The 44,939-nt window shown below is 41.9% G+C and carries 34 protein-coding genes and 1 pseudogene; 12 read left to right on the top strand and 23 right to left on the bottom strand.

Annotated features, from left to right (window positions below; translation table 11 throughout):
* Positions 1 to 182: pseudogene (locus G586_RS26785) on the top strand (hypothetical protein); the annotation flags it as partial.
* A gap of 331 nt (positions 183 to 513) precedes the next feature.
* Positions 514 to 990 (top strand): hypothetical protein, encoded by a 477-nt coding sequence (locus tag G586_RS22525; protein ID WP_051204706.1) that lies wholly within the window; start codon positions 514 to 516, stop codon positions 988 to 990.
* A 62-nt stretch (positions 991 to 1,052) separates the two neighbouring features.
* Here the strand turns inward: G586_RS22525 and G586_RS0110160 are convergent, their stop codons facing one another.
* The 3 genes from G586_RS0110160 to G586_RS0110150 form a co-directional block, all read right to left on the bottom strand.
* Positions 1,053 to 2,321 (bottom strand): hypothetical protein, encoded by a 1,269-nt coding sequence (locus G586_RS0110160; RefSeq protein WP_026527682.1) that lies wholly within the window; start codon positions 2,319 to 2,321, stop codon positions 1,053 to 1,055.
* Between the two features lie 164 nt (positions 2,322 to 2,485).
* Positions 2,486 to 5,302 carry a leucine-rich repeat protein gene (locus tag G586_RS26960; protein WP_051204705.1) on the bottom strand — a complete coding sequence of 939 codons (2,817 nt, stop codon included), beginning with the start codon at positions 5,300 to 5,302 and terminating at the stop codon, positions 2,486 to 2,488.
* A gap of 225 nt (positions 5,303 to 5,527) precedes the next feature.
* Positions 5,528 to 6,160, bottom strand: a complete 633-nt coding sequence (locus G586_RS0110150; RefSeq protein WP_026527681.1) for a YigZ family protein — start codon at positions 6,158 to 6,160, stop codon at positions 5,528 to 5,530.
* Positions 6,161 to 6,313: 153 nt separating this feature from the next.
* On the opposite strand from G586_RS0110150, the gene G586_RS22515 reads away from it, so the two are divergent.
* The 4 genes from G586_RS22515 to G586_RS0110130 all read left to right on the top strand — a co-directional run bounded on the left by G586_RS22515 (position 6,314) and on the right by G586_RS0110130 (position 15,204).
* Positions 6,314 to 9,184 (top strand): transglycosylase domain-containing protein, encoded by a 2,871-nt coding sequence (locus G586_RS22515; RefSeq protein WP_081674312.1) that lies wholly within the window; start codon positions 6,314 to 6,316, stop codon positions 9,182 to 9,184.
* A gap of 15 nt (positions 9,185 to 9,199) precedes the next feature.
* Positions 9,200 to 11,920, top strand: coding sequence for a YfhO family protein (locus G586_RS0110140; protein ID WP_026527680.1), 2,721 nt, complete (start codon positions 9,200 to 9,202; stop codon positions 11,918 to 11,920).
* A gap of 30 nt (positions 11,921 to 11,950) precedes the next feature.
* Entirely contained in the window at positions 11,951 to 13,951 is a 2,001-nt protein-coding gene (locus tag G586_RS22510; RefSeq protein WP_051204704.1) for a TaqI-like C-terminal specificity domain-containing protein, read from the top strand.
* Positions 13,952 to 14,019: 68 nt separating this feature from the next.
* The gene (locus tag G586_RS0110130; RefSeq protein ID WP_026527679.1) at positions 14,020 to 15,204 is read left to right on the top strand and encodes a PAS domain-containing sensor histidine kinase; all 1,185 of its coding nucleotides are present in this window, start codon (positions 14,020 to 14,022) and stop codon (positions 15,202 to 15,204) included.
* A gap of 84 nt (positions 15,205 to 15,288) precedes the next feature.
* Here G586_RS0110130 and G586_RS0110125 read toward each other — a convergent pair whose 3' ends face one another.
* The 7 genes from G586_RS0110125 to G586_RS22505 all read right to left on the bottom strand — a co-directional run bounded on the left by G586_RS0110125 (position 15,289) and on the right by G586_RS22505 (position 22,256).
* Positions 15,289 to 16,041 carry an amino acid ABC transporter ATP-binding protein gene (locus G586_RS0110125; RefSeq protein ID WP_026527678.1) on the bottom strand — a complete coding sequence of 251 codons (753 nt, stop codon included), beginning with the start codon at positions 16,039 to 16,041 and terminating at the stop codon, positions 15,289 to 15,291.
* Between the two features lie 29 nt (positions 16,042 to 16,070).
* A complete protein-coding gene (locus tag G586_RS0110120; protein ID WP_026527677.1) occupies positions 16,071 to 16,727 on the bottom strand; it encodes an amino acid ABC transporter permease in 657 nt (218 codons plus the stop codon).
* A gap of 75 nt (positions 16,728 to 16,802) precedes the next feature.
* Positions 16,803 to 17,654 carry a transporter substrate-binding domain-containing protein gene (locus tag G586_RS0110115; RefSeq protein WP_026527676.1) on the bottom strand — a complete coding sequence of 284 codons (852 nt, stop codon included), beginning with the start codon at positions 17,652 to 17,654 and terminating at the stop codon, positions 16,803 to 16,805.
* Positions 17,655 to 17,936: 282 nt separating this feature from the next.
* On the bottom strand, positions 17,937 to 18,932 hold the full coding sequence (locus G586_RS0110110) for a MetQ/NlpA family ABC transporter substrate-binding protein (RefSeq protein ID WP_026527675.1): 996 nt from the start codon (positions 18,930 to 18,932) through the stop codon (positions 17,937 to 17,939).
* A 152-nt stretch (positions 18,933 to 19,084) separates the two neighbouring features.
* Positions 19,085 to 20,842, bottom strand: a complete 1,758-nt coding sequence (locus tag G586_RS0110105; RefSeq protein ID WP_026527674.1) for an MATE family efflux transporter — start codon at positions 20,840 to 20,842, stop codon at positions 19,085 to 19,087.
* 47 nt (positions 20,843 to 20,889) lie between these two features.
* Positions 20,890 to 21,663, bottom strand: coding sequence for a YgjV family protein (locus G586_RS0110100; RefSeq protein ID WP_255346251.1), 774 nt, complete (start codon positions 21,661 to 21,663; stop codon positions 20,890 to 20,892).
* A 92-nt stretch (positions 21,664 to 21,755) separates the two neighbouring features.
* On the bottom strand, positions 21,756 to 22,256 hold the full coding sequence (locus G586_RS22505) for a CinA family protein (protein WP_035772969.1): 501 nt from the start codon (positions 22,254 to 22,256) through the stop codon (positions 21,756 to 21,758).
* A gap of 943 nt (positions 22,257 to 23,199) precedes the next feature.
* On the opposite strand from G586_RS22505, the gene G586_RS0110090 reads away from it, so the two are divergent.
* Both G586_RS0110090 and G586_RS0110085 read left to right on the top strand, forming a co-directional pair.
* Positions 23,200 to 24,171, top strand: coding sequence for a methionine ABC transporter ATP-binding protein (locus G586_RS0110090; protein ID WP_026527672.1), 972 nt, complete (start codon positions 23,200 to 23,202; stop codon positions 24,169 to 24,171).
* Positions 24,171 to 24,833: a methionine ABC transporter permease gene (locus G586_RS0110085; protein WP_330363263.1), complete on the top strand. Its 663-nt coding sequence runs from the start codon at positions 24,171 to 24,173 to the stop codon at positions 24,831 to 24,833. The genes G586_RS0110090 and G586_RS0110085 overlap by 1 nt, the downstream gene beginning before the upstream one ends.
* A 321-nt stretch (positions 24,834 to 25,154) precedes the next feature.
* On the opposite strand, the gene G586_RS0110080 is transcribed toward G586_RS0110085, so the two are convergent.
* Positions 25,155 to 27,431: a glycoside hydrolase family 3 protein gene (locus G586_RS0110080; protein WP_035772968.1), complete on the bottom strand. Its 2,277-nt coding sequence runs from the start codon at positions 27,429 to 27,431 to the stop codon at positions 25,155 to 25,157.
* A gap of 319 nt (positions 27,432 to 27,750) precedes the next feature.
* Here G586_RS0110080 and G586_RS0110075 point away from each other — a divergent pair, with 319 nt between their 5' ends.
* The 4 genes from G586_RS0110075 to G586_RS22495 all read left to right on the top strand — a co-directional run bounded on the left by G586_RS0110075 (position 27,751) and on the right by G586_RS22495 (position 32,427).
* On the top strand, positions 27,751 to 28,740 hold the full coding sequence (locus G586_RS0110075; protein WP_026527669.1) for a hypothetical protein: 990 nt from the start codon (positions 27,751 to 27,753) through the stop codon (positions 28,738 to 28,740).
* Between the two features lie 316 nt (positions 28,741 to 29,056).
* Complete coding sequence (locus G586_RS22500; protein WP_196811579.1) at positions 29,057 to 29,767, top strand: polyphosphate polymerase domain-containing protein; 711 nt, start codon at positions 29,057 to 29,059, stop codon at positions 29,765 to 29,767.
* Between the two features lie 29 nt (positions 29,768 to 29,796).
* Positions 29,797 to 30,468 carry a DUF4956 domain-containing protein gene (locus G586_RS0110065; RefSeq protein WP_026527668.1) on the top strand — a complete coding sequence of 224 codons (672 nt, stop codon included), beginning with the start codon at positions 29,797 to 29,799 and terminating at the stop codon, positions 30,466 to 30,468.
* Positions 30,469 to 30,567: 99 nt separating this feature from the next.
* Entirely contained in the window at positions 30,568 to 32,427 is a 1,860-nt protein-coding gene (locus G586_RS22495) for a CotH kinase family protein (RefSeq protein ID WP_051204703.1), read from the top strand.
* Between the two features lie 244 nt (positions 32,428 to 32,671).
* Here G586_RS22495 and G586_RS0110055 read toward each other — a convergent pair whose 3' ends face one another.
* From G586_RS0110055 to G586_RS0110000, 12 genes are all read right to left on the bottom strand, one after another.
* Positions 32,672 to 33,820, bottom strand: a complete 1,149-nt coding sequence (locus G586_RS0110055) for a hypothetical protein (RefSeq protein WP_026527667.1) — start codon at positions 33,818 to 33,820, stop codon at positions 32,672 to 32,674.
* 150 nt (positions 33,821 to 33,970) lie between these two features.
* Positions 33,971 to 34,855, bottom strand: coding sequence for a hypothetical protein (locus G586_RS0110050; RefSeq protein WP_026527666.1), 885 nt, complete (start codon positions 34,853 to 34,855; stop codon positions 33,971 to 33,973).
* Between the two features lie 157 nt (positions 34,856 to 35,012).
* On the bottom strand, positions 35,013 to 37,385 hold the full coding sequence (locus G586_RS24900; RefSeq protein WP_196811578.1) for an RNA polymerase sigma factor: 2,373 nt from the start codon (positions 37,383 to 37,385) through the stop codon (positions 35,013 to 35,015).
* 348 nt (positions 37,386 to 37,733) lie between these two features.
* Positions 37,734 to 37,919 (bottom strand): hypothetical protein, encoded by a 186-nt coding sequence (locus G586_RS24895; RefSeq protein ID WP_051204702.1) that lies wholly within the window; start codon positions 37,917 to 37,919, stop codon positions 37,734 to 37,736.
* 740 nt (positions 37,920 to 38,659) lie between these two features.
* The gene (locus G586_RS0110035) at positions 38,660 to 39,247 is read right to left on the bottom strand and encodes a GNAT family N-acetyltransferase (RefSeq protein ID WP_026527663.1); all 588 of its coding nucleotides are present in this window, start codon (positions 39,245 to 39,247) and stop codon (positions 38,660 to 38,662) included.
* 47 nt (positions 39,248 to 39,294) lie between these two features.
* Entirely contained in the window at positions 39,295 to 39,717 is a 423-nt protein-coding gene (locus G586_RS22480; protein WP_196811577.1) for a hypothetical protein, read from the bottom strand.
* A complete protein-coding gene (locus G586_RS0110025) occupies positions 39,692 to 40,087 on the bottom strand; it encodes a hypothetical protein (protein WP_026527662.1) in 396 nt (131 codons plus the stop codon). The genes G586_RS22480 and G586_RS0110025 overlap by 26 nt, the downstream gene beginning before the upstream one ends.
* 257 nt (positions 40,088 to 40,344) lie before the next feature.
* Positions 40,345 to 41,334: a serine hydrolase domain-containing protein gene (locus G586_RS0110020; protein ID WP_026527661.1), complete on the bottom strand. Its 990-nt coding sequence runs from the start codon at positions 41,332 to 41,334 to the stop codon at positions 40,345 to 40,347.
* A gap of 110 nt (positions 41,335 to 41,444) precedes the next feature.
* Positions 41,445 to 42,284, bottom strand: coding sequence for a damage-control phosphatase ARMT1 family protein (locus tag G586_RS0110015; protein WP_026527660.1), 840 nt, complete (start codon positions 42,282 to 42,284; stop codon positions 41,445 to 41,447).
* A 105-nt stretch (positions 42,285 to 42,389) separates the two neighbouring features.
* A complete protein-coding gene (locus G586_RS0110010; RefSeq protein WP_026527659.1) occupies positions 42,390 to 42,818 on the bottom strand; it encodes a hypothetical protein in 429 nt (142 codons plus the stop codon).
* On the bottom strand, positions 42,815 to 43,261 hold the full coding sequence (locus tag G586_RS0110005) for a LytTR family DNA-binding domain-containing protein (RefSeq protein ID WP_026527658.1): 447 nt from the start codon (positions 43,259 to 43,261) through the stop codon (positions 42,815 to 42,817). The genes G586_RS0110010 and G586_RS0110005 overlap by 4 nt, the downstream gene beginning before the upstream one ends.
* Before the next feature lie 2 nt (positions 43,262 to 43,263).
* Entirely contained in the window at positions 43,264 to 44,646 is a 1,383-nt protein-coding gene (locus tag G586_RS0110000; RefSeq protein WP_026527657.1) for an alpha/beta hydrolase family protein, read from the bottom strand.
* Between the last annotated feature and the right edge of the window lie 293 nt (positions 44,647 to 44,939).

Here is a 44,939-nt window from a genome sequence, read left to right as displayed (position 1 = left end):
GAACTTCTGTTGAACGCTCAAACAAGCGTGAGAAAATAGACTTCAAGCTAGAAAGCGGCAGGCACCGCTCAACAAAGATGTGGTACTGCCGCCTCTATCACATCCTCATGTTACAACATTTGGATGCATGGGATCTGCCTTACGAATCCGCCCTGAGAAAGTTGGTTTGTAATGTAGCATGATCTCGTAAATATCATACAGCATTCTCAGGCATAGCAACAGTGTTATGTCTATTATTCATGCCCTGTTTTGCATCTTTTTTTCATCTTGGGTAATATTCACTTGTCAAAGTTCAATTGCCAGAATTTAGCTGGCATGATCACTCAAGATTCCGAGAGATCATTGATTGAATAACAATTTATTACATTAATATAAGAAAATACGTTTATTTATTTTCAAAACTCAGATAGTATATCACTCACTATAGCATGATGCAATGAGCAAAATGATTAAAATACTATAAACATCTCATTCTCGCTTTTATTTTGCGGTTTATCGTTTTAAAATAATTATATGGATAGTTATGACAAGAACAGAGAGCGCTTCGAGCGCGCCCAGGGTGATAAAATAGATCCCCACGGAATTAAATCATCTGGCCCCAGAGTTTGTGTCAACTGTGGCAGAAAGCTTCTCTACAACATTAAAGGCAATAAATGTCCAAAATGTGCAGAACAGGAGCTTTTTTGTGATGTCCGCGATTATATAAGGGCAAATGATGTTAAGGACTATCAGGTAGCAGAACATTTCGGGATTCCTCTTGGCAAGGTCAAGGAGTGGATCAAGCAGGGACGTATCCAGTATAAAGATGACCCCACAATGAAGCAGGTCATTATGGGAAATTATTGCCAGGTCTGCGGAACTCCCACGAACTTTGGAACCATTTGTCCAAAGTGTATGAGGGCTCAGAAAAAAGCCAAGCAAGTCGGTGTTGCCATCGCTCAGCCCAAGGCTGAAGGAAGCAACAAGATGCGTTTCATGGAAGAGGATTGATTTAATACATTATCATACATTGAAAAAGGGCTGTCGCATCTGACAGCCCTTTTTAGTTTCATTCACTTTATCTCTGGAAAATACGCTATATCATTTTCCATTGTAGCCACTTCAGTGTAAGGAATATTGTTTGCCTCAAGTTCTGCCAAAAATGCCTTGTAATATGTATCCTCTACAAAATTCTGTTGCATCGACAAAAAGATATTTCCATTAACAGCAGCCACTTCAATAAGAAAACCATTTGCATCCGGAACGTGAGTCCAGAACTCTTTTATGTGAGCTCCTATCTCCTTTTGTTTCCACTGACCAACATAACTGACCATATAAGAAAAGTACTTTTTCCCACCCTCCATCATTTGTGCGTATGCAGCCTTCTTAGCTTCCAGTGTTGGCGACTTTGCAACCATCTTGCATCTGGAGGAGCTAAAGGTCAGGAGCCTTTGAACGCTTTCCTCATCACTCTGTAAAAAAGTCCTGCCCCTGTAAGCAGTGCACTGTTTATCCAATGGCATATTTTTAAGCTTGTCTGTGTACTCCATCGAAGTGGTTGTCACGCAGTTGTGATGTGAAAGTGGCGCATGAAGCATTGGCCTTCCGTTTATGATGTATGCCCCCATAAGTGGCTTTTCGCGTACCGGATTTATTTTGTCGATGGCCCTGGCTGTGATGACGGTAATAAAAGTCCCGGGGCTGGCATCGTTAGCGGATGTAAACTTAAGCAGCTCTTTTTCCGGAATCATCACATCTCTGACGATGGCCGCACTACTCGGAGTCATTCCGGCGTCATCCAGCAGCGAAAATGAAGGTTTTCTCTGACTAATGCCCTGAGGCAGTGTTGAAAGATCTATCTCAGGAAGTAGGTCCATTGGATCCAAAAACTCTTTTTCATCTATTGGATCATCAAGGGTTCTGATGCCTTCCGAGCTGATAGGACCGTATTTCTCAGATTCATAATAATATAAGAGCGTTGCAAGAACGAAGTATATTCCGGTTCCGTCGCAGATTCCATGATAGAAATCGAGGTAGATGAAGTCGTCTTTGTAGCAGACTGCCCACACATGGTAGTTGGTCTCAGCGGAATTCAGGGTTATTCTCTCATCTGTATTAAAAAGACAGACCGGCTCGTTGTTCTCATCGAAGAAGTACTCCTCATTTTCCGCCTTGAGCGCCACACAAAGATATGGATAGCGCTTGCTTGTTTTTTTCAAAGCGCGGGCAAGTATATCCGCATCAATGAGCTCGTCCATCCTGATGCAAAGTCTCACGCTATAAGCAATTCTGCCAAGGCTGCCATATACATGTAACACGTCACCTGCTGTTATTTTCCTCATCCTGTGAACCTCCTTATAATTTCATTCGCAAAACTACTTACAATTATATAAAAAAGCCTTTTGACGTGCATAACTTAACGGAAATTTTATAATTCCAAAATCCACTTCCAGGGGCTGTCGCAAAAAAGGAGCATATCACACTAAGTGTGATATGCCCCTGTAGTTTATCCTTTTTTATGCTTAAATGTGCAGTTCTTAGCTCCTGCTTTCTTAAGCATCTTTACGACCTTGTCGAAGGTCTTCTGATCTTTAGCTGTGATGGTGAATTTAGCTCCTTTGGCTATTCCCTTGAATGCACCCTTACCAACGGATTTTAAGGTATTTCCGTCTAGTTTGATGTTCTTAAGCTTTGCGCATCCGTTAAATGCATTGCTGCCAATCTTGGTAACTGTTGAAGGGATTTTAACATTAGTAAGTTTCTTGCATTTCTTGGCTGATCCCTTTCCTATCTCTGTAACTTTGTATTCAACGCCGTTCTTATCCTTGATAGTTCCGGGGATGGAAAGCTTCTTCAGCTTCTTATTACTAATAGCCTTAAATCTTACTGCAGCGCTACCATCGGCAGATGACACAACCTCAAGAGCTCCATTTGCTCCTGATTCCTCTGCTGAAATAGCTGTTCCGGCAGGTGCGGGCTGCGAAGCCGTGCTGTCTGCTGCCGGCTGATTTCCGGCTGAAGGGTTGTTACCACCGCTGGGAGTATTTCCACCACTAGGTGTATTGCCTCCACTGGGTGTATCTCCACCACTAGGTGTATTGCCTCCACTGGGTGTATCTCCACCACTTGGAGTAGTTCCGCCTCCGGGGTTATCTCCACCTCCGGGAGTAGTTCCGCCTCCGGGATTATCTCCACCTCCGGGGTTATCTCCGCCACCGGGATTGTCTCCGCCTCCGGGATTGTCTCCGCCTCCGGGGTTGTCTCCACCTCCGGGGTTATCTCCGCCTCCGGGATTGTCTCCGCCTCCGGGATTGTCTCCGCCTCCGGGATTGTCTCCGCCTCCGGGATTGTCTCCACCTCCGGGATTGTCTCCGCCTCCGGGATTATCTCCGCCGCCGGGATTGTCTCCGCCACCGCCTGGATTATCCGGATTTGTAGGATCTGATGGATCAAGGAATTGTAATTCGATAAAGCCCTTGGAAAGTATCACCATTTTTCCATCAACGGTCACCTGAAAATATAAATAAATTGATTCCTCAGGAATATCTTTACCATTATACTTAAGAGTTACAGTAGCCTTATCTGCATTTTCAAGAGTGATTAACTCAGAAGATAGAGGATAACCTCCGCTAAAGTTCCAATTATACTCAACAACTTTCCCATCAGTATTTGAAATATTAGCAGTAAGCTGTACATCCTTAGGAGTTCCTTTAGTGAATTTAACCTCATCAGTGCTAAAGGAAACATCATACATACCGTCCGGATAGTATTCAAAACAAAATGGGTCGAGATTACATTCATATTCTCCATCTTTGTACAGCCAATCACCGGTTGCTACGTAATAGCTATCTCCAGTTTCATAGTGCTCGACCAAATAGCCTTTATATTTTCCTTTAAAAAGTTCATCCGCTTCACTTTTAAGCTTGATAACAATCTTTGTTCCGGTTATATCAATATCAAATATATCAGGTGCTATTTCCTTATATTTATCATCATAACGATATACTATCTTTCCTTTTGCATTTCCAAGTCCCGAAACCCCAATTGTATATGTTCTGTTAGATTCATTAAACCTATATGTACTAAAGTAGGGATCAAGCCTTGGCTCAGCCACTACCAATCTGAAGTTGCGAGACATATCATCTTCTCGCCCATCAATATTAACGTTAACTCTAATAGAGGCTAAGATATCAAGGTTCGCGCCCATATTATCGATGGCATCATCCCTAATTCCGACCTTGACTTTCTTTTTATCGGTATCACCTATAAATTCAAAGTATTTTCCAGCATCTTCCTCCAGTTCCCATTTATAGGTAATATTTGCTTTGGGCACAAGATTCTCATAATTGAATACAGCCTCTAATTCTCTAGGCTCATCGCCCGGTTCAAACTCCGAACTATCCCAATCATCTTTTCCATCACTAAGAATCGTAGAGAGACGAAGAGAATCCATAATAGTATCCGGACAATAATATATCTCTACTATTTTTGTAACAGTTCCTGCCAAACCGCCTGTAGTACTTATATAAAACGGAAACTCAGCATTAAAACTTTCAATGTCATCCAACGAATGTTTACTCTTAAAAGCATCCCATTTTTCCTTTGCATCATCTTTTAGTGAGATAGTCACACTTTTTTTGTCAGAATCATCAACAGTAAAATAATCATCAATTTTAAAGTCATCACCATAATCTTCACTTAATCCGGATACTTCCACAAGAGCCCCCGTATTGAACTCAAGGTACCCCTCGTCGTAATCCTCAAGATTGGTAAGTTTAAAGGTCATACTCTTATTATCCTCACCATAATCATATGATGCGGGTAAAACTGCTATGTTATCCAAAGAAAAATATTCGCTAGTGTTAAGCTTTAGACTCTCAGTGGTATCAAATGCAAGTCTACCATCAACTTCGACTTTAAGATAGATTTTCGCATCATAATAAAGCAAACCATTAAGTGCTTCCTCTGCATTTTCAGTAAGCGTTACCGTAACTTCCTTTTCATTAGCCGCCCCATCTATCGCAAAGGCACTCTTAGTATCATCCAGAATCTCCCATTTATATGTGACAAGGGATTCGTCAGGGCCAGCACCATTCGTGTCAGTGACTTCGGCGGTAAACACATTGCTGATCTCGTCATCATTAAGAGTAAAAGTATTCCTATCATAAAATATATTTGCGTAATATTGATCACCGGGATCCTCTTCACCCTCATCGGCCCTTACAGTAAAACTATTTAGCGGACTCACAGCCGCAGACATGGAAAAAAGCACTGCCAGAAAGGCAGCATAAAAAACAGAAAACCAATGCTTTCTTTTCTTCATGGAATTTCCCCCTTTTTATATTGCGCTTCACAATCAGACTGTGAAGCAAGAAAACAACAGTAAAGCGCTCATACCAAAAGCGCACTAATATTATAAATTAAAAACGCAGGGCATGAACACCCTGCATTATAGCTAATTATTCGCCCCTCGGATTATGCAAAATAACACTCCTACAGGCATTTCATATTATATCGCTATCAAAAAACACGTAGCCTGTCATGGCTGTCAAAAAGCAAAATACCCCTCTTCTATCTCTTCTATAGAAAGACGCCCTTCTGTTTTCTGAGTCAGGCCATCCGTAACTTTCTCACAATCCTCCATTCTAACCGTTATGTCATACTCAACCTTATCCGTATAGGTCTCATTTTCAAGAGGTATCTCCTCCTGCCTTAAGTAGTACTGAATATTATTGACAAGAGTGTAATCAGCGGTGAGGTGAAACCTTTTTCCATAGACCATCTCTCCTATCTCGGATGCCGCAAGTCCCGCCTGGGCAGCCTGAGTGTAGGCTCTCACAAGTCCTCCCGTTCCAAGGAGCACGCCCCCGAAATATCTTGTTACTATTATAAGTACGTTTGTAACTCCGGATCCCTTTATGACTTCAAGAATCGGTTTTCCTGCAGTGCCCGAAGGCTCACCGTTGTCGCTGCATCTGGTGGTTCCAAAATCGGAGCCGATCACAAAGGCGTAGCAGTTATGTCTTGCATCCCAGAACTTTTTCTGAAAAGCGGCTATCTGTTCCTCGGCTTCCTGCACACTTGCTACAGGCAATACATTTGCAATAAATCTTGATTTCTTTTCAACTATTTCATCGCATCCTGCTTTCAGGATTACTTTGTAATTATCAGTTTTTCCCATGACCCCTGTTCCACACAGCCTATCTTAGGCTATTCTTTACTTTCCAAGTTTGATATAATGTAATGATGTAGAATTGCAATCATTTTGCGAAGCGCTACTACATGTTCATCATATCATAAAAACGGACATAACATATTTACATCGGAGGAATTTATGAATTTTGGAAGAAAAGGTATCAGGGATCAGCAGCATGCTATCATCTCCGGTACCACTAAATGGGGAAAAAAGATTTCCCTTATATCTTTAGAACTGATAATCATTGCTCTCGTTGGAATCGCGGTCTGCGGCGTATGCGCAGGCATCGGCGTTTTCAGAGGAATAATTGATACAGCACCTGAGATCGGCAATATCAACGTTACTCCCACGGGCTATTCGACCTTTGTTTATGACACCGAGGGCAACCAGACAGCGAAGCTGGTTTCCACAGATTCCAACCGAATCCCTGTCACCATGGACATGATTCCCGAGAATCTCTGCCACGCCTTCGTTGCCATCGAGGATATGCGTTTTTATCAGCACAACGGTATCGATATACAGGGTATCATCAGAGCTGCATATGTCGGAATCACAAGTCATGACCTTACACAGGGCGCCAGTACAATAACCCAGCAGCTTTTGAAGAACAACGTCTTTACCGGCTGGACCAGTGAGAACTCTGATATTGCCAAGATCAAACGTAAGATCCAGGAGCAGTATCTGGCTATCCAGCTTGAAAAAACCATGAGCAAGGAGGACATCCTGCTCAATTACATGAACACCATCAATTTAGGAAGCAATACTCTTGGTGTTCAGGCCGCATCACTTCGCTATTTTAATAAGTCAGTTACCAATCTGACATTGTCCGAATGTGCGGTTATTGCCGGCATCACACAGAATCCCAGCCGTTTTAACCCCATCACACACCCGGAGAATAATGCGAAGCGTCGTGAGAAGGTCCTTGGTGACATGCTCGATCAGGGCTACATCACACAGCTCGAATACACTGAGGCCATGAACGATGATGTTTATGCCAGAATCCAGGTCGCTGATCAGGAGACCTCGGACAACATGCCCAACTCCTACTTTGTTGATGCTCTTACAAATCAGCTGATCGATGACCTTATCGATGCCGGTTACAACGAGACTCAGGCTTATACACTTCTCTACAGTGGCGGTCTTAAGATTTATTCAACTCAGGATCCGCACATACAGTCAATCTGCGACACTATTTATCAGGATGAGAGCAACTATCCTGAGGGCACCAAGTATCTTCTTGACTACGCCCTTACAACTACAGATGCAGAAGGCAACAAGACCAACTACAGCACAGAGAAAATGAAGAGCTATTTCCAGGAGCATGAATCCAAGAGCTTCAACATGCTCTTCTCTTCTAAGGAAGCAGCTCAGGAAAAGATAGACGAATACAAAGCAGTAGTTACCGCAAACGGCGATACCGTTGAAGGCGAGTCCATTTCTCTCACACCTCAGCCTCAGGTATCACTTACTATAGAAGACCACACCACAGGCTATATAGTTGCCATGATCGGTGGCCGCGGAAGCAAGACAGCATCCAGAACACTTAACCGTGCAACAGACGCTGTGCGTCAGCCCGGTTCTACATTTAAGGTGCTCTCAACCTACGCACCGGCTCTTGACAGCGCAGGTCTTACACTTGCAACAGTTCTTAACGACGCACCCTTCAACTATCCTGACGGACGTCCAGTTAACAACTGGTACGGAGAGTCCTACAGAGGTCTTACAACAATGAGAACAGCCATAAAGGATTCAATGAACATCATCGCTGTTAAGACCATGACACTGATCACACCTCAGCTTGCTTTTGATTATCTTAAGAATTTCGGCTTCACAACTCTTGCTGAAAACGAAGAGATCAAGGGTAAGATTTTCACTGATGTTCAGCTTCCTACCGCACTCGGTGGTCTGACACACGGTGTTACCAACATGGAGCTCAACGCCGCATATGCCGCAATCGCTAACGGCGGAGTTTACATTAAGCCCAAGCTCTACACCAAGGTTGTGGACCATGAGGGCAACACAATTCTTGATAACACTACTACGGATTCCACAAGAATCCTCAAGGAGTCTACTGCATACCTTCTTACAAGCGCTATGCAGGACGTTGTTACAAGCGGTACAGGTACAGCCGTTAACTTCGGCACAACAGCCATCGCAGGTAAGACAGGTACCACATCAGATGAGAACGACGTATGGTTCGCAGGTTACACAACCTACTACACTGCAACCACATGGGCCGGCTACGACAACAACGTAGACCTTACAACCAGCGCAGAACAGCATCTCGCCAAGACCATGTGGCGCGCTGTTATGTCCAAGATACATGAGGATCTGCCGTCCACCAATTTTGAGAAGCCGGCTTCGGTCGTTTCCGCAACTGTATGTTCAAGATCAGGAAAACTGCCTGTTGGCGGTCTTTGCGACGGAACACACCTCACTGAGTACTTTGAGGAAGGTACTGTTCCCACTGATAACTGTGATGTTCACTATTCCGGAATCCTTTGCCAGAGCGATCAGCACCCTGCAACAGAGCAGTGCCCGTTCAAAATTTCAGGCGTATTTGAGCTTATACCGTCTGAGCCCGCTGCACTTTTGGCACAATCACCCGGTTCAGCCGCTTCAAACTTCACCACAAGTGTTGATGAAGCAGGTAACACTGTCGTAACGCCTCAGGTAACCTGTCACCACACACCTGCATTTATGGCTCAGCCAAATATTCAGGAAATTCTGGCTCAGGAAGCAAGCCTCATTCAGCAGGGTATTATTTACACAGGTCCCGCTGTCGGTGATCCGTCTTCAACGCCCGCTGCTCCCGGTTCCGTTCCTGCTGTCGAGCAGAATGCTGCTCCCGCAGAGGCACCTGCTGAGACACCTGCAGAAGCACCTGCAGAAGCGCCGGCACAGGCACCGGCAGAGGCTCCGGCACAAAATGTAGAGCAGACTCCCGCTCCGGTTGAACAACCGGCGGAAGCAACGCCGGCTCCGGTTGAAGAAGAGGACAACGAATAAGGGGACTCCCGTGTAATGGATATAGTTAAACACAATAATGATACTAACGATTCTAAAAAATCCGGATTGAATACTCTGTTATTCTATCTGATCTATACAGCCATATTTGCTGCCATGTCAGTTCTTGTCTACGGTTATTTCTATCGCAATGGCAAGAGTCTCATCTGCGAGGGTGATACCTGGCGGCAGCATCTTAAGGCTGCGGCATATTATTCAAAATGGCTAAGGGGTGTTCTTTATCATGTTTTTAAAGAGCACTCTCTTAATCTACAAACCTTCGCCTTCGGCATAGGATACGGAAGTGACCTGTATACGACACTTCAGTATTATGCGCTTGGCGATCTTCTTAATATTTTTTCCGCTTTTGTTAAAACCGAATACATCCATATCTACTTCCAGGTAGTTATGTTAATGCGTGCATACCTTGCAGGAATCACCTTCAGCCTGTACGCAAAATACTCAAGAAAAAACATGTCGGCGGGAGCACTCCTCACAGGAATGTTCACCTATAGCTTCGGTTCTTATTTCATGTACCTGGGACTGTGGCATCCTTTCTTTGCAAACCCTCTTATCTATCTTCCCCTAGTACTCCTTGGAGCCGAGAAGATACTTAAAGAGAACAAGCCAAGGTTCTTTGCAGTCGCTGTTTTTCTCGCAGGTACCAACAACTTTTATTTCTTCTACATAATAGTGCTTCTTACAATCATCTATGTGTTAGCAAGGCTTCTGTTCATATATTTCGGAAAACATCAGGCAGGTACAGCTTTTAAAACCATAGGCACATTCTTTGCTTACGGAATCATCGGTTCACTGATGAGCATGTTTATTCTTCTGCCTATTCTTATTGCTTTTCCGAATAACCCCAGGGCTAATTCAGGAATCGCTATTCCCCTGTTCTATGGGGAAGATTACTACAAAGAGCTCCTTAAAAATGTCTACAGCTTCGTTTATCACGGAGCAAACGACACCCAGCTCGGTTTTACCCCGGTATTTGTTGCCGCAGCTATCTGCGTAATCGTACGCAGTATATGTTATGCTTTTTCTCTTATTAAATTTAAAAATGATGTTCGCAGTCTGAAAGAGGAAGCGGAAGAAACCAAAGACCCTAGAAGTGTATATCAGGAACTTACTTTTCTTATCCTGCTCACTTTATTCCTCTGCCTGCCCTTTGCAGGTTATGTATTCGGAGGCTTTAACTACGCGGTAAACAGATGGGCATTTTCATGTGCACTTTTCGCAGGCTTTGTAACAGCTGAATTCGCCGATATTATTGCAGGCTATGCCGCAAAGATAGTCACTAAAAAGGGCCAGGGCAATCAGGCCTTCATCGCCTCTATTTTGAGCATAGTCGTTCTTACTACAACACTTTTATTCATTGCTAAAAACGGACGCCTCGCCTACTCCCCTGAGGAGGGCAACATGGTGAAGGATTACATGGATATCTGTTCACCCGAGGAGATGTACGCTCAGCTTCAGAGCACCGAGGTACAGGTAGTTGAGGAAAATGCCGCAGCAGACGGCCTTGATCCGGCAAACAGCTTCTACCGCTATTCAGGCAGAGACCTTGTCTGGAACGCAGCCATGCTAGATGGAATTTCATCGACGCAGTTTTTCTGGAGCCTTGCAGACAAAAGTGTCTCCGAGTACTTTAAACTCATGGCTATAAATGATCAGCAGAACTTCGCTTACCTTGCACTTGATGACCGCGCCGTTCTTAACTCCATCGCAGGCGTTAAGTACTATTCACTCAGGTACAACACGCCTGACCAGCAGGCCTTTGTACCCTGCGGTTATGTTCCTTCCTATGAGAAATTCAACTTTGGAATCTATGAAAACCCGGATGCAATGCCTCTTGGTTTTACATATAACGCAGCTATTTCAGAGTCCGCTTTTAATGAACTTTCACCTATAGAGCGCGAGGAAGCGCTTCTCTACGGAGCCGTTGTAAGAGACGATGTGGCAGGAAAATATCCTGAAGCGGAGCCTGTTTTCACATCAGAAAGCATTCCCTATGAGATTACTCTTGAGGGCGAAATAAAAGAGGCAAAGGGCGGCTATAAGGCCAAGGCAGGTTCTTCCATTCTTCTTACCTTTAACGGGAATCCCGGCTGTGAGACACTGCTCTATTTGAAGAACCTTAAGGTCAAGTCAAATACTGACGTTCCATCAATCACTGTTTCTACAGAGCTCGCTGACGGAACAGGTATTATGAAGCGCATCGACTATAAATGCGAGAGCTCCTGGTACTATTCAGGCTGGCACAACTTCATAGTCAACCTTGGCAATGCCAACGAGGCCAAGACCTACATAAGACTTACCTTTAATGACAAGGGCACTTATAAGTTCGACGAGATGAGCGTTTTCTGCAGGTCACTTACCACGATGCATGCTCAGCTCTCAGCACTTAAGGCACATACCATGCAGGATGTGGATCTTCACAAGAATCCCATATCCTTTGCGACAAATATGATAACCGGCAGCATAGACACCGAAGACTCTGAGCTTCTGTTTTTATCCGTTCCCTATGTAAAGGGATGGACTGCATATGTTGACGGCAAAAAGACCGAGCTCCTTGCGGCTGACACCATGTTCAGCGCTATCGAGATGAGCGCAGGTCACCATGACATTAAGCTGGTTTACCACACACCGGGATTATTTGCAGGAATAATTCTCAGCTTACTTGGTCTTATACTACTTTTAGGAAGCTCAAAGCTCAGCAGACTCCTGAACAGATAACTTCAGGGCTGCGTGTTGAAAGGAGTGCTAATGCTTACATTAACTGACCTTTGTGCAGAACTTTCTATCACTCCCGCGACGGGAAGAAACTGGGTAAAGCTTGGTAAGATAAAACCTGAAAGCAAAAAAGGGAGATCTTACTTCTTTTCAGAGGAGTATGTCCGCTCCCTTAAAGCTGATCTTGAAAACGGCAAGATCAAATCCTTGAAGAGCCGCAGGAACAAGACCTATGTCTCAGGTAAGCTCCTGTATGGCTCCTATATTCCTGCGTCTTCACCGAACCTTCCACTGGTAAACAAACTTATATCGGGCATTGCTGCCTATGAGGAAAACTTCGAGATAACAGAACCGATTCTCAGAATGATTCTTGCTGAGTGCGCAGATAAACTGATTTCCAAGAGAGTTTCTCCTGAAGAAGCTGATGCATACAGGCCTTTTCTTGATGATCTTCGCGGAGTAATATCCCCCGAGGACAGTCTTATTGATACCAGAATTTTCACAGAAGAATTTGAATATGTTCCCGGAGAAGACACTCTGGGTCTCATTTATATATCCTTAAAGCACCTTAGAGCAAGGAAAAGCGAGGGTACCTATTACACGCCGGGGACCATCGTTCAAAGGCTTCTTGGTCACCTTTTCGAGGCCTCTTTTCTTACTGCAGGCCAGGATAAAAAGATTCTAGACCCCGGCTGCGGAACAGGAAATTTCCTTTTATGCCTGCCTCCCGGAGTACCACCGGAGAATCTCTATGGCTACGATCTTGATGAGACAAGCATTCATATAGCAAGGATAAATCTCGCATTAAAATACCGTCTGCCCGACACAGAGTTTTGGGCAGAGCACCTTGTGATTCAGGATTTCCTTAGAGTTAATAGGGATGGCCTAAGCTTTGATGTGATCATGGGTAATCCGCCCTGGGGTTCACCCTTTACTTCCGATGAGAAAAAATACCTCAAGGACGAATTTGCATGCGGCAAGGCAAAGTCTCCTGATTCCTTTGACCTCTTCACGGAACAGGGCCTAAGGCTACTTAGCGACGGCGGATCTCTTTCATATGTTTTGCCGGAATCCATTCTTCTTGTTAAGACTCACAAGATAATCCGCGACACACTTTTGAAGGAAACCGCACTCTCCCATCTTGAATATCTGGGTGATGTTTTTGATCATGTGCAGTGTCCCTCTGTAATTTTGCATGTGGAAAAATCGGATGAAGATTTCCTTTCAAAGAAGCCCGTTATATATGAGAAGGACAAATCCTTCAGGATCTCGTCTGAAAGAAAGCTCTCGGGAGATGTCTTTGATTTCCTGATGCCGGATGAAGAGTATGAACTTCTTAATTCTCTTGAATCACTTCCCGGTGTTAAAAAGCTCGATGGCAACGCAGAGTTTGCACTTGGAATTGTAACAGGTGCTAACAAGGAGATGCTGCAATCCCGCAAGAGTTCCAACAACGAAGTGATCCTTAAGGGCATCGATATCTTCAAGTATCGCTTCCGCATTCCAAAATGCTACATACATTTTGAGCCAGAAAAATGCCAACAGGTTGCGCCTCTTTCCATGTACCGCGCACCGGAAAAACTACTCTACCGCTTCATCGGAGGACACCTTGTTTTTGCTTATGATGACAATCAGACTCTGTCACTCAACAGCTGCAATATCGTAATTCCGAACATCGAAGGTTTGAAAATTAAATATATTCTGGCAATTTTAAACAGCAGCGTAGCGGAATATTATTTTACAAAAAAATTCCGCTCCGTAAAAATTCTCAGATCTCACATTGAACAGATACCGATACCTTATGCAGATGAGGATGAACAAAATAAAATTTGTGCCTTGATAGACAGTATTTTAGCGCTTTCCGAGGAATCAGGAAGTTTACTTCAATCCTCTGATAGTGAAGCACATTCAAAAATAGAGAAGTTATATTTTGAGCTTGATGATATGTGTTTTAAACTGTTCCATTTATCGGACAGTGAAATTCAACTTATAAAAGATTTCTTAAATCACGAAAACTTATTCCTCCCGGTATAGCATTTACGTAATTTCGTGATATAATTGATTTACATTTACACCCATTTTTTGTGTTTCTTGAGGTTCTTATGAGTGAAAATATTGAAAAGCTAAAAACTATATCTCTTAACGAACACGCTGATCAGCTGTTTGATAAAATCATAAACACAACACAGGATTGTATTTTCTGGAAGGATACACAGCGCAGATTTGTAGGCGTTAATCAGGCTTTTCTGGATTTCTATGGATTTGAATCAGCAGATTGTGTAATAGGAAAAACCGATGAAGATATGGGATGGCATCCCGACCCGAAGCCCTTCATGGAGGATGAACTCAGAGTCCTTCAGGGCGAGAGCACACACAACGTACATGGTCAGTGCGTAATAAAGGGTGAAGTCAGGGAGATCATTGCCACCAAAACTCCCATCTACGATGACGATGTTATTATTGGATTTGTAGGTTCTTTTATTGATGTCACAGACGAGCAGGAACGCATCAGAAAAATCGAACAGCTAAACAAGCTTAACGACAAGCTTCTTGAAAATGAGAAGCGCGCCAACAGACGCATGTCGGAGTTCTTATCACGAATGAGTAACGAGATCAAGAACCCCATGAATGCCATCTCTGCTCTCTCATACCTGGGCATGAACCAGACTGATATCGATGTTCTTAGAAATGATATGAGGAAGATCTACACCTCAAGTCATTATCTCTCAAGACTCATGAGCGACATTCTCGATATAGACAAAATCGATGGCGGCAACCTTAGCCTTGATCCCAAACGTTCATCACTTGATGATATCGTGGATGGTGTCGAGAATATTACAAGAGCTTTCGCCAGAGAAAAAGATGTACATATTATTGTACACAGAAATTACAGAGCTAATCCTCAGGTCATCTGCGATCTTGGACGTACTCAGCAGATGGTCATCAATCTCACCTCCAACGCTGTTAAGTTCAGCGAGCGCGGTGACACCGTAGATATTACTGTTACCTCAAAGAGACATGGTGATTTTTACAGAATAACATTTGAAGTTAAGGATGAAGGCTGTGGCATAGGCGCTTCATTCATGCCAAGTCTTTTCAGAACCTTCGCTCAGGAGAAGCGCAATCCCAGTAAGTACGGAACAGGAACAGGTCTTGGTCTCTCAGTTGCTAAGCGCCTTGCATGTCTCATGAAGGGAGACATTGTTGCAGAGAGTGAGGAGGGACTTGGAAGTACCTTTACCGCTACAATAGAACTGGATGCGGTGCCTCCGGAGAATCTGGAGTAAACTACTAATAATAAATCCGCGGCATACGTTTTGCCGCGGATTTTTTATACTCTGAATCTTATTAGTTTTTTCTGAAAGCTCTTATTACTTGTTAAGACTTGAAAGGAACTGCCTGGTGCGTTCCTTGGTAGGATTATTGATAACTTCCTTAGCGGGTCCTTTTTCCAAAATCACACCATCGTCCATGAAAATAACTTCGTCAGCAACATCCCTTGCAAAAGCCATCTCATGAGTAACGATTATCATCGTGGTCTTCTTATCGGCAAGTTCTCTTATAACTCTAAGAACCTCACCTGTAAGCTCAGGATCCAGTGCAGATGTGGGCTCGTCAAAGCACAGTATATCGGGCTTTAACGCAAGCGCACGGGCAATAGCAACTCTCTGCTGCTGTCCGCCGGAAAGCTGATGAGGATAGTTGCTCATCCTGTCTGAAAGGCCCATCTGATCAAGGAGCTCTTTTCCTGTCTTAATGATCTCTGTGTTGTCCTTGCCATCACTTAAAAGGCTTGGCGCCAGAGTTACATTCTCAAGGGCAGTATACTGAGGAAAAAGATTGAACTGCTGAAAAACCATTCCAAAATGAAGCCTTTTTTCCCTTAAAACATCAGGCTTATCAATAGGCGCTGATGCATCAAAAAGCCTCTCACCTCTGACGGTTATTATTCCTTCATCGGGTCTCTCGAGAAAGTTTAAACACCTTAAAAGTGTGGTCTTACCGCTTCCCGATGAACCTATGATGGAGATAGCCTGTCCCTCTTCCATGCTAAAAGAAATACCCTTGATTATCTCGTTGTTATCAAATTTCTTTTTTATATTACTAACTTCAAGTATTGGCATTTTTATTACCCTTTAATCCCGGTTCGTTTTTATCTAAAATAGCTCAGCTTCTTTTCAATGTATCTAAAGAGCAGTGTCAGAAGTCCGCTAAACAGCAGATAGAATGCGCCTGTATAGAACAGAGGCCAGATAATTCCGCTGCTTTTAATAAAGGACTGTCCGTTCCAGATTATCTCATAGACAGCTATAACTCTTGCAAGAGATGTATCCTTTACAAGAGTTATTACCTCGTTTGAAATCGGAGGCACGATGCGCTTGATGAGCTGCAGCAATATTACGTTTTTAAAGGTCTGCCATCTGGTCATGCCAAGAACCTGAGCCGCTTCGTACTGGCCCATGGGAATAGACAGAACGCCGCCTCTGTATATCTCTGAGAAATAGCAGGCATAGTTTATTACAAATGAAATCAGCGCTGCCATAAAGCGTCCGTTTCCGGAAGAGCCCCATACATTAAGCCCCAGAAAAATCCCGGGGCCGTAATATATGACCAAAAGCTGAAGCATAAGCGGTGTGCCTCGCACAACCCATATTAAAAATCTTATCGGTATTCTCACTATGTGTGCCTTACTCGCGGACCCAAAGCATATGATAAGTCCCAGTGGCAATGAAAAAAGCAGTGTAAGTGAAAATAATTTAATTGTTGCCAGGAACCCCTCCAAAAGGGATAAGGTAACTGTCATAAACATAAATGTTGATTCCTTTTTTATCAAGTAATTTTATAGTGGTTTTCGCTTACGAAAACGCAGCACATTGGCTATTTCTTACTGAGCAATAAGAGCTTCCTGTACGCCGTACTTCTTAGCAATCTCTTCCATGCTGCCGTTGTCGTACATGTCCTTAAGCTGACCATTGATATAAGCTGCAAGATCAGAACCCTTGCGGCATCCGATACCATACTCCTCAGTTGAAAGCTCAGCTGTGTGTGCAAGATCAGGATAGCTTGTGCCCTCTCCGATCATGGCACCTGCCATCAGAAGGTCGATGATGCATGCACCTGAAGTACCTGCCTGAACCTCCATTACAGCGTCAGCCTGAGATGTTACGGAAATAAAATCAAATCCGTTCTCCTGTGCTACTGCCTCACCTGATGAACCGGCCTCAACAGCAAAGCTTAAGGATTTTGCATCGTCTGCAGTTTTTATCTCACCTGACATCTCTGAAGGAACCACAACAACCTGCGCATTATTCAGATAAGGATTGGTGCATTCCATTGAATTCTTAACTTCATTTGTAAGAGTCATTCCGTTCCATACAACGTCGATAGACTTGTTATCAAGCTCAAGAATCTTGTTGTCCCAGTCGATCTCAACGAACTCAGCCTCAACTCCTAATGATGCGGCAACCTCCTTAGCAAGATCTGCATCAAAGCCGATCCAATCACCGCTGTCATCCTTGTAATCCATGGGAGCAAAATCGGTGATACCTACGATGAGCTTACCCTTGCCCTTGATGTAATCCACATCAGAATCAGCATCTGCTGCAGCTGTATCGTCTGCTGCCTCTGTAGTCTCAGCAGCTGTATCTGAAGCGCTGTCTGCCTTAGCACCTCCACAGGCAGTCATTGAAAAAACCATAGTTGATATTAATAAACCGGCAATTAATTTCCTTTTCATAATCAGAATCCTCCTCGTCATTTTTCGTTCTTTACCACTTTATCACACTAAATTGCTCAGCGCAAGAACAAAGAAACAATTGACCTAAATTAATCTAAAAAAACAATTCAGATGATTGTTTCTTTGGGCTTAAATGCTAAATTTGATCAAGTATCATTTTTATTGTTGCCAAAGAAAAAGAGTCGTCTTGGCTGACGACTCTTTTCCTTGTTGCTTTATAAGGTAGGATTTATGATTTATACGTTATTAAAATGGCTTTTAAAGGTAATTAAAAAATGGTTATTACTGAGCATCTGTGAAAGAAGCGATAACTGCACCCTTGTAGGTCTCGTCGATGTAAGCCTTAACTTCGTCTGACTGAAGAGCCTTGATAAGTGCCTGGATTTTTTCAGAACTCTCATTGCCCTGTTTTACAACAAGGAAGTTAGTTCTCTTGATTGTTGTCTCATCGTCGAACTCCTCAATATCAAGTGCGGGATGTGCCTCCGGAAGACCTGCCTCAAGTGCATAGTTTCCGTTGATTGCTGCCGCATCAAGATCAGGAAGTGAAAGAGGAAGTGAAGCTGCCTCAAGAGGTGTGATCACATAACCGTGAGGGTTAGCATCAGCATCCTTTGAAAGAGTATCCTCTGTGTAGTTGTCATCTGAACCGAAGCCACCCTTTGAATTAAGAAGTCCCTTCTGTACAAGAAGATCAATAGCACGCTCACCGTTGTCAGGGTCGTTCGGGATACCGATTGAACCGCCATCCGGAATCTCTGAAAGTGATGCATACTTTTCAGAATAGATACCCATTGGCTCAATGTGAACACCTGCAACTGCTGTAAGATGAAGACCTGCATCCTCGTTCTGCTGGTTCATGTAACCGAGAGTCTGGAAGTAGTTGGCATCAAGCTCGCCCTCTTCAAGTGAAGTGTTGGGAAGAACGTAATCATTGAAAACTACTGTCTCAAGTTCCCAGCCGTCCTTTGCAAGAACTTCCTTAACGATGTTATCAAGGATCTCTGCGTGAGGAACCGGTGTAGCACCAACTGTGATCTTCTTGTCTCCGTCAGCTGTATCTGCAGCTGCCTCTGTTGTCTCCTCTGTGCTCTCAGCCTCTGCTGTCTCTGCTGTAGCTTCTGTTGACTCTGCTGTAGCTTCTGTTGACTCTGCTGTAGCTTCTGTTGACTCTGCTGTGTCAGCGGCTGTCTCGGCAGATGAGCTTCCGCAGCCTGTAAGTGCACCGAATGAAAGTGCTGCTGAAAGAATAATACTTGTTAAAAATCTCTTTTTCATAACTTTTTGTCCTCCTCTTTGCGTCTGTTTTTAAACGCATTTACATATCAGATATGATTTATAACTTTAATCCTTTGGAGTAATAAAATCAATACTTAAGGGCTTAACTAAAAATTATAGCCTGCGAAATGTCAGCCGATTCATAGGGAGTTTCATAATTTCATGATCAAAGTATTGATCCCTGCATTGTTATAGTAATTGATGCTTTCTACCAGCTTTGCTACCATACGAAGTCCGATATGCTTCTCAGGAGAATCTACATTGAACATATTTAGATAATTTCTCGGATCAAATCTTATGCAATCGTCCTGTATCCTTATTGTAAGCTCTCCATCCGTTTTATTTACAACACGTATTGCTATGCTGTTTTGACCCCTCACAAATAGACCGTGATCTATGATGTTGATAGAAATCTCTTCAACACATAAACCGACCCAAAGTGCCTTTTTCCTGTCAATAGCCCTTGAATGGCAGAAATCAATCACTTTCTGCGAGATATTAGCCACTTCTTCCTTCGTTTCGACAGAGTATTCCTCAAATTCTTCATTGGAAGCACCAAAGTCCGGGGGAAGCTTTAACAATGACGGGATGCTTATGTCAACTCTGCCTGCATTTACAAATACCGAAATGATCACAATAACAATAGCAAGAATATCACTCCACATATTGGCAAGCCATGCTCCGTTGCTTCCCATAAAAGGGACAGTAAAAAGCGTTAAAATACCTATCATGGCCACCTCGGTAAAGGATATGATATTTACAAGCTTCATTCTTCCCTGAACTTTATATGCATTTATAAGGAGATTCAGGAATACATTAAACGGAAAGAACCAGAATCCTATGATAAACATGGTCCTTCCCATTTTAAATATCTCAGTACCCGGAGTGAAGAAGATAACTGCTAACTTAGAGGAAAAGACCGCCATAAGTATCCCCGGAAGCGTAACAGCTATCACCCCGGCCAATAATGCAGTCTTAAACACATCAATAACCCCTTCACGATCTTCTTCGCCATAGTAAAGGCTTGTAAGCGCCGAATGCGCACTGGAGCAACCGATTGAGATTGCCCCTACCAAACCGCATATGGAGACCAAAACATTCGCAACAGCTATGCTGTCCTCACCCACATATGTAAGCAATGAATAGTTAATGAGGCTGTTTTTGATAAAGATTCCGCTATTGAACAAAAGAGTTGGAACCCCTCGTCTTACAGCTTCTGCCAATAGTTTTCTATCAAATGCTGTTTTTGCAAAGTGAATCGTCTTTTCCTTATTTGTATAGGCAGGTAATAGTACAAGAAAAGAAACAAGGCTGCTTATGGTAGACGCAAGGCCTATGCCGAATATTCCAAGGAAATTAGCAAAAAGGATATCAAAAACAAAATTTCCGATGAACATCGAAGCTGTAGCCATATAAGACTTTTTGATCGCATTATTAAAAGAAGTTACGGAAATAAGCAGAGAACTGAGCGAAGAAAACAAGACATTAAATGCATAGCCGGCTATATACTGTTCAAGAAGTGCTGCTGACTCTCCTTGAGCGCCCAGCATCGTGGCAATAGGCGCTCTTGCAATTATAAGCGTGATAGAAATAGCAGTCCAGATTACGGCAACTGCTATGAAAGAGCTTGTAAAAAGAGAATTTACCTCATCTTGCTTACCTGATCCAATAAGTGTACCTATCAGTATTTCAGCTCCCGAGATAATTACAAATGCAAGTCCCGTAATTACCAGCACCGGCGAGAAAAGACCTACCGCTGCAAGAGCATGCTCGCCAAGAAATCTGCTGATCACAACATTATCGATAAAGCTACAGATATTCAAAGCTACAAAAGCTACCATATTAACCATAGCAAGCCTTATATATGATTTCCATATAATGGCATGCTTTGTTGTATTGTAAGTTTCCATATCCTGTCACCCTTTCTTTTTCACCCTGTGTAGAAAGGTTCAGAGAGTTAAAGTGTGCGCTCGTAGTACTCACCCTTATCTACAAAGCCTGTTCTTGCAAGGTACTGCTTGTGGTGCTGATCAGAGCCCTTGTAGACAAGCTTATCAATTCCTTCACTGACAAGATTACTCATGAGAAACTCACCGATTGAAAAATCACGGTACTCAGGAGTTGAATAATCAAGCTTGATATCAAGAGTTCTATCCTTCAATTTTCCGAGAAGAATACCTGCGGGCGTTCCCTTATGACAAACAACAAATCCGCAGTTTACACCTGCAAAATCCATTGATATTCCCGGGAAGCATTTCGCAATATCTTCCTTATATAAATCTATTGTGTAGTTAACAAGTGAATCTTTTTCAGAAACTCTTACAAGATCATAGTTCTTTGTCGAACTCCTCATCTTGTAAAGGTTGTAGATATTTATACAAACAAGAGCCACATTCATAACTACGGTAGGATAAGCATGAATCAGTACGCCATAGATAACGCACACAATACTTCCTATCATATTAATAACTCTCAGTTTATATACCGACACCATCATGAAAGAAAGAAGGACCAGTGCAGATCCCACATAACCGATGATTTCAAATATAGTTGACATATTCATAAAAAGACTATCTCCTTTCAAATATAGAGTCAGATGTATATACTCTATTATTTTGCCGTAATATGCCTCATGCGCTAATGCACGTTTTACTTTTGCCCTAATGCATATTAGGCCTGTGCCCTCATAATGTAAAGGAAAAAATAATTCCCCTTTTACTGATGATAACACAAATCAACGTTTTAATGTATATTGGTTAACCGGCGGCACTATAATACTTGTTTTTTGTGTCATTTGCTTTCACGTCAAGTGATTTTATACTTTTACACTTCCAGGACCACATTCTTCAGCTCATCTGCTATTCTGTCGCATACTGCAAGCTTATACATGTAGCGGGAAGATTGTGGCTCAAGTGTAAAAGAAAATGCGCGGCAGCCAAACTCATTCTCGATGGCGGCGTACACTTCTCCGGGAACACTATCGGAATTAGCAGGATCAGTATTGCCCATAGTGCCGGTGACGCCTATTCCAAAGTCAGCACCATAAGCCCTTCTGCAGGCGGAAGCCATGGCTTTGGCTGTCTCGCTGGAATACACCCCGTATTCATCGATAATTTCTGCGGGCACGCCCTGCTTTATCTTTGCCTCATTACTGTAGGTGATGAACGCACCTTTAAGGATTGCTGAAGAACCTTCAGTGTCAGTCAGGAGCGAAGCCACCATTCCTGCGGTGCAGCTCTCCATTGTGGTGATTGTTACGCATTTTTGTATTAGCGCTTTTGTTATCTTTTCATATTTTTCTCGTATTAGCTTTTCGTCTGTCATGTCATGGCCTTTCTTTATGGATTCTTTCTAAAGCTCTCATCATTTCGGCATGTTCTTTTCTATATTTTATAGAAGCGTGCTTTTGTTATGTGTTACATGGGTAACCTCTTTGATATGTTTTGCCGATGTGGCCTTTTTGTTATTTTTTACTGAGGCGGCCTTTTTGTTATTTTTTACTGAGGCGGCCTTTTTCATTCATTGGTACTATTTTATCTCTGATTTGGGTCCCTTTTGTGGTTAATCATCCATGCATTTTTACTGTAGAGCCCCTTTTCTTCCATTGGTACCATAAAAAGAGCATTTTAAGTGTAACAATGAGTTAATTAACTTCTTATAATAAAATTCCTGAGTTTTTCGCATATAAATAGTGCAAAAAAATAGTACCAACGGAGCTCTTTTTCTCATATAGTAAATCACATACTTGCATCCTCCCAATCTAGTCGACTTATATAAATAGAACCAATGCACTCCTTTAAATAACCTGACTAATTTCCATTTTTGGTAGGCAATCGAGCCTACTTTTATTCACATTTTATATGAACTTTTTAAATAAACAACAGTAATTCACAATTTGGTAGGTATATATTTCTATAAAGCACCTACCAAATTTGTCATAAGAATCAATAATTTAAAAGAACACACTCTCTCAAAAGCTGTAACAAGTCAAAATACCTACCAAAACGCCTAAAACATCTCGTCATTTAAAAAGCCAATTTAACAGAAGTATCAAGAACGCACCAAGAACGAATTTATGAGAACTCATACCATCATTATAATCGAAGATTCCCAAGTCGTTTCTGATTTTTCCTACATTTCCCGAAATAATATAACTGTGGCTAACCCCAAGTTTTTATAGTAAAATACAGTAGTGCAAAAGCACTGTAGATGCCGGATTAATTCAAATCCAGGTATTTCCTATATTATTTTAAAGGACGATTTACAAATGATTAAGATTGAAAATGTCACAAAATCCTTCAAGGACACTGAGGTTTTGAAGGGTATATCCATTGATATCGAAGATGGCGAGATTTTCGGAATCATTGGACAGAGCGGTGCCGGAAAATCCACTCTCCTTCGCTGCATCAACGGGCTTGAGTCCTACGATTCAGGCTTAATTACTGTTGATGGACAGGAAGTGAATATTCGCGATAAGAAATCCCTGCGACTTCTTCAGAAACGAATGGGCATGATTTTCCAGGGCTTTAACCTGCTCGAGAGACTTGATGTATATCAGAACGTTGCTCTTCCCATGAAGTTCTGGGGCATGAAGACCAATACACCTGAGGCTAAGGAAAAGATTTTAAAGCTGATAAAGCTTGTAGGACTTGAGGAGAAGGTTCACGCTAAGCCGAGAGAACTTTCCGGCGGTCAGAAGCAGAGAGTTGCTATCGCGAGAGCCCTGGTTCTTGATCCTGAGTTCCTTCTTTGCGATGAGGCAACAAGTGCTCTGGATCCCGAGATCACTAAGGGAATCCTTGCTCTTCTCCAGAAGATCAATAAGGAGATGGGTATCACCATCATCGTGGTAACTCACCAGATGGAGGTTGTTAAGCAGATCTGTAAAAAGGTGGCATTTTTAAGTAATGGACAAGTGTTATCTGTCGGCCAGCCTGAGAAGCTTTTCGTATGGCCTAAGGAAATGGAGATCAGAGACTTCCTTAGAGAAGAAAGTGACAAGCTTCCCAAGACAGGTCTTAACATCAAGCTTTTCTTCTATGGCGAAGGAAATCAGCGCCCCATCGTCACCATGATGTCTCAGGAGCTCCACAAGGATTTCAATATCTGCTGGGCTAAGCTCGAGGATTTCAGAGAGGATGTTTACGGCAGTCTTGTCCTGAACATTGATCCCGATGATCTGGACAGCGTTTGCGCTTTTCTTGATAAAAAAGATGTAACATGGGAGGTAATCAAATAATGTCCGGAGTATTATCAAATGCCGGAATGACCGGTATTATTTTAAATGCATTTAAGCAGACACTTTACATGGTGTTCTGGTCAACACTTTTTTCAGTAATTATAGGCTTCATTCCTGCGATCATCTTGACGCTCACAGCGCCCGATGGCCTTAAGCCCAACAAGATCGTGTATGAGATCCTGAGTTTTATAGTGAACGTATTCAGAAGCTTTCCTTTCATCATCCTTCTGGTTATCCTGATTCCTTTCACAAGAATGGTTGTAGGAAAATCGATTGGAACCACAGCTTCTATCGTTCCTCTTACTGTTTCAGCAATTCCCTATATTGCAAGGGTGTTTGAGACAAGCCTTCGCGAGACTAATCCCGGAGTTATCGAGGCCGCAAGATCCTTTGGTGCTTCCAATTTCCAGATTCTCATGAGGGTTTATGTAAAAGAGTCCATTCCGAGAATGCTAAATGGCGTGGTACTTCTTGTGATCTCTCTCATTGGTTACTCCGCAATGGCAGGTACTGTCGGCGGTGGCGGTATCGGTGATATCGCGATCAGATATGGTTATCAGCAGTACAAGACGGATTACTTGATTGTGTGCTCCATTATTTTGATTGCATTCGTACAGGCCATCCAGATGCTTGGCAATCACATGTATAAAAAGATGTCATAAATTTTTGAATAATACGGCCCACAGGATTATCTGTATTCAGTATCGCTCTCGTTACGCTTCGCGTATAATCGAGCGAACTAAACACAGATAATCCTGCGGGCCTTAGTTATTTCTGGATTTTTATTCTTATATATTCCATCTTTTTAAGGTTCACGTATAGTCGAGCGAGGACGAACACAGACATTCCTGCGGGCCTTAGTTATTTCTGGATTTTTATTCTTACTTATTCCTTCTTTTTAAAATTCGCCTATGAGTGGGTGAGGCTGAACACAAACCTTCCGACGGGCCTTGTTTTCACATGCCTATTTATATTCCAGCTTTTTATTTTACATATTTCTGGTAGCGGGAATCGTTTATAGTGCCGGTCCAGTTGAGGCCGAAGCCGAAGTCGTACTTGTTTCCACAGGAATCAACGTAGGATTCGTAGTCGAAGGGCTTGTCCTCGCAGTGTTTCTCCACGGTCTCCATGTTCTTAGGAAGCTGAACAGGAAGCATTGCTGTGGGCTCGTAGCCGCCGTTTACAATGGTGAGGGCTGCTCTGGTCTCAACACCGAAGTTTACAAGGATTGCGTCAGCGTACTCTTCAAACTCAGCTACCATGCAGGGATTGTTCATTCTTATAACAACGATTACGGGCTTATCTCCCATCTTTTTCCTGGTTTCGATCACGGCATCAAGGTCACTCTCGTTAGCTGCCTTGTTAGTTTTTCCAAGGTATGAGCGGTTCGGGTTCTCTTTTTCTCTAAAATCGCCCTGTCCTATACTCTCGGCTCTCGCTGCGGTCGCTGTATACTCGCGATACTGCAGAGTCACAGGTCTGTAGCCTGTCTCCTTAGTGTAGCCATCGCTGATGGGGCTCTCAATGAAGCAAATCGCGAAGTCAGCCTCTGACGGGTCCTCCGTTACGTCATAAAAAGGTGTAACATCGGCGGGATTAGCTCCCTTTAAGTCCTTGGCTTCCTCCATGAATCTCATGAAGCCTTTGTGTGCATCGATGTGGCGGTCGGGGATGTAGACCTTCTTTTTACCTGATATAGGAAGAACGCCATTGTTCTTGACCATAACGATACTCTGAAGCTGAGCCTTGAAGCCCTCTTCCACAAATTCATCACAGCCAAGGATTTTCTTACTCTCATCCGCATCAAGATAGGGGTTCTCGAAAAGTCCGCATCTGAAGCTGTTTACAAGAAGGCGCTCTGCACTTTCTTCAAAGCGTTTTCTCATAGCATCTTCGCCGTGACGCTCGCACCCTATTCTGTACGCCTCAAGGATGGGAACGATGTTATTATTTCCACCAAACTGATCGACTCCATTTTCAATAATCTGAAGGTGTCTCTCAGCCTCAGTAAGTTCCTCGGTTCCATAGCATCTTGATCCGAAGGAATCAAGCTCGGGATCGGGATCTCCCGTAATGCCCCAGTCTGTGCAGACAACGCCCTTGTAGCCGTATTTATCCCTAAGAAGATCTCCTATTATGTATTTGCTGTAGCTGTTACCAAAGCTCTTGCCTGAAGGATCGATTCCGTTACTTATTGTGTAGTAAGGCATCACGGCAGAAGCCTCGCCTGTGCCGCCATCAAGCTTGAAGGCACCCTCTAAGAAGGGCTTTAAATGCTCCTCAAAATTGTTACCCGGATATACAGCGAATTTTCCAAAGCCATAGTGAGCATCTCTTCCGGATTCGCAGGGACCGCCGCCGGGCCAGTGCTTAACCATGGCTGCGACACTCTTGCTTCCCCAGCCTCCCATACAACTGCTATTTTTATTACTGCTGCCGGCATGATCAGAACCATTATTTTCACCATCACCGGCCTGCGCAAAGCAACCTGCCTCGGGATCAGTCTGAAGGCCCTCGCAATACGCCTTCGCATAGTCCTTAACAAGCTCTGAGCTCTGTCCCCAGGTGTCGGCAACTCTCATCCATCTGGGCTCAGTTCCAAGGTCAATCTGCGGTCCAAGCTCTGTTGTAATTCCAAGAGCGCGATACTCTGTTGCAGCAACTCTCGCGAATTTTTTTACCAGATCAGGTGAAAAAGTAGCAGCAAGTCCAAGGCCCAGTGGCCACTTACTTGTGTCCTTGGCTTCCGTCTTGAACTCCGCGGAAGCGCTTCCTGCGCCGTGTCTGGGGTCTGTACTTATATTAACAGGGATTGCATGCGGCATCTCCTCGCAGAGAGCCTGCATCTCATTGTTCCAATTAGCTGCAATTTCGCCATTTTTCAGCATCATCGCAAGCACGTATCTCACGTGATCTTCTGTCAAAAACTTCCTCTGCTGGTCAGTCAGATCAGAGGGTGCAGCTCCGCTCTCTGCAAAGGTTTTTCCGCCATTATAGGTTGCGCCAAACCAGCCGCCGGCCTCGGCAGGCACAATCTGGTGAGCGCTGTACATCATAAGACCTGCGATTTCCTCGGTTGTGAGTCTGCTCGCAAGGTCCTTTGCTCTCTCCTCCGGTGAAAGTCTCCAATCCTCATAGGGAAGAAGCTCACCTGTCCCCTCCGAGTCCTTGAAAAAAAGACCATCCTTCTCGATTACACCGGCCTTGACGTATCCGATAGTTGGCCCGTTTTTGTTTTCCTTTATCTTGTAATTAATCATGCTTTGTCCCCTTTTTGCTATATTGGGTTACTGTCACACTTTCCGGTGCTCACAGCAACATAATTCACCCATCTTTTTAAATTATAGCAATACAGGGGTACCATAAATAAAAGAATTCGATAAAAAATATATGAAAAGAGCTGTCAATTTTGGCATAAATCGAATCTCAAAATCAAGAGGATGAAACTACAATTTTTTAAATAATTATTAAATGTTTTATAGGAAATTTATCTTCTGATCAGCCAATATAAGGTAAAATTTAATTATTAATACAATGAGGGTCGGCAGAAAAACTGCCTATAGAAAAGGAGAAAAGCATATGAAGAAAGCATTAAAGTATCTAAGCATACCAATTCTAATGTTCGCACTTTTACTGATTCCGCATATTGGGGTCAGAGCAGAGGGCACAACACCTATAACAATTAAATCTACATCCACCAATTCCATTGAGACTTCATGGCCTACTGAACCAACTGCCCAAAAATATTATCTGGGAATAGGCACAACTTTGGACGAAGCCAATCAGAATTGCACAGTAGACAGCACGGCTCAAACAACCATACCATCATATACTTTTACACAGTTAAAACCCGGCAACAAATACTTCATCGTTTTAAAATACTCAAAGTCAGACAGTCCTACTACTCTGTTAGATGACAAATATAAAAACGCGACCGCGGTTACTATCCCTCCGACACCTACCGATGTTCGTGCTACATTCTGGTCACTTGGAACTGACCAGCTTATCATTGAATGGAACTGTGAAGATAAATATACCAAATTTGAAGTAACAGTCAATGATTCCGATTCTGATGCCTATACCAAGGAAACAACAGAAAAGAAGATGGAATTTGACACTGAGGATATTTCATACATAAATATAAAAGTTCGTTCTGTTGTAGAATATGACGGTACAAAGTACTACAGCGCTTATTCAGATTCCTATAAGTCTTTTGCACAGCCCACAGTTAAAGAAACAAATGACGGTTATGCTGTTACCATCAAGAAAAAGAAGCTGAAAATTGAATGGTGGAGAGAAAAATATGCAAGCGGCTATGAAATCTGGGTTTCCAACAAGAAGAATGGCAAATACACAAAAGTAAAGACCATCACAAACAAAAACACAGAAAAGGCAACCATCGCAAAGTACAAGGGCAAGAAATTCAATCCCAAAGGAAAATACTGGATTGCTGTTACCGCCTACAGAGATGAAAACGGAAAACGCAACAGAACCAGTGGTTCTTATGTAGTATATTATGATAATGGTGAGACCTATCTTACAATAAGAAAAAACGCAAATTTGAAATAATCTGTAACTCAAAAGTGCCGATGCAGCCAGCATCGGCACTTTTCCTATATTCCATCTCGAATCATATTTGTTTGTTCCAAAATGCCTTAATAAACATTATGATTCTCTACCCCATTTAATTCTTTTGCCAAATCTGATTCCGTAAAGGAGTGAAACTAATATTACCGTTATAACCTCTGCCACAAGAGTGGTGTGCTATTTTTCCCATCTTTGATCAAATTATGCAGTAAATGTTTTTTGGAACTTGTTTCCTTTAGGTTAAATTTAGGTTGGCCTAATATAATTCCCAAAGGATCAAACAGAAGGGAGCAAAATAGTGAAATACAGACATGAGTTAAAGCACGAAATCACTACTGCTGACATGATTACAATAAGGCAGCGGCTTCGGGCAATTGCCCGCACCGATGAGCATGCGATAGATGGAAAGTATCTGATTAGAAGTTTGTACTTTGATACACCCGGTGATAAAGCGCTTCTTGAGAAGCAGGCCGGAGTGAGCAGAAGGCAAAAGTTCCGAATAAGATATTACAACGGCGAAAAGTCAGTCATTCATCTTGAGAAAAAATGCAAGGTCGGCGGTCTTGGCACCAAGATATCCGCAAATCTCACAGAGGATCAGGCACAGCGGATAGTAGACGGTGATATCGGATGGATGGAAAAATCGGAGGATGAGCTTATAAAGGAGCTCTACGCAAAAATGGTTTCCGAGAGACTACGGCCCAAAACCATCGTCGATTACACAAGAGAGCCTTTTATCTATGGACCGGGGAATGTCCGGGTGACGCTGGATTACAACATCAGAACCGGGCTTAACTGCATAGATTTCCTTGATACAGAATGCATCACAATTCCGGCAGCCCATGGAATTTGCATCATGGAAGTAAAATGGGACGAATTTTTACCTGAAATAATAAGAGACGCAGTTCAACTCCCCCATTCAAGAGTAGGTTCTTTTTCAAAATATGAAGCCTGCAGGCTTCCCATGATTGAGCATGGATATGGTGAGTATTACTTTTCAGCACAATAAATAATTTATAGAAAATAGGAGAATAAAAAATGAGTTTCAATGACATCTTTAAATCAAGCTTTTTGGAAAATGTAAGCAGCATCAGCGTACTTGATATGGCACTTGCCATGGTTCTTGCTTTTGCGATCGGACTTTTCATCTTCCTTATATATAAGAAAACTTATCAGGGAGTTATGTACTCCTCCAGTTTTGGCGTAACACTTGTATCACTCACAATGATCACCACTCTCGTTATCCTCGCGGTAACAAGTAACGTAGTTCTTTCACTTGGTATGGTCGGCGCCCTTTCAATCGTTCGTTTCAGGGCTGCGATCAAGGAGCCTTTGGACATTGCTTTCCTGTTCTGGTCAATTGCAGTGGGCATCGTCCTTGCAGCAGGCTTCATCCCGCTGGCAGTTTTCGGAAGTGTGATAATCGGTCTCATCCTTCTTGTTTTCGCAAACAAAAAGTCACACGTTATGCCTTACATAATTGTTCTTAACTGCACAGGTCACGAGGCTGAGGTCAAGGCATCAGATTTTATCAAGAACACCGTTAACCGTATGGTTGTTAAAAGTAAGAGCGCCCAGAAGGGTAACCTCGAGATCAACTATGAAGTAAGACTTAAGGAAGACAACACAGATTTCATAAATGCACTTGCTGACATGGAAGGCGTTAACAGCGCAGTACTTGTAAGCTACAACGGCGAGTATATGGGATAAAATGGGCGAAAGTATAAACACACTACAAGCTTGCTTGTAAGTGTGTGAAATACTTTATGCCCGCCGAAACATAAGAAAGAACATATAAAGGAGTTTCAAATGTCCACACACAAGAATATAGACAGAGTCTGTATTTTCGTTACTATCCTTGCGATTCTTGTGACAGTAATTTTCATGAACGGCGCTTCTATCGGCATCGCAGCAGATGATTCAGTTTCCATGGATTATGCTGATAAGCTCTTCGATGACAGCTACGTTCACACAATTGATATTCAGATTGATGATTGGGAGAGTTTCCTTAGCACTGCAACCTCTGAGGAGTACTCGGCTGCTGACGTCGTAATTGATGGAGAGACAATTAAGAACGTCGGTATCAGAGGAAAAGGAAACACTTCCCTCTCCACTGTTTCACAGCTGGATAGCGACAGATACAGTTTTAAGATAGAATTCGACGCTTTTCAGTCGAGCACCAATTACTACGGGCTTGATAAGCTTTGTCTGAACAATCTGATCCAGGACTACACCATGATGAAGGACTATATAGCCTACAAGCTCATGGCTGAGTTCGGCGCAGATGCTCCTCTTGTAAGCTACACTTACATCACAGTTAATGGCGAGGACTGGGGTTTGTACCTTGCAGTTGAAGCTGTTGAGGATTCTTTCCTCGAGAGAAATAATGGCACAAACTACGGAGAGCTCTACAAACCTGACACCATGTCAATGGGCGGCGGCCGCGGTAACGGCGGTGGCTTCGACATGAAGGATATGGATTTTGACAAGATGGGAATTGACAATCCTTTTGAATCCAAGAAATCAGAGGGTGGCGATAGTTCAGATACAGGGGATTTCAATCCTGATAATATGTCAGAGGAAGATCTTGAAGCATTCAAGGAAAAGATGGAACAGGGTGGCGGTCCAGGTGGATTCCCAGGTGGAGATTCCGGCGGATTCGGCATGGGAAGCAGCGATGCGAAGCTGCAATACATTGACGATGATGTAGACAGCTACTCTACCATTTTTGACAGTGCTAAAACATCCATCCAAAAGAAGGATAAAACAAGGCTCATAAGTGCACTAAAAGCTCTGAACGAAGGCATTGAGAATCAGGATGCTGAGGCTATCGCTGAAGCAATCGATATTGATGAAGTCATGAGATACATGGTAGTTCACAATTTTGTTGTAAACGGCGACAGCTATACAGGCAGCATGATCCACAACTTCTACCTCTACGAGGAAAATGGTGTATTGTCAATGATTCCCTGGGATTATAACCTCGCATACGGAACCTTCACTGCAAATGACGCAAGCGGCGCTGTAAACGATCCAATCGACACACCTCTCTCAGTAACCGAGGGCAGCAACGACAGACCTATGTTCACATGGATTACTTCCTGCGACGAGTACCTTGAAATGTACCACGAATATTATGCTGAGTTCCTCGAGCAATTCTACACAAGCGGCTATCTTACAGACCTCATCGATACTACTTACAACATGATCCGCGATTATGTAGATAAGGATCCTACTAAGTTCTGCACTACAGAGGAATTTGATAAAGCAGTTGAGACAATAAGATCTTTTGTCGAGCTTCGTTGCCAGAGCATACAGGGCCAGCTTGACGGGACCATCGGCTCAACCGATTCCGCCCAGGAAGCAGATTCCGAGGCACTTATTGATGCCTCCTCCATTACCCTTTCGGATATGGGCTGCATGGCAGGTGGCGGCGGTCCCGGCGGATCAGGTGGCCCGGGTGGCTCTTCCGATAACGACAATGCCGGCGGGTTCCCGGGTGGTTCTTCCGATAGCAACAGCACCGGCGGATTCCCGGGTGGTGGTCCTGACTTCCAAGGCATGTCAACGACTACCGTATCACCCACAGCATATATTTATCTGGCTGCTTGCTGCATAGCACTTATTGCAGCTATAGCAATAGCATTGACATATAGAGCAAGACGATAACATGATTCATAAATAAACTTCAGCCCCGTGTATATGAGTGAATAACTCATATATGCGGGGCTTTTTGAACTATTATTTCACACATACAACAAATTAATGTAATTTTGTACATCTATTTACATATAACCTAAGCTCCCGTGAATTTATACCAATGATTAAAAGGAATCGCAAGTAAAATGATGAGATTGTTGCATAAAAAATCCGGAAACCTACGAGATTTCCGGATTTTGATAGTTTATTTCATTTACTTTATTTTTGCACTCTTTGCCTTTGACCAATCTGAATAGAATCTGGCATTGTTATTTTCAACATAAGTTCTTACTCTGAAGTAATACTTCTTATGGCTCTTAAGCTTGCTTATTGTAACCTTCCTTTTGCTATTTCCTGCACTTTCAGTCTTTTCAGCCTTGGATGTTTTTGTTTTAACTTTCTTGTTAAATTTTTTGTCTGTTGAGTACTGGATCTGATAGCCGCTAACACCTGTAGTTTCCTTAAAGGTAACATCTGCCTTTTTCTTCTTTGAAGATTTCACTTTGGTTACTTTACTCGCTTCGATAGTAGATCCCTTTACAGAAAAAGAGTATTTTGTGTCTTTAGCATTTATTTTTATATAATACACACCAGGCACAAGGTATAATTCTCCTGTTCGATTAACACCTGACTCATCGTGATTTCCACCTTTTAGTGATAACTTTTCTTCAGTAAGATCGGAATTATAGATTTTTGCTTCAAATTGAGATGTCTCATAGGTTCCATAAATTGTAATATTAAATGTGTATTTCCCTTCCTTATCAATACTAAATCTATACCAATCTACCTGATCTGTACTTGTACCGGAATCTGTAACTACTGAGTTAATAACATATTCCTTCGGATTATCATAACTATCTTCATTTGTTTCAGATACTCCAAAACCATTAAAGCCTATTTGTATCTTATAATTCTGGTAACCATTGCCCTTATCTATATTTCTGACACCCTTTCCAGTAACTTCAATGTAGTAAGTTCCCGCTGATAAAACACGTTTATCGGATTCTGTCACAGGAGCATCTTCTTCTGTCCCGAAAATAGTTTGTACATGACACAAGATATCCGTGTTCCTCTCTTTACGAAGAAATGCGCTCACGCCATAACAATTCTTAAATGCAGCACTTAATGTAAACTCCCCATCTTCGGTCAAAACCACTTTGTAGAAGTGTGTTCCTTCATCAACAAGTGGTGTCCATGCTGTCCATTCCGAATTAGGCGTTAGTATAGTTGCAGTATCCTGTGTTTCACCTGCTGCCTTAGCCGTAAGTTTTGTCTCAGGAGCAAATGTGCTAAAAGATGCAACTGTCATAGACATTGCCAGAAGCAATGCTCCCGCTTTTTTTAGTAAACCACTTTTCTTCATCTTCATTTCCCTCTTTTCATTTTAATTCCAAGCATCCGCAAAAAGCGAATTTCTTGAACATTTTTCTTATGTTCTGTCCTCATACAACCTGTTAATTATATCACAACATAGTTTTATAGGTATCTAGCAACCTTGCTTTTCACTTCAAATTTATCGTAAGTTTTTCGCTGCCTCGACATCTGCACCTTCTACAATCTTAAGTTCTTTCTGGAAAAGCTGAACATACTCCTCTGCATAATCCGCAGCATCTTTAACATCATATAGCGTGTTTATTGATACTCTTCCACCAATTGCATGAACATAATATGTATCCGTTTCATCTCCGGGAAGTATTATGTAAAATTTTAATGTCTTTGATACTCCATACTTTTCATCAACAACAGCATCTTCACGTTGAAATACATAAATAAATCCGCCCTTTCGTATGACGGTTGATTTTGCCCTGTCTACATGATCAGTTTCCGAAAAAATCCCAAACACATCATCATCGGCAAAATCCTTAACTGCTCTTCCACTCTCATTATGATGATCAAAATAACCATCATGCTCAGATTTTACATTGATAGAGTGTACCCCATTTGAATTTATATTAGCTCCATCCAGGTTTGCAAAGCTCTTATATCCCGGAAGGACATCCTCACTATATATTTCACGACCAACACCTTTTAGAAGATTTTCTCTGTATTCAATGAGTTTCCTAGGTACCGGTGCCACAACTCCGTACCCAATTCCATTTTCTTCAATTGTTCCAATATGGACTTCAGTCGTATCGACAAGCCACTCTGGGTGAGGATCCTGTTTCTGCGCTTCAACCTCTGCTTCCTCTTCCGCTCTCTTCTTCATGTCTGCCTCATACTCAGACTGTATGGCATTTTGCATTTCATAAATTTCCTCTTCCCTGCCATCAGCCTTTGCCTCACTGATTATTGCATTGTACCCTTCTGCAAGACTCAGCGGACTCTCATCATACTTCTTTCCGCAGCCAGTGATGCAAATTGTAAGTAATGTGATTGTAAAAATAATTGTTTTCTTCATGCTTTTCTCCCTCCGTATTGTATTATGTTGTTCTATCTATAAGTACCGGCGAGTTTTGATTCGGTTTTATATTTTTGAAAAATCTTTCAAAAAATTTTTGCACAAAAAGAATCCGGAAATCTTTAAGAATATCTTAAGATTCCCGGATTGTGAAAGTTTATTTCAGTTTCATCCAAACTGGTACTTTTCCATCCTTTATTTTCTGTGTTAAACCTATTGCACTACTTTCTTCTTCGGACATTCCCGTTACATTATCCGTTTCTTCATTCGTTTCAGGATTTATTTCTACATCGTTAATGTATGTGTCATAATAATTTCCTTCTTTGTTAAGAAAACCGTTCTCCTTACCGTTGCTATATGCTCCGCCACTACCAGAAGATGAAATATAGCCGTACTCGTTCATTTCTATAGTGTATCTGCTCCATGCAATATTTGAATAAATAGTCTCCAGCCTTCCATCTATGTTTTTAATTACTATATATTCATTCCAGGGTTCAATATCCGGTACTGGACTAATTATATGAAGTGCCAATTCCGGGATTTCATCATCTCCACAATCTATATATGCATAATCGACTTCTTCCAGAATAACAAATTCTTCACCCCAGTCCTTTCGAAGATAACCAACTACTGCATCAATAAGCTCATCAAGATATAAATCCTGTTCATAATAGCTTGATAAATCAAGATAACTGACATCTCCCTTATTATTTCTCGAAGAAAAATGAACCGGAACCGAGTTTGCCAGGAATTTTTCATACAGTTCTTTATCATCTGTCTTCGCAGAATCTTCATTTTTGTTTGGATCATCCTCTGCTTCTTTGAACTCAGTAATAATAAGTCCGTCAAATATCTCAGGATTTCCACCACTTACAGCCTTTGCGATAAACGAAATAATATCATTACTATCGCTTGTTTCAAAATATGGTGATTCCCAACTATATTGACCATTTAAAATATAAGTCCCATCACCATTGTTCGTTATATCAAGATTTTTGAAAACAATATAATCTTCAGGAAAATCCACTTGTCCAAATACATTATCAGAATCTGGCGTAACACCATCATCATCGTAATCATAATCATCTGGTATTGTAATACCCAAAGAATTATAAAAATCTTTTATAAACTGAGCATCTAATTTGTCTGATTCTTTCCATGGAAAACCTGCTTTTCCTGCCGGATTTATATATAACGTTTCCACTGCATAATATCTTGCCCCCGTAACATAATCAGATTCAGGTAATCCGAATTGCAAAAAATACCCAACAGCATCAACAATCTGTATTTTTGCACTCTCAGACAGAACAATATCCTCTGCCTCTTTATTTTTTACTTCTTCATCCTCTAGTGCTTCTTTCAGAGCTTTTTCACTAGCTGAATCATCTTCCATGTCATTAGTTTGAGACTCCGCCACTTTCTCTGTATCATTATTCGGGTTTTCATCAGCATCTTGATTCGTTATCTCTTCTGAATCAACATCCCCTTCATCTTCAATAATCTCAGCTTCCTGCGAATTCTGTTTAACAGCATAATATGTCGCACCAGCCCCGGCGCCTACTCCCACCAGAATTGCCCCCGCTATGATCAATGTCTTAACACTTAGGGATAATCCTGCACCTGTAGCAGCTGCTGTTCCTGCCGCACCTGCAATACCAGAGCCTGCTGTTCCTGCCGCCGCACCTGAACCGACAGCTGCACCGGCACCTGAAGAAGCCACTGCAGCATTAGCTCCAACAGCAGATCCTGCCTCTGCCACCTTTACAGCTCCCGACACAGCCATTTTTGCTGACATACCTGCTCCTGCATTACCGAGCGCAATAGCTCCGGGTGTAAGGCCGACCTTTGCACAGCTTCCTACGTAGATGCCCTCTGCAGCTTTAGCTGAAAGCTTTGTATTCTCGGACATAAGCTTGATTGCATAGTACAATGTAGGAAGTGCAACAACATGAAGTCTGATACCGTCGCGTTTTTCCGTTCCTTCAACCTTATCCTTAAGGAATTTTCGGGCATAGTTCAGGCGGCTCTTAACCGTTCCTTCTGAACAGTCCTGCATCTGCGCAATTTCTCCGACTGAAAAACCGTCGAAATAATATGCGATGACAGCAGCCTTCTGAACCTCCGGAAGTTCACCTATAAATTCCTGAATAATCCTGCTTGTTTCCTTCTGGTCTGTCGATAATTCAGGCAGCGATGTAATGTCATTACTCTCAAGTGTCTCAAAGATATCCTTTCCTTCCTCATCAACATTTGGAAGCACATCCTTTTTCTTACGAAAAATTTTCATTCCCTGATTATGGCAGATTCCGTCCAACCATCCGAAAAGAGACTCCGCATTCTGCAGGCTCTTTATGTTCTTGTAGGCCTCAATATATACAATCTGTGTAAGGTCCTGCGCATCAGCTTCATCCTTCATGTATGCCTTTGCACGAAAATAAACATGATTGTATGTAGCAGAATATACCGCATTAAAGCCCTCTTCTTTTCCCTCAGCCATCTCCTCGATGGCTCTTTTCAACTTTTCATCCATTCTCCATATCTCCATTCAATATTTTTACTATAGTTGTCGAAACCGCTCTCCTCCTTTCCCTGGTTCTACTAATAAGTACCGGGAAAAAGATCTTCGGTTTTATAATCTTGAATTATTTTTTTATTTAATAACGATATATTTTACCATATTATCTTTCTATGTTTTTTCAGAAAACACACCTGGATATTTGCTCCTGAGCGTCGACAGATGAACATGAAAGTTTGTCCGTCTGCTCATACATTCGCAAAAATAAAGCTTACAACAAAAAAGGGACCACGCTCATTATAATCATTGATCATTAAAGCGAATGGTCCCTTTTTACTGGTACACTCCATTTTGTTTTCTTAACTATTTTTGATTGTTTTTCAGCCTTTCAATCTCCGATTGAAGATCTGCGATGGTTTTCGTCATATTGGATATAGTCGCTTTGTCATTAGCAATAGTATCATTGGCAGCATCAAGCTGTTCCTGGAGTTCATCTATCATATATTTAATGGTATTGCGGTCAAGAATCTGCAACTCTTTTGAAAACATATTCATCATCCTCTCTATGTTGGAACACATATCATACAGATCCTGATATAGTGGCTTGAAATAAGGATACTGTATGATAAGTCTGACTATGTATTCAGGTTCATCGCAGCCAAGAAAAGTCAGCCACGCCTCAAGCTCACTATTTATACCTTTATTATGTAGATGATTAAAAAAATATCAATACACTACTCTTCTGTTGATTGTTTTCTCAATTATTTGATAATTTATATTCTTTATTTTACGAAATTTCCACGAATATTTCTTGATTGGCAACAAGCACGTCGATTATGTATAATTTGTTGCCATATCATCATTTATCTGACAACAAATGATTTACAAGTGTTCACTTTTGTTGTCTATTATCTTGAGAAGCTTTGTTCTATATTTTCAGAACCTCAAATAAGACAACAAATCCTCTTATGACAAGTATACTTGTTGCTAAGCAGGCAACAAATATGAACCAAATCAATTATTTATTGCTTTTTTGCTATTTTTCTCATTTTATCAATATTTCATTGATGTTATTACGTTTATTTATCCCAAAAACAAGCTCTGCTCCAACATTATGCCAAGCTTTGAATCAAACTCTAAAAAAACAAGCCCATAAGGTATCAGTGATATTTTTCTATAAAAACAAACTCCCTAAGATACCAGTGAATTCTTCATAAAAAACAGGCGCCCATAAGGCGCCCATGAAATTCCAGAAATCCTTGAAATCATAGAGTAAACTACATTAAATATCATCTATGTATATAAAGCCTTGTAGGTTCAGGTTCTCCGTCCCCCTGTGCCATGCAAAAGAACTCCCACCCATATCTTTCATAAAATCCAACATGATCTGTAACAAGATAAATCGGAGTGATTCCCTTGGACTTCATATCATCCACCACCTTATTTAACAGTTTTCCGGATATTCCCTGGCAGCGGTATGCTTCCTCAGTGTAAACCGCGCATACATTGGGAGTAAGATCCTTCCTATCATGAAAATCATTGTCTATGACTCCAAGGCCTGCAACAATTTTACCTTTATCAACGCCTCCGACAATTTTGCCTTCTTCAAAATCACCAACAACTTTTTCTTCGTCAGGATCTCCAACAATTTTGCCTTCATCTCCGCCTCCGACAATCTTGCCTTCGCCAAGACCTTCTACGTTTTTATCTTCGTCAAGGCACAGGTACCAGCCATATTCCTTGGCGCCATCAATATAGGCATCAATACACTCCTTATATGCTTCAGTTGGTACTCCCCATTTTTCATGAAACCAATTCGTTGCTGCTTCCTTTAATTCCGGCTTTTCTCTCAAATTATAATAACTATATTCACTCATATTTTTATCTCTACTTCCCAGTTTACTTAAACTATCGCTTCAACTATCTAATAGCATTCCGTTATAGTCCACTCTTTTGCTTTCTCGTAATCATCCAAAAATCTTACGATAGCTCCGCTTCGATTATGAATTGCATTGAAAATTTTATGATGATCCTTGCTCACACCTACAAATGCAATTTTCCTAAGTCTCTTATTACCACTATTAAGGCCATCTACAATCACACTTTCTATAGCTTCTGTTATCACGGTTTCATCAAGGTTAACGATCATAAAGGATGAAACAGAAGGTCTCATCAATTTGGGAAGATCCCCTTTAAACTTATCAATCACTTCCTGCTCATAGGTGCCCATTCCATCGAGATGCTCACACCATATGGTACCGCCATTATAATTTAGTTCGAAAGATTTCTTATTTATTGCCACCTGAATATCATCAGAGGCTTTAGATCTGTTCGAAAACATCTTCATATTTCTCAGCCCTTATCACTCTGAAATTCTTCTCTATCTCGTTTGTCCAAAGATCTATCTCGCCTTCAATTTCAGAAATCTCAGGAAGAATAAATCCCCAAACCTCGCACCCGGTTCTTTTGAGTTCCGGGAGGAAGTATGTGAATCCCCACTCTACATCTTCCTTCACATCTTCGAATCCATTTCTTGCATCAACAATAAAAATGCTTCCTTTGTGTGACCTGAGCATTTCAAGGGATGCCATAACCGGCTTTCGATAATCATCAAAATGTGCCTCTTTTTTCCAAACATGAAAAACCACATTATCTTTTTCTATGTATTCAATTTTGGCGTAATCACTTTCAAACTTGTCTGTATCTTTAAGAGACATATATTCCTCCTCCGCTTAGATGATCTTACGAAATGTGAACCGATTCTCGCGTGCCGCAATGATATTAAAAATCTTGTTATGAAGTGCAAACAGAATCATGAACCATCACCCCTTATTCCTAAGAAAAAAATATCACAAAACAAAAAAACAGGCCTTATCCTACACTGATAAAGACCTGTTTTTCACTTGATCATCCATCCTCCGGGCTTATCAAGAAAATGGATCACTAACCTCGTCCCTTAGGACCATTCCGAGTCTTATAGGGCCATCGGAACCACCTTTTTCTCGATGAATTCAACTCTGTCGAAAATTCTCGGCTTAAATGTTCCGGTCATTCCAACGGACAAATTCTGTTCTTTGTTCACATAAATAATGTTCCCGCTATCGCCTATCGCAGCGTAGACCTCTCTTTCCTGAATAGGCTTGTACCACAGATAGCCGTATTCCATGAAGCCGAATCTCTCGCCAAGCTTCAAATACGGAGTGGTCATCTGCCTTATCCATTCCGATGAAACTATCTGATTGCCTTTATATTTTCCTTCGTTAAGGACCATGGACCCAATTTTTGCGAGGTCCTTTCCGGAAGCACAAAGCCCCCAGCCTGCAGTAACTGTGTCCTGCGGATCAGAGTACCACTCATTCTTACGTGGACCCTTATTCATGAAAAAATCAAACTGGTCCTCTTTACTGCTTTCTCCATGAATGGTGTGCTCAGGGATTCCCAGTGGAATAAACAGATTCCTGTTGGCGAAATCTATGCACTTTTCTCCCGTTGCCCGCTCTATGATTCCGGCCAGGATCTGGATTCCAAGGGTTGCATATCTGAATTCTCCGGTTATTCCGTTTCGGCCTCCGAGGAAATCCAGTGCTGCCTTTGTCCAGTCGTTTGAAGTACATACCTTTGTCCACGGTTCTGACTTACCCTTATATGGAGCGGTCATGGTAAGAAGATGTCTTATCGTGACATCGTATATCGTCTTTTCACCACGCTTGACCTGATAATCAGGGAAGAAAGACATGACCTTTTCGTCGATGCTCTTAAGTGCACCCTTATCAACCGCAATACCCGCAAGTATTGCCATGACACCCTTTGTAACTGAATTGACATTGACGGCGTCTTCCGAACTAAATCCGCGCCAGCAATCCTCATATATCAGTTCTTCACCTCGCATCATGCAGATCTGGCATATGTTACTCTCATTTCCTTTGCTCTCAGATATGAACCTATGCAATTCTTCTTTATTCAAATTTAGCCTCCTCTTAGAAAGATTTGGACGTCCTAAGAAAAGGCTAAATGAATTAAAAATTGTTTTCAAGAAAAATCTTAAAATGTTTTCATCAAAATAAATCGAATAATTTATTCCTCGACAAACATTCCTGTAAGCTGTGGCACATTAAACCTGTTTATGAACAAATCGCATTTACACAGGAAGGTATAAAAAGCATGACGGCCTTCTCCTGCGAATGATTCATAATTTGCCTGCCCTTTTGAAAAGATGATGTCTGCACTGTCCACAGCATTCTTTGCTTCCTCTGAGAGCCTTGAATATACTGTGCCGGCGATTTGTGCGCCATTGGTAATAATATCTCCAGCTTTGTCAAGACCCACGTACAAAGCATCTTCCATGGTTGCATCATTAGATACCTCTCCGCCTCTGACCATGATCTTTACGGAAATCTGAGGATATCTTTTCTTTAGCTGTTCAAGCATCAGTTTATCCAAAACGATCTCACCGCAATTATCCGTCAAAAGCAGAAAGCTTTTCGCTTTGGAGCATTTATCACAAAAAGACTCGTAAATCTGCTGCTCATCATCACGCATTTTCGTATCATCAAAGAGCTGTAAAAATGTTTCTGTATCAACATGATTCAATGCTGCAAAATCTATGTAGTTTCCTATCCTGCACATAACTATGCTTGTAGCCAGAGGATCTTCGCTGTCTTCAATCTCTTTTCGCAGTTTGTCCTCCATGGAAAGAACCAAATCGTTATACTCTTTTTTTATGTCACTAAAATCCGGCAACGGTCCGAAATATTTCTCATGTATTTCATTGAACAAAAGTACAAGCTCAGGACTTGTGATATTTTCAGGCCTATTGTCCAACACAGCCTTTATTTCTGAGAGATAATCCTTATTATCTGTTTTCTTTAATTGCTTGTCATACATGCATTTTGCACAGCTATCGTTAAACCTCATAACTCCTCCGAGACGGCATGCTTTCTAAACTTCTAAGCCCTTGGATTCAGCGGTAAATATCTCTTTTGACACATCCAAAGTCCTTGCCGTCTTCATATTATATTTCTAATTTCTTCTTTGAAAAGCTTCAAGATCCGCCGTCATCTTTTCCGCCGTCTTTCTATCTAAAATCCACCTGATCAGATTAACCAATATAAACACAATGATTACACTGACCGCTACTGACGCAGCCTGAAATGCCATATCAACAGTAAGGGGCCTGCCTCCGAACATTATCACCAGAAGAGCTACTACGATCAGCAGCAGCTGAATCACCTCTCTGATGATAGTCTGAGCAATTGACATCTCCTTTGTGGTTCTCATGCAAAGCCCGGGAATACTGGTTATAGCCCCATAGATAAGGGGATAAGCAAAGGCCTCATAGCCAAACTTCTGATCCGGTTTTAGAACTCCGCCAAGCACAAACATAGCCACATTTATATGTGTTACTATTATGAAAAAATTCCTGAATGCATCAACCACGCGCTCTTTCATTCTGCTTCCCCTTTAAGTTTCTTTTTTACATCCGGCACATACTTCCTGGAAATTATCACTTTTTCTCCATTTGCAAGCATGCACATAAATCTGCCGTTAAGCGCCGGCTTTATTGATGAAACCTTCATAAGATTTACTACAACGGATTTGGAGATGCGCGCAAACTCTCTTTCAGAAAGAATGCTCTCAAACTCGTAAAGGCGCTTTCTGGCCTCATAGCAATCTTTTTTCATATAGATAAAAGTCTTATCATCCACTGCTTCAATGTAATAAATATCAGTGATGGGAAGCTGATAGTGCTTCTCTTCCAGCACCGCTTCAATGCTGCCCTCTCTCGCCTTTACAAACCTGACGATATCCTGCACCCTGCTATCTGTCTTGTAGCAACCTATCTCTACATATTCAGTATTGGTCTCATCAATTTTTTGAATTCTAACGTCCATTATCAGTAGCTTTCCTGTACAGTAAATGTACCTTCTCCCTTTAAGTAGCAGTTGAAGAAATCACGTACCAGCGAGTTTGTTATGTCTATGCAATAGCCTGAATCCACAGATCCTTTTCCAAGTAAGCCTGCAAGGAATGGGGAAAAAAGCGGCAGATCAGTATAGTCCATATGCTCAGAGCCGGCAACATAAGTTTCAAAGCCTTCATCCGCATTATTCAGTATAACATTGTTCGCATAGGAGTAGGACAGTTTTCCTGCCTCTGCTGCCTCCAAATGGTGGGGTTCATTGGTGATGCAAAGCAAAGGAGTTGTATATCTCTCTTCATTTATAACAGGCATTCCGTTTTCAACGCCTATCTCTTCGCCGAGCATTGTGCCATCAAGGTCAACAACAGCACCAACATCTTCTCTTCTTCCAACTGTAACTGCGGTTGCGCCGCCAAGTGAATGACCGATAAGTCCGATCTTTGAAGTATCTATAAGTGATACTGCTTCCTTGATCTCTGCTTCTTTACCACTTGCAAAGCACCAGCTGTCTCCATAGTTTCCGGATGCGCCTTCTTTTAATGTATCAACCACAAAGTTCATATCATCCATGCGAAGCTTCATCCATTCTGATGTAACCTCGTAGATTTCCTCTTCTGTATAATGTGCGTCAGGATCATTTCCAACGCTCATTGCAGTCTGAACAAATGTCTGATCAACTGTGATCAGTTTTCCATCTGAATCCTTGGTGTAGAAGGAGTGATAAGGATGATCAAGGCTAACTACAACGTATCCATTACTTGCAAGTTCCATGTATGTTGAGGTGTTGCTCTGATAGTAACCAAATGCTCCATGAGAGAAAACAATAAGCGGAAGTGTGTGCATGCTCTCTTCTCCGTTTTCATTTATGTAGTTCTCAGGATAATAAAAATGCACCGGAACTTCGCGATAGGATCCATCTGTCTCAAAAGTCTCAACCCTTGATGAATCAATAAGAATTGCCTCTTTCTGTGCCACTTCATATTTTCCTGTTAATGGTCTTCCGTTGTAATCCGTAAAAATGAAGGCCGGAATCAGACTCATTATGAAAAGAACTGCACTTAATACTGCGCTAAAGAAAATAGCAACCTTACTCTTTTTGTTTTCATTTTTCCTAGTCAAAAGTGCAATAATTCCGGCAACTACAATTCTGATGATCAGGATGATGAAAAGCCCTTTAAATCTGAATGAAAAATCAATTCCGGGTAATAAGATCATTGCAAGATATATAAGGAGCTGTGCTGAATTTTCAACAATCCTGCTTACAGACCACTCCTTTTTAACAGGATTCTTTGTAGCCTCGAACACTACGAATCCTATCTCGGTAATCATAAGTACTGCGAATAAAAAAATAGTCATGTTATATCCCCTTTCGTTTTTAACTATACTGAATATAAATCATGACTGTGAATCAAACAATGAATTGTCCGGTAAGATACATTTATCCAAGGTAAGATGCAGAACAAAGAGTCGCTCGCGACTCTTTGCGCGCTGGTGCGCGCAAGCTTTAGCTTGCAAAATTCATCTGCGCACCAGTCGCATCCTTAGCGGAGCGCTTTTTATTCAAGAGGAAATCCAAAGGAATTTCCTCTTGAATAAAAAAGGATTTCGACTGGAAAATCCAACGGAACCGGTTGCATAACAGAAAACAG

Source organism: Butyrivibrio sp. VCD2006 (assembly GCF_000423925.1).
Lineage (GTDB): Bacteria > Bacillota > Clostridia > Lachnospirales > Lachnospiraceae > Butyrivibrio.
This window is presented reverse-complemented; position numbering and strand designations above follow the sequence as displayed.

Excerpts from the sequence above, each read along its gene's own strand:
- G586_RS22525 (WP_051204706.1), top strand. The coding sequence starts at position 514 with ATGGATAGTTATGACAAGAACAGAGAGCGCTTCGAGCGCGCCCAGGGT.
- G586_RS0110160 (WP_026527682.1), bottom strand. The coding sequence starts at position 2,321 with ATGAGGAAAATAACAGCAGGTGACGTGTTACATGTATATGGCAGCCTT.
- G586_RS26960 (WP_051204705.1), bottom strand. The coding sequence starts at position 5,302 with ATGAAGAAAAGAAAGCATTGGTTTTCTGTTTTTTATGCTGCCTTTCTG.
- G586_RS0110150 (WP_026527681.1), bottom strand. The coding sequence starts at position 6,160 with ATGGGAAAAACTGATAATTACAAAGTAATCCTGAAAGCAGGATGCGAT.
- G586_RS22515 (WP_081674312.1), top strand. The coding sequence starts at position 6,314 with ATGAATTTTGGAAGAAAAGGTATCAGGGATCAGCAGCATGCTATCATC.
- G586_RS0110140 (WP_026527680.1), top strand. The coding sequence starts at position 9,200 with ATGGATATAGTTAAACACAATAATGATACTAACGATTCTAAAAAATCC.
- G586_RS22510 (WP_051204704.1), top strand. The coding sequence starts at position 11,951 with ATGCTTACATTAACTGACCTTTGTGCAGAACTTTCTATCACTCCCGCG.
- G586_RS0110130 (WP_026527679.1), top strand. The coding sequence starts at position 14,020 with ATGAGTGAAAATATTGAAAAGCTAAAAACTATATCTCTTAACGAACAC.
- G586_RS0110125 (WP_026527678.1), bottom strand. The coding sequence starts at position 16,041 with ATGCCAATACTTGAAGTTAGTAATATAAAAAAGAAATTTGATAACAAC.
- G586_RS0110120 (WP_026527677.1), bottom strand. The coding sequence starts at position 16,727 with ATGTTTATGACAGTTACCTTATCCCTTTTGGAGGGGTTCCTGGCAACA.
- G586_RS0110115 (WP_026527676.1), bottom strand. The coding sequence starts at position 17,654 with ATGAAAAGGAAATTAATTGCCGGTTTATTAATATCAACTATGGTTTTT.
- G586_RS0110110 (WP_026527675.1), bottom strand. The coding sequence starts at position 18,932 with ATGAAAAAGAGATTTTTAACAAGTATTATTCTTTCAGCAGCACTTTCA.
- G586_RS0110105 (WP_026527674.1), bottom strand. The coding sequence starts at position 20,842 with ATGGAAACTTACAATACAACAAAGCATGCCATTATATGGAAATCATAT.
- G586_RS22505 (WP_035772969.1), bottom strand. The coding sequence starts at position 22,256 with ATGACAGACGAAAAGCTAATACGAGAAAAATATGAAAAGATAACAAAA.
- G586_RS0110090 (WP_026527672.1), top strand. The coding sequence starts at position 23,200 with ATGATTAAGATTGAAAATGTCACAAAATCCTTCAAGGACACTGAGGTT.
- G586_RS0110085 (WP_330363263.1), top strand. The coding sequence starts at position 24,171 with ATGTCCGGAGTATTATCAAATGCCGGAATGACCGGTATTATTTTAAAT.
- G586_RS0110080 (WP_035772968.1), bottom strand. The coding sequence starts at position 27,431 with ATGATTAATTACAAGATAAAGGAAAACAAAAACGGGCCAACTATCGGA.
- G586_RS0110075 (WP_026527669.1), top strand. The coding sequence starts at position 27,751 with ATGAAGAAAGCATTAAAGTATCTAAGCATACCAATTCTAATGTTCGCA.
- G586_RS0110065 (WP_026527668.1), top strand. The coding sequence starts at position 29,797 with ATGAGTTTCAATGACATCTTTAAATCAAGCTTTTTGGAAAATGTAAGC.
- G586_RS22495 (WP_051204703.1), top strand. The coding sequence starts at position 30,568 with ATGTCCACACACAAGAATATAGACAGAGTCTGTATTTTCGTTACTATC.
- G586_RS0110055 (WP_026527667.1), bottom strand. The coding sequence starts at position 33,820 with ATGAAGAAAAGTGGTTTACTAAAAAAAGCGGGAGCATTGCTTCTGGCA.
- G586_RS0110050 (WP_026527666.1), bottom strand. The coding sequence starts at position 34,855 with ATGAAGAAAACAATTATTTTTACAATCACATTACTTACAATTTGCATC.
- G586_RS24900 (WP_196811578.1), bottom strand. The coding sequence starts at position 37,385 with ATGGATGAAAAGTTGAAAAGAGCCATCGAGGAGATGGCTGAGGGAAAA.
- G586_RS24895 (WP_051204702.1), bottom strand. The coding sequence starts at position 37,919 with ATGTTTTCAAAAGAGTTGCAGATTCTTGACCGCAATACCATTAAATAT.
- G586_RS0110035 (WP_026527663.1), bottom strand. The coding sequence starts at position 39,247 with ATGAGTGAATATAGTTATTATAATTTGAGAGAAAAGCCGGAATTAAAG.
- G586_RS22480 (WP_196811577.1), bottom strand. The coding sequence starts at position 39,717 with ATGAAGATGTTTTCGAACAGATCTAAAGCCTCTGATGATATTCAGGTG.
- G586_RS0110025 (WP_026527662.1), bottom strand. The coding sequence starts at position 40,087 with ATGTCTCTTAAAGATACAGACAAGTTTGAAAGTGATTACGCCAAAATT.
- G586_RS0110015 (WP_026527660.1), bottom strand. The coding sequence starts at position 42,284 with ATGAGGTTTAACGATAGCTGTGCAAAATGCATGTATGACAAGCAATTA.
- G586_RS0110010 (WP_026527659.1), bottom strand. The coding sequence starts at position 42,818 with ATGAAAGAGCGCGTGGTTGATGCATTCAGGAATTTTTTCATAATAGTA.
- G586_RS0110005 (WP_026527658.1), bottom strand. The coding sequence starts at position 43,261 with ATGGACGTTAGAATTCAAAAAATTGATGAGACCAATACTGAATATGTA.
- G586_RS0110000 (WP_026527657.1), bottom strand. The coding sequence starts at position 44,646 with ATGACTATTTTTTTATTCGCAGTACTTATGATTACCGAGATAGGATTC.